This is a genomic window from Cellulosimicrobium cellulans, from assembly GCF_016921195.1.
Classification (GTDB): domain Bacteria; phylum Actinomycetota; class Actinomycetes; order Actinomycetales; family Cellulomonadaceae; genus Cellulosimicrobium; species Cellulosimicrobium cellulans_F.
Genome location: NZ_JAFGYF010000002.1, coordinates 170,510 through 227,526 on the forward strand (window position 1 = coordinate 170,510; position 57,017 = coordinate 227,526).

Sequence of the window (57,017 nt, forward strand, 5' to 3'; positions counted from 1 at the left end):
CGAGGTGCCCGCCGAGGAACGCGCTCGCGCCGGCGACGGCGTATCCGAGCATCGAGACCGCGACCCCGGACCGGTGCCGCCCGCCGCGGCGCAGCAGCCACGACGTGCCGTAGAGCAGCGAGACGCCCGTGTTGAGGGCCGCGTGGACGGCGCCGACGCGACGGGCGCGCCGGTCGACGTCGAGGTAGTCGGCGAGTCCGGTGAGGGCCGTCGGCGCGACGGCCAGCACGCCGAGCCCGACCAGCCGCTGCGCCGCCGGGGCGCTCCGCTCGCCCCCGACGAGGTCGAGCACGGCCGCGCTGGTCCACAGACCGACCGGGACGTCGGTCAGGGTCGCGTGGAGCGCATGGCCCAGCGAGCGGCCGTGCAGCTCCTCGCGCAGACGGCCATGGGACGGGACGACGGCGAGCGCGACGCCGCGGACCGTGCTCGAGAGGTCGTCGAGCGCGGTCGCGTCCTCGAGCCGCCGCGCGAGGCGCAGGAGGACGGGGGAGTCCGCATCGTCGCGGTCGGTGGCGGTGCTGCGGGGATCGGACATGGGCGCTCCTCGGGTCGTCGCGCTCCCCTTCTCGAAGCCCTGCGTCGACCGTAGGCAGGATCGGCCGCGCTCGCGCGCGAGACCCCCGGACGCACGTCGCCCTCGTCCTGGCGCGCCGGGACGAGGGCGGTTCGTCGCGGGGCAGGCGTGCGGCGGTCTTCTTCACCGGCTGCCGTGCGACGGGAACCACGCTAGGGCGCGCCGTCGCCCGCCGCGCTCCGGCCGAGGGTGAATTTCCCGCCCTGCGGAGGAGCCGGCGCGCTGGGCACGAGCCCGCGCGCGCGGCCGTCGCACGGCACCGGCCCTTCCCAGATGCGACCGGGTGCGGGCGGCTCCACGCTGGAGGGACGCTCGACGCGTCGAGAACGGGCGCGTGCCGTGGTCCTCCTGCGCACGCCGTGCGGAGAGGGCCGACCTCCCCGAGGGAGAGACCATGTTCTTCCACCGTCAAGAGCTCCAGCACCAGGCGACGCCGGACCGCCCGGACGCCGTCTACGCCCGCAAGCTCCAGGAGGTGCTGGGCGGGCAGTACGGCGAGATCACCGTCGCGATGCAGTACGGCTTCCAGTCCTGGAACACCCACATCCCGGGCAAGTATCGCGACCTGCTCTACGGCATCGGCGCCGAGGAGTTCGGGCACGTCGAGATGCTGGCGACGATGATCGCGCAGCTCCTGGAGAAGGCTCCCGTCGGCCTCGTCGAGGGCGCCGTGCAGGACGACCCGACCGTGGCCGCGATCGTCGGCGGAACGGACCCGCAGCAGGCGATCGTGGCAGGCGCGGGCGCCCGCCCGGTCGACTCGAACGGGAACCCGTGGTCGGCGGGCTACGTGACCGCGAGCGGCAACCTGCTCGCCGACTTCACGGCGAACGCGAACGCCGAGATGCAGGGCCGGCTCCAGGTCGCCCGGCTCTACCACATGACCGACGACGCGGGCGTCAAGGATCTCCTCGCCTTCCTGCTCGCGCGCGACACCATGCACCAGAACCAGTGGCTCGCCGCGGCGCAGGAGCTGCGCGACGAGGGCGTCGAGGAGCTGCCCGTGCCGAGCACGTTCCCGCTCTCGAAGGAGGACCGTGACGTGGCGTACCAGTACATCAACTTCTCCGACGGCGAGCACGCGTCCGAGGGACGCTGGGCGAGCGGCCCGACCCCGGACGGCAAGGGCGAGTTCACCTACGTCGCCGAGCCCCCGGCGGGCGTGCCGATGCCGCCGCCCACGACGCCGGACGAGCGGTTCCACGGCACGACGGGCAAGCCGTCGACGCTCGACAAGGCCAAGGGCGCCGTCAAGGACGCCCTCCACAAGGACTGAGAGGAGTCCGACATGACCGCCGCATCCGCACCACGCAGCGTCGCGAGGGCCGACCGCCCCGCGCGGGGCGTCCACCAGTACCTGGCTCTCGTCATCGGTGTCGTCTACCTGCTCGTGGGCGTCGTCGGGTTCGCGATCACGGGCTTCGACGGGTGGACGGTGCACGACCACTCGCAGACCCTGCTCGTCTTCGCGATCAACCCGCTGCACAACGTGGTCCACCTCGTCATCGGGCTCCTCGGCGTCCTGCTGTGGAGCCGGTCGGCGAGCGCCCGGACGTACGGCTGGATCCTCGCGATCGGCTACGGGGCCGCGTTCGTCTACGGGCTGATCGTGGTCAACAACGCCGAGGCCAACTTCCTCAACATCAACGGCGCGGACAACGTGCTGCACGCCGTGAGCGCGGCCGCCGGCCTCGCGATCGCGCTGTGGCCGGTGCGCCGCGACGCCGGACCGGCGACGCCGACCACCCGGACGGGCGCATGACCGACACTCCGGTCGATCTCACGGCGAGCGAGACCGGGCGCGTCCTGCGGGACGTGCTCGGTCCGCTCGTCGCCCAGGGCGCCATCGTGCGCCGACCCCGCGCGACCGCGTGGGCGGAGCGGCGCCAGGCTGACCGCACGGCACGCCGCCTCCTGGACCGTCTGCGTTCCCGGTACCACGGGGCACCGCTCGTGGTCCGGCTCGGTGCGCGTCGGCTCGTCCTGGCCACCCGGCCCGAGCACGTCGAACGGATCCTCGCCGGGTCGCCCGAGCCGTTCACCCCGGCCTCGTGGGAGAAGCGAGGCGCGCTCGCGCACTTCCAGCCCGACGGCGTGCTCGTCTCCCCGCTCGACCTGCGACGCGAGCGGCGCCCGTACAACGAGGCGGTGCTCGACATGTCCGAGCCCGTGCACCACGACGGCGGCGCCCTGGTCGCCGCGGTCGGGCGGGAGACGGGAGACCTCCTCGCCGCCGTCGAGGCCTCGGGCCGGCTCGACTGGGACACGTTCGCCGCGTCGGGGTGGCGCGTGGTGCGGACCGCGGTCCTCGGGCGCGCAGCCCGGGACGACGAGCGGCTCGTGGCGATCCTCGACGCGCTGCGGCGCGACGGGAACTGGTCCTGGTTCCGCCCGCGTCGTCCGTGGCTCCGGGCCGCCCTGGACCGGCGGATCGCCGAGCACGTCGCCGTGGCGGAGCCGGGGACGCTCGCCGCGCGCGGTCGCGACGCGGGCGGCGCGGACGCGGTGCGTCGGCAGATCCCGCACTGGCTTTTCGCGTTCGACGCGGCCGGCGCCGCGACCTTCCGTGCGCTGGCCGTGGCCTCGGCCCGCCCGGCCGTCCGCGACCGCCTCCTCGCGGAGCTGACGACCGCCGGGGACGGGCCGGCCGTGCTCCCGTACGCGCGCGGGTGCGTGCTGGAGTCGGTCCGGCTCTGGCCGACGACGCTCGCGATCCTGCGCGACGCGACGTCCCCGGTGCAGTGGGGCGCGCGCGTCCTGCCCGCGGGCACCGGGTTCGTCGTGCTGAGCGCCTACTTCCACCGGGACGCCGACCGCCTGCCGTTCGCCGACGCGTTCACGCCCGAGGCGTGGCTCGACGGCCGGGCCGACGACGACTGGGGGCTGGTCCCGTTCAGCGGCGGCCCCGTGTCCTGCCCGGGTCGCAACGTGGTGCTCCTGCTCGCGTCGCACACGCTGGCGCGCGTCGCGCGGCTCGACCTCGCCGTCGGGCGGGGTCGCTACCTCGCCCGGGACCCGCTCCCGCCGACGATGGACCACCTGGGCCTGCGGTTCGGGCTGCGCGGCGAGACGGCCTGGAGCGAGGGCGGGGTGCCCGCCTCGGCGGCGGCGTAGCGGCGGCACGACGAGGGCCCGGGTGCGGCGCACCCGGGCCCTCGTCCTGCCGTGCGTCACGCGTCGCCGGAGGCCTCGCCGCCCGTGCGCGGGTTGACGTTCCCGGGCTCGGCGTCGGTGTCGACGTCCTCGTCCGCACCCGAGCCGCTCGCCTGGCGCCCCTCCCGCGGGTTGAGCGACCGGGGGTCGGCGTCCGGGTCCTCGGCGGGGTCGTAGCCGCGCTCGTCGTTCTCGCTCATGTCGGCCTCCTCGGGCGGTGCTCGATGCTCGGACCACGTCGGACGACGCGGTCCTGCCACCGTCGCACGGCGCCGCTGCGCTCGCAGGTCCCCGGGTGCCTGCACCGCCAGGCGCTCGTAGCCTGGCGGTGACGGAGACGGTCCCGGGTGGGGGACGCCGTCGCGGTGGGTCGAGAAGGGGCCGACGGCACGCACCCACGCCAGCCCAGGAGGTCCGGATGCCCGAGCGGACGAGCGCTCTCGACGCCCTGCCACGCCTGCGGAGCCTCGCGGAGGTCGCCGAGCTCGTCGCGGTCGTGCACCCCCTCTACGTCCGGTTCAGCGGTGGACCCGACCAAGACAGCTCGACCGTGAGCCGCGACCACGAGAGCGGCTGCCTGCTGCCGGGCCTGAGCGTGAACCCGATGAACCCCGAGCCCTGGTGGGACCGCCCCGTGGAGCACTGGGTCGCGCGCCAGCTCTGCCAGTACGCGCACCTCATGACGCCCGAGCGCTTCCCGTGGCTGCTCACGGGCGAGGTGGCGGGGCGCGGGCCCGACTGCGAGCCCCTCCTCGTGGACGTCGTGCCCGCCGCGTCGGTCGACCCGCGGGTCGTCGACGAGGCCGGGCGCCTCTACCGCGAGGTGTTCGACGCGGGCGACGACGGGACGTGAGCCGTCGCCCGCGCCGCGTCACGCCGCGTCGTCACCGCCCGGCACGAAGACCGCGCGCACGCACCCGTCGGCCTTCCGCTTGAACAGGTCGTACCCGCGCGGCCCGTCCTCGAGCGACATGACGTGCGTACCGAGGTGCTCGGTCACGAGCTCGTCGCGCGCCATGAGGTCGAGCAGACCGGGGATGTACCGCTGTCCGTGCATCTGCGCGGAGCGCAGCGTGAGGCCCTTGTTCATGAGCGCACCGAGCGGGAAGCCGTCGGTGAGCGCCGCGAAGACCCCGAGCACGACGACCGTGCCGCCCTTGCGGCAGTGGTAGATCGCGCGGCGCACGGCCGAGGGCCGGTCCGTCTGGAGCCGCAGCTGCTGCTTGACGCGGTCGACGGCGTCCTCGACGGGGCCGCCGCTCGCCTCCATGCCGACGGCCTCGATGCACACGTCCGGCCCGCGGCCCGCCGTCATCTCGAGCAGCGCGGGCCCCACGTCGTCGCGCTGGTCGTGGAGCGTCTCGCACCCCACGTGCGTGCGGACCATCTCGAGGCGGTCGTCGAGCCGGTCGACGACGACCACGCGCTCGGCGCCCCGCAGGACCGCCGCCGCGGCCGCCATCTGCCCGACGGCGCCCGCGCCCCAGACCGCGACCGTCGAACCGGGGCCCACGTCGCCCAGGTCCGCGCCCATCCAGCCGGTGGCCGCGGAGTCCGACGCGAAGAGCGCGCGCGCGTCGTCGACGCCCTCGGGCACCGCGAAGGCGCCGACGTCCGCGAACGGGACGCGCACGTACTCGGCGTGCGAGCCCGCGTAGCCGCCCATCGCGTGGGAGTAGCCGAAGCACCCGCCGGGCGCGGAGCCCCACAGGGTCTCCGTGATCGCCGGGTTGCGGTTGCCGTTGTCGCACAACGAGTAGAGCTCGTGCGTGCAGTACCAGCAGCGGCCGCACGCGATGAACGACGAGACCACGACGCGGTCGCCCACCGCGTGCCGCCGGACCTCGGGCCCCACCTCGACGACCTCGCCGACGAACTCGTGGCCGAGGACGTCGCCCGAGCGCATGAAGGGGATGTAGCCCCCGAGGAGGTGCAGGTCCGACCCGCACGTGACGGTCCGGCGCACGCGGACGACGACGTCCTGCGGGTGCTCGATCGTGGGGTCGGGCACGGTGCCGACCTCGAGCTCGTTGACCCCCACCCACTGCAGCGCCCTCACAGCCGGCCTCCCGTCCCCGCGCGCCGGATCGCGATCTCCAGCGGCAGCGACGTGAGCGTCGGGCGCCGGGTCACGGCCCGGTCCGGCGGCATGGTCGCCCCGGTCTCCAGGACCTGCTTCATCGCCCGCAGCGACTGCCGTGCCTCCGCGCGCGAGCCGTGGTGCGAGGTTGTGCGCAGCCGGACCTCCGTCCCGAACGTGCCGGGCGCGGGCGTGAGCTCGAGCTGGGCGTCGGCCCCGAGCCCCCGCAGTGCCGCCGCGTCGGGGCGGCCGAGCTCCTCGACGAGCTCGTCGTACGGCCGGTGGACCGTCACCGCGAGCGGCCGGTCGGGACCGTCGTCCTTCCGACCGCGTCGTCGTGCCCACCAGACGACGCCCGCGGCCCCCGCCGCCAGCGCCGTCGTCCTGAGGACCTTCATGGCGTCTCTCCCTCGGGCAAACCGGGACCCGCTCGTCTCGAGGCCTCCTCCTCACGCTAGGCCCGGGTGCTCCCGCACGCGCGCAGTCGCGAGGTCTCGCGGCCGGGACGCCGTGTACCACCCGGCGACCATGAGGACCATGAGCGCGACGTCGACGGCGTCGCCCGCGTAGTACATCAGCTGCGCGCCGGCGCGCGCGTCGGCGGGGGAGACGCCCGCCGGGGGGTGGGCGTAGAGCCACTTGGCGAGCACGGAGTGGGCGGCGACGAACGCGACGAGGACCGTCGCCCGCACCCGGAACGAGGCGCGGGACGGGTGCGGGTCGGGCCCGACGAGCGACGCGGTGAGGAGCCAGCCCGCGAGCAGGACGTGCGCGTGCACCACCACGTCCACCGGCGCGGAGCCGTGCGCGACGTGGAAGAGCCCCGTCGTGTACAGGAGCCACAGCCCGCCCCCGTCGAGCAGGGCGGCGACGACCGGGTGGCCGACCACGTGCGCGACCGGAGACCGCAGCGCCGCGCTCACGCGTCGCGCCCGGGCTGCCGGCAGGGCGCGCAGGAGGAGCGAGACCGGAGCGGCGAGGACGAGGAGCAGCGGGGCCAGCATGCCCAGGAGGACGTGCCCGGCCATGTGCGCCGTGAAGCTCGCGCGCGACGCCTCGGCGAGCGGCCCGAGCGTCGCGGCACCCGCGCACGCGAGCCCCGCGTACCAGCACAGGGTCCGCCGCGCAGGCCACGGGCTGCGTGCCCGGGCAGCCCGCAGCCCGACGGCGTACGCGGCGGCACCGACAGCGAGAGCGACGACCGCGACGACCGTCAGCAGGGGAGGCCCGGCGGCCGGCACGTGGTCGTGCGGGTGCATCACGCGCTCCCGGCGCCGCCCGGACGACCGGGCCGCGCACGGCGCAGGACGACCAGCCCGACGACGAGGGCGACGACCGCCGTCCCGATCCACACGACGTCGTAGACGAGGAGGTCGACGCCGTACCGGATCTGGTGGATCCCGAGGATCTTGTGGTTGAGCACCCCGTCCAGGAGCTGGAAGCCCCCGACGCCGACGACCACGGCGCCCACCCACCGTGCCCACGAGACCTCGGCGCGGCGGCGGACGTCGGCCAGCAGGAACAGCCCCCAGACGGTGACGAACCAGCCCACCGCGTGGAAGAGGCCGTCCGCGGCGAGCGCGACCTGCGTCGTCGACAGGTCGTAGAAGTGGTGCCACTGCAGACCCAGGTGGAAGACGAACAGGTCGATGATCGACGCCGCGATCCCGGCGCCGAACAGGACGCCCGACAGGACGGTCCGGCGGTCGCGGGCTCCCGCGTCGTCCGCCACGCCGGCCGGTGCGTCCCGTCCGGCCATCAGACGCCCGTGTCCTCGTCGGACGGCTCCGACACCACGAGCGCCCGCAACAGGTGCTCCGCGACCTCGCGCGGGCTCACGTTCCGGTGCCGCGAGGCCGAGTCGATGATGCGGCGCGCCTCCTCGGCGGAGCACTGGTTGGTCTGCATGATCGCCCCGACGGCGCGTTCCGTGGCGACGGCGTCGGACATGTCGCGGTAGAACCCCGCGGTCGAGTCCTCGAGCTCGGCGAGCTCGAGGCGCAGCCGAACGGCCGCCGCGACGAGCTGGGCGTACGAGTCGGCCGCGGTGAGGAGCTCGGGGGTCCACGGGTCGGGCGTGCGGGAGTAGAGGTTGAGCGCGACGGCGACCTCGTCCGCGACGGTCGCCGGGACCGCCGCGGCGGCGACGAATCCCTCCGCGCGGGCCTGACGCGACCAGCGCTCCCAGCGCGTCGCCTCGTCGACGGCGACGACGAGCCGCGAGCCGGCGTCGATCGCCTCGATGCACGGGCCGGCGTCGTCCAGGGCCTCGGCCTGGTCGCACCGCGCCGCGGCGTCGGTGCTGCTCCCCGCCCGGACGCTCACGCCGCCCTGGCGCAAGGTCACGCTGATCTCGAGGCCGTGCCCGAGGATCGTGGCGGCACGCACCGCGAACTCCTGGGGAAAGCTGGCGATGCCCATGGCGCGGGCCCCTTCCTGAGTCGTCCCCCGCGTCGTCACGGGGACGTCCTCACGCTACGTCGGACGGCGTGAGCACGCGCGGACGGGCGTTCCGGCCGTGAGCGGTTGCCAGTGCCGCGCGCAGGACTAGCGTCGCCTCATGGTGACCGTCACACGAGCCGTCGGATGCTCCCCGGACGCGGTGCTCGGCGTGCTCGCGGACGGGTGGTCGTACTCGACGTGGGTCGTCGGGACGGCGCGCATCCGGGCCGTCGACGACTCCTGGCCCGCGCCGGGATCGAGGATCCTCCACTCGGTCGGGCTCTGGCCCGCGCTGCTCGACGACGAGACGGTCGTGCGTGCCTGGGACCCCGACCGGGGGATCGACCTGCAGGCGCGGGGCTGGCCCGCGGGCGAGGCACGCGTGCGCATCGAGGTGCGCCCGACCGAGCAGGGCTGCACCGTGCGGATCACGGAGGATGCCGAGAAGGGACCCGGCGCGCTCGTGCCCCGGCCGCTGCGCAGCGCCGTGATCGCCCCCCGGAACGTCGAGTCGCTGCGCCGGCTCGCCTTCCTCGCGGAGCGCCGGAACCCGTAGCGCGCGGCGCCCGCCTCCGGTCAGGGGTCGCGCAGCAGCCGTGCCCAGGCGGTGCGCACGAGCGCGCGGCGCAGGGCCCCGCGCGGGCCGGACGCGGCGAGCGCGGCGCGCGCCGCGTTCCAGCCGCACGCGCCGTGCACCCCGCCGCCCGGGTGGGCGGACGCGCTCGCGAGGTAGAGCGACGTGACCGGTGTCTCCGGCCGGCCGAGGCCGGGCGTCGGCCGCAGGAACAGCTCCTGGTGCACGGCGGACGTCCCGCCGTTGATCGCCCCGCCCGACAGGTTGGCGTCGGCCGTCTCGAGGTCGGCGGGAGTCTGCACGAAGCGGCCGACGACGGCGTCGGCGAACCCGGGCGCGGCGCGCCCCACCGTGTCCTCGACGCGCCGCACCGCCTCGTTCACCGCCTCGCGCGTCCAGCGCACGCCGTGGGGCACGTGGGTGTAGGCCCAGGCCGACTCGGTCCCGGCGGGAGAGCGCGACGGGTCGGACGTCGTCATCTGCCCGAGGACGAGGAAGGGCTGCTCCGGGACCCGGCCTCGCGAGAGCGAGGCCGCGACGTCGACGAACCCTGCCCGGTCGACCCCGAGGTGCACCGTCCCCGCCGACCGGGCACCGGGCGCGGTCCAGGGGATCGGTCGCTCGAGCGCCCAGCTCACCTTGACGGTCGGGTGGTCCCACTGGAACCGGCCGAGGTCGCGCACGAGGCGCGGGGGGAGCGCGTCCGCGCCCACGAGGTCGAGGTAGAGCGCGGGAGCGCTGACGTCGGCGACCACGGCGTGGCGGGCGCGCACGTGCCGCCCGTCGACCGTGCTCACGCCGACCGCGCGCCCGCGCACCACGTGGACACGGTCGACGCGCGCCCCGGTGACGACGTCGCCGCCGCGGGCGCGCAGGCGGGTGACCAGCGCGTCCGGGAGCCGTCCGGCGCCCCCGGTCGGGACGGGGAAGCCCACGTCCTGCCCCAGCATGGCGAGCAGCCAGCCGAACACGCCGCTGCCGGCGGCGTCGGGCGGGACGTCGGCGTGCATCGCGTTGCCCGTGAGGAGCAGGCCGCCGCCCTCGCCGCGGAACTGCTCGTCGGCCAGGCGGCGCACCGGGAGCACGGCGAGGCGCGCGAGGTCGAGCGTGCCCGCCGCACCCAGGCGGCGCAGCACGCGCAGCACCGGCCCGGCGGCCGGGAGCGGGCTGAAGAGCGCGTCGAGGAGCGGGTCGCGCACGCGGTCCCAGCCCGCGACGAGCTCGAGCCAAGCGTCGCCGTCGCCGGCCGCGAACTCCTCCAGGCCGGCGGCGGTGTCCACGGCGCGCTCGCGCAGGACCGCGGCGCGACCGTCGTCGAGCACGTGGGCCAGGGCGTCCGGCGCGCGCGACCACGACAGCCCGTGGTCCTCCAGGTGCAGCCCCCGGATGACGGGCGACCCGGCAGCCAGCGGGTAGAACGCGCTGAAGAGGTCCGTCTCGTACCCGGGCGCTGCGACCTCGGCGGAGCGGACCGCTCCGCCGTACGTCTCCTGCGCCTCGAGGACCAGGACGTCCCACCCGGAGTCCGCGAGCGCGTTCGCGGCGACGAGGCCGTTGGGCCCCGCCCCGACGACGACCGCGTCGACGGTGGTCAGGCCCACGGGTCGAGCACGACCTTGATGCAGCCGTCCTCCTTGCGCTGGAACGTGCGATAGGCGTCCGGCGCGGACTCGAGCGGGAGCCGGTGCGTGCGCAGGTCCAGCACGCCGAGCGGGTCGGAGACGTCGGCGACGAGGGGGAGGACGTCGTCGGTCCACCGCCGCACGTTCGCCTGGCCCATGCGCAGCGTCACCTGCTTGTCGAAGAGCTGCATCATCGGCAGGGGGTCCTTCGCGCCGCCGTAGACGCCGGAGACGGACACCGTCCCGCCGCGGCGCACGAGGTCGAACGCGGTGTAGAGGGCCGCGAGGCGGTCGGTCGCCGCGCGCTCGGTGAGCGGCGCCGCGATCGCGTCGGGCAGGACGCCGACGACCTTCTGCGTGGCCTCGGCGAGGGGGGAGCCGTGCGCCTCCATGCCGACCGCGTCGACGACGGAGTCGGCGCCGCGGCCGGACGTGAGGTCGCGCACCGCTGCGGCGAGGTCGTCGACGGCGGCCGGGTCGAGCGTCTCGACGCCGTGCCGCTCGGCCATCGCGCGCCGCTCCGGGACGAGGTCGACGCCCACGACGCGGGACGCGCCACGGTGCAGCGCGATCCGGGCGGACATCTGCCCGATCGGGCCGAGCCCCAGCACCACCACCGTGCCGCCCGGCGGCACGTCGGCGTACTCGACGGCCTGCCACGCGGTGGGCACGACGTCGGAGAGGTAGAGGTAGCGCTCGTCCGGGGAGCCGTCGTCGGGCACGACGACCGGCCCGTACTGGGCCTGCGGCACGCGCAGGTACTGGGCCTGCCCGCCGGGCACCTGGCCGTACAGCTTGGTGTACCCGAAGAGCGCGGCGCCCTTGTCCTGCGAGCGGACCTGCGTCGTCTCGCACTGGGTCTGCAGGCCGCGCTCGCACATCCAGCAGTGCCCGCACGCGATGTTGAACGGGACGACGACGCGGTCGCCGACCTTGAGGTTCCCCGCCTCCGGCCCCACCTCCTCGACGACGCCCATGGCCTCGTGGCCGAGGACGTCGCCGGCGTCGAGGAACATCCCGAGCACCCCGTACAGGTGCAGGTCCGAGCCGCAGATCGCGGTCGACGTCACGCGCACGACCGCGTCCGTCGGCTGCTCGATCCGCGGGTCCGCCACGTCCTCGACGCTGACCTTCTCGCGTCCCTGCCAGGTGAGTGCTCGCATGGTGGTGCCGTCCTTCCGTGGGTGGTCGTGCGTGGTGCGTGCCTCGGGCTCAGCCCTTGCTCCCCGTCGTCGCCACCCCCTCGACGAAGTGCCGCTGGCCGAGGAAGAAGAGGAGGATCATCGGGAGCGTCGTGATGACGGAGGCCGTGACGACGACCTCCCACTGCGACTCGCCCCCGGGGCCGAACTGGTCGATGAGGGCCTTGAGCCCGCGCGGGATGGTGAACGTCGACGAGTCCTGCAGGTAGATGAGCGGGCGCATGAGGTCGGTCCACGCGGCCTGCGCCTCGAAGAGGAACGTGAGCACGAGGGCCGGCCGGCACAACGGCACGGCGATGCGCCAGAACATCTGCCAGTTGTTCGCCCCGTCGAGGCGAGCCGCCTCGAACGGCTCGCGCGGCAGCCCCAGGAAGAACTGCCGGAGCAGGAACACGTAGAACGCGCTCGCGAAGAGGTTGCCCGCCCACAGCGGCACGTTCGTGCCGACGAGGCCGAGCTGGTTCCAGATGAGGAACGTCGGGATCATCGTCACGGCGCCGGGCAGCATCATCGTCGCGAGGACGAGGCCGAACAGCGGGCCGCGACCGCGGAACCGGAAGAACGCGAAGCCCCACGCGACGAGCGCGCTCGAGACCGTGACGAGCCCCGCGGCCAGCACGGTGACGACGACGGTGTTGCCGAGCCACAGCGCGAGCGGCGCCTCCTGCCAGACGGTCACGTAGTTGTCGAGCGTGAACGTGCGCGGCACGAGCCGGTTGTCGAACACCTCGGCGCGCGGCTTGAACGACGCCGAGAGCAGCCACAGCAGCGGGTAGACGAACGCCACGGTGGCGAGCACGAGCGCGGCGACCACGACCGCACGGACCCACCGGCGGCGGGGGCCGCGGCCGCCCCGCGCCGCGCGCGACGGCGGGGGAGGGCCCTGCACCTCCGGGGTCCCGGCCGCAGGGTCGGTGGCGGCGCCCGGGCCGCTCACGGCGGGGCGCGGGAACGACGGCGCGGTGGTCATCGCTGCTCCCCCTCGTAGTAGACGAGGCGCCGGGACACGAGGAGCTGGACGAGCGTCACGAGCATGATGACGACGAACAGCAGCCACGCGAGCGCCGAGGCGTACCCCATGTGCAGCTCCTGGAACCCCTCCTGGAAGAGGTAGATGACGTAGAACAGCGCGGCGTCGTTGCGGTAGGTCGAGTTGCCCGCGCCGAAGTAGGCCGAGTACGCCTCCGTGAACATCTGGAAGCCCGCGATGGTGTTGACCACGACGACGAAGAAGAGCGCGCCGCTGATCATCGGGACGGTCACGGCGCGCGTGCGGCGCCAGAACCCGGCGCCGTCGACGCGCGCGGCGTCGTACAGGTCGTTCGGGACGTTGCGCAGCGCCGCGAGCAGGATGATGACGGCCGACCCGACGGTCCACAGGCTGATGAGCACGAGGCCGGGCTTGATCCAGCTCTGGTCCGTGGTCCACGACGGGCCCTGGATGCCGAACCACGACAGGACCTCGTTGACGATCCCGTACTGGCCGTTGAACAGCAGCAGGAGGAGCACGCCCACGGCGACCGGCGGCGTCATCTTGGGGATGAAGAACGCCGTCCGGAAGAACCCCGCGGACCGGCCCGCCTGGTTGAGCAGGAGGGCGAGCGCGAGCCCGACGACCGTGTACAGCGGCACCTGGACGACCGTGTACACGAGCGTGTTCCACAGCGAGAGCGCGACCTTCGGGTCCTGCGCCATCTCGCGGTAGTTCTCCAGCCCGACGAACGTCGGGTCGTTGATGACGTCGTAGTCGGTGAACGACAGGTAGGCGCTGTACACGATGGGCCACGCCGTGAAGACGAGGAAACCGACGATCCACGGGCTGATGAAGCGCAGCGCCGCATTGCGCTCGCGGCGCTCGGACGGGCTCGGCCGTCCCTTCCGTCGCCCGGTCGGCGTCGCGCGCGGTCCGCCCGCGGCCGGGGTGGGCAGGTTCGGCGCGACGTCCGCTGCCGCCACCTCAGCCCTCCTCGTCCCACTGGGCCCAGGCGTCGTCGAGCGCCTTCTGGGCCTCGTCCTGAGCCTGCGCGAGGGCGTCGGCGGGCTCCTGCTGGCCGTTGAGCACGCGGTTGACGGCGTCCTGCCACGCGGTCTCGAACTCGTTGTCCGCGGGGTTGGCGGGCAGCGCGAACGTCGCGTCGTTCGCCTCGTACATGGCGTCGATCGCGTCCTTCCACGGCTGCGGCGCGTCGTCCGGCACGAGGTCCTCGCGGATCTGCTCGTCCGCGTCCTCGTTGCCGGTGAGGACACCCGTGAACACGAGACCGTCCTGGGCGCGCGCGTCGGCACGCGCCTGCGCCGCCTGCACCCACGCGTCCGTCTCCGTCATGAGGCGCGCGAAGCGGCACGCCGCGGCGGGGTTCGCGCTCCCGCGCGGCACGGCCCAGGCCGAGCCCGACGCGAAGGCGATCGCGTCGCCGTCGGGAGTGCGCACGGCGTCGAACGCCATGGGCGCGTCGGGCGACGACTCGTTGAGCACGTTGATGTACCACTGCTCCATCGGCATCGCGCCGAGCACGCCCGTCGCGAACTGGTTGCCGGCGCCGAAGAAGTCCGCGGAGTCGCGGTACGTCTTGACCGCCGGGAACCCGCCCTGGGCGTCGTAGATGCCGACCGCCCACTCGAGCGACTCGACGACCTCGGGCGCGTCGAGCTGCGCCGTCCGGCCGTCCTCGGACAGCAGGTCCGCCCCGACCGACTTGGCCCACAGCGGCAGGAACTCCGGCAGCTTCGAGTCGAACCCGATGACGTTGAGCGTCCCGCCGTCGCTGCGCATCAGCGCCTCGTTCGCGGCGGTGACCGCGTCGCGGTCCGAGCCGTTCACGTCCTCGATCGTGAGCCCGGCCGCCGACAGCAGGTCGGCGTTCGCCATCGTCACCTGGACCTGGTTGAACTCGGGGATGCCGTACACGCTGCCGTCGAAGGTCACCTGCTCGACCGCCGTGTCGACGAACGCGTCCATGTCGACGCTCTCGGCGTCGACGCACTCGTCGAGCGGGAGGATCGCGTCGCGCGACGCGAACGTCCCGATCTGGTCGCGGTTGGCGTAGACGAGGTCGGGCGGGTTGCCGGACGCCACGGCCGAGAGGAAGGCCTGGATGTCGAGCTCGCCCTCGGACAGCCGCACGTCGACGCCCTCGAGGTCCTGCACGGCGCGGTCGTACCGGACCTCGCCGATCTCGTCGCCGGTGCCGAACCCCATGACCGAGAGCTCGCCGGACGGCGCCTCGTCGGCCGAGAAGTCGACGTCCGAGCCGTCGTCGCCCGTGCCCTGGGCGCAGCCCGTCAGGGCCAGGGCGGCCACCACCATGCTCGTTCCTGCGGCTGCCGCGCCGCGTCGGCGGACCATCATCTGCCTCCTCGTGGGAGCCACGGGGGACGGCAGGGGTGCGCGACGCCACCGTGGTGCTCGACGGCGTCGGCGGCTGGCTGCACCGACGCCGTCAGTGAAGCACCGGCTCTGCCCGCTCACACGTCGAGCCGGTTCTCCGGCGCGCCCGGCGTACCCGGCGCACCCGGCGCGGATCCTGCGGGCGTCCTGGGCCTCGCACCCGTGGGCGTGCGGGCAGCCGGGGCGCGCGGCAGCCTCGTTCCCGTGGCTGGCGAGGACAGGACGGCGGACGGGAGCCGGCGCGGCGCGCGGGCGGGCGCGCTCGTGGCACGCGCGCGTCGCACCGTGGCGACGGCGCAGCGGCAGTGGGTGCGCCACCCGCGGTGGTCGCTCGCGGTCAAGGGCGCGGTCGCCGCGGCCGTCGCGTGGTTCGTCGGCGTGCTCGCGCCCGAGCCCTTCTCCGACTACCCCTACTACGCGCCGCTGGGCGCCGTCGTCGCGACGACGAGCACGCTCGCCCGGTCGGTCCGCGAGTCCACGCAGGCGATCCTCGCGATCCTCGTCGGCGCGGCCATCGCGCGCGGCGTCGACCTCGTCCTCTCGCCGAGCGCGCTGTCCGTCGCGCTGGTCGTCGGCCTCGCGCTCCTGTGCTCGGGCTGGCGCCGGTTCGGCGAGATGGGCACGTGGGCCGTGACGTCGGCCCTGTTCGTCCTCATCATCGGCAACGCGGCCAAGGTCGAGTTCGTCGGAGCATACGCGGGGCTCGTCGTCGTCGGCGCGGCCATCGGGGTGGTGATCAACCTCCTGGTCCCGCCGCTGCCGCTCACCCCGACCGAGGAGGCGCTCGACGGGCTGCGCGACACGCTCGTCGACCAGGTCGAGGCGCTCGCGGACGGGCTCGACGGGGAACGGCCGCCGTCCGCGGAGGAGTGGGAGGAGCGCCGCCGTGAGGTGGCGCCCACGCTCGCCCGTGCGCGCGACGCGGTCTCGCGCACGCGCGAGGCGGCACGCGCCAACATCCGCCTGCGCCGCCACCGGGAGTGGGCCGTCTCGCAGGTGCGGCGCGCGCAGGAGCTCGAGGGCTCCGCGGACGTCGTCGAGTCGCTCGTCCGGCTCCTCGTCGAGTGGGAGCGCGAGGGGCGCGACGATCTCGCCCTCGGCGCCCGCCTGCGCCCGCTCGCGGCGCGCGCGCTCGACGCCTACACGGCCGCTCTGCGCTCGGTCGGCACCGAGCCCGCGGGCGAGGAGGAGCTGCGCACGCTCGCCGCCCGCGCGGAGGACCTGCGCAGGGCGGTCCGCGAGGCGCGGCGGGAGGTCGACGAGGACTACTTCGTCGCCGGCGCCGTGGTGCTCTCCCTCCGACGGGGTGCGGCGGTCCTCGCCACGACCTGATCGCGGTGCCGCGCCGGTGCGTCCGGGGCAGCTCCCGTGCCGCGGCCCAGCGCGCGCACGAGCCGCCCCGGTCCCGCCGGCTGGTCGGACGCAGCCGTCACGGGGCCGGGGCGGCTCACGCGGTCAGGAGGTGGCGCTCACGCGCAGGGGGTCACCCGCACGTGTGCGCGTCGTGCTCGACGACGACCTCGCTCGTCACCTCCTCGCCGTCGACCGACGCGGTCGCGGAGACCGTGACCTCGCCGGCGTCGACCGTCGTGGCACGCGTCGCGAACGACTGGTAGGCGGCCTTGCCGGGCTGGACGTCCGCGACCGTCCGTGACCCGAACGCGGTCGTGAGGGTGACGTCGGCGGGTACGTCGGACGCGTTCGTCGCCGCGACGGCGAGGTACGCCTTGCCGGCGAGGCACCGCGGCGAGACGGCGACGTCGAGCTCGACCCCGGCGGGTTCCGCGGCCGGCGTGACCACGAGGTCGCGCAGGCTGCCGGTGTTGTCGAACGAGCCGAAACCGACGCGGCCCTCGGCGAACGTCGTGTCGTTCGCCGTGAGGAGCGGGGTGTCGAGGCCGTCGAGGTACACGGCGATGTCGCCGCTGTCCGCGCAGCGCACGACGCGCACGTCGTGCCACTCCTCGTCGGTGACCGCCGGGGGAGCCCCGACCGCGCCGTCCCACTGGTCGTCGATCCGCTCCCGGTCCTTGCCGTCGACCTTGAAGATGCCGTTGTGGGCGTAGATCGTGTTGTCCTGCGAGAGGTGGGCGTAGTAGTACTGCGTGTCCGACTGCCAGCCGAACACCACGATCACGTCCCGGTTGTTCACCGACGCCGGGGCGTCGAGCCTGACCTCGGCGTCGAGCGCGAACGAGCCGAGCTCGGGACCCTCGGTGAGGACGGCGTACTCGAACGGGCGGCGGATGCCGTCGTTCGGGTTGTCGCCCGCCTGGGCGAGGACGACCGCGTCGCCGGGGAACTGCCACTTGGCCGGCGTCCGCGGCGCCCAGTGCTCGGCCGCCATGACGTCCGTGATCGGCTCGCCCGCCGGTGCGCACGACGGTGGTGCGGGAGGCTCGACCGGCTGCGCGCCGAAGAGCGCGTACTGCGCCGCGACCTGCTCGGGCGTCGGGACGACGTCGAGGAACATGAGGTCGTCCATGCGCCCGTGGAACGGGTTGGCCTCGCGCGTGTCCTGCGGGAAGCTGCCGCCGATCTTGAGGCCCGCCGGGTCGGTCGGGGAGGTGGCCCCGGCGCCCCACGGGTTCGAGGCCGTGTACTCGCCCTCGAGCTCCTCGCCGTTCATGTAGAGCTTCATCTCGCCGCCCGCGAAGTCGAACGTCGCCGCGAGGTGGACCCAGCGGTTGCGCTCGAGGATCTGGTCCCACGGCAGGTCGGCCGCGAACGTCCACGACCCCGCGCCGTCGACCCGGCGGCCGAGCGCGACGAGCTTGAGCTCGCCGTCGACCGTGATGACCTCGAGCAGCGCGCGCACGGCGTGGCCGTCCGAGGTCCCGGTGAGGACGCCCGCGAGCCCGATCGCGTTGTAGCGGTCGTCGGGGTTCGCGGTGCCCGAGTTGAGGGCCGGGTGCTCGCCGGTCGGCTTGAACCATCCCATGACGGAGATCTCGTCCGCCCCTGCGAAGGCGCCGAGCGAGTCCACGCCCGCGGGGTCGTAGACGCCCGCCTTCCAGTCGTCGTTCGACGCCGTGAGCGGGCTCATCTGCTGCGTCTGGAGCGCCTCGCCCGCACCGGGATAGGCCCGGTCGGCCACGCGCATCTCGACGCCGCCGTTGACGAGCTCGATGTTCGTGCCCGACCAGCCCTGGTCCGCCTCCCACGTCGGCGCACCCTGGACGGGGTGGTCGAAGTCGTAGTGCGCGACGAGGTTCGGGGCGAGCTCGGGCAGCGCGACGGGGGAGGAGTCCGTCACACGGCGAGCGCCGCTGACCTGCCAGATCTTCCCGTCGGCCTTCGAGATCAGGTACAGCTCGCCGTCGGCGTCGGACCCGAAGCGCAGGTCGACGCGCTGGTCGCCCACGAGCTCCTGGAACGTGGTCTCCTTCCCGTCGGCGAACACGCGCAGGTGCTCGATCTCGGCCAGGTCCGCGAGGTCGCCGTCGCCCCGCACCATCTCGTCCTGCTCGGTGGCGAGCACCCAGCCGCGCACGAGATCCGTGAAGAGGTAGCGCCCGCGCAGCTCGGGGATGTCGCCGCGGTAGACGAACCCGCCGTTGAGCGCGACGCCCGCGTCCCCGGTCTGGCCGGGGTCGCGGTTGTGGTCGTACGCAGCCACGGGGTAGGTGAACCCGTTCTCCGCGTCGTTCGGGGGCAGGGGGTAGATCTGCCGGTTGTCCGCGAGGAACGGTCCCTCACGCTCGGACCAGCCGAAGTTGTCGCCCGGCTCGACGGCGTAGACGGACTCGACCTGCCACTCGCCGATGTGCCCGAGGTACATCGTGTGGTCGCCCTCGGGGTCCCAGCTGATCCGGTGCGGGTCGCGCAGGCCCAGGGCGTAGATCTCCGGCAGCGCACCCGGGGTGTCCACGAACGGGTTGTCGGCCGGGATGCCGTAGCGGCCGTTCGCGGCGTCCGTGCCCAGCGGGTCGATGCGGAAGACCTTGCCCTGCGGCGTCGCGAGGTCCTGGGGGTTGCCGTTGCCGACGCCGTTGCCGCCGTCGCCCACGAGGACGTAGAGGTTGCCGTAGTCGGGGTCGCCCTCGGTCACCGTCGGGTTGAACGCGATCTGCTGCACCGTGTGCACGCGGCCGGCGAACGGCACGCGCAGGACCTCGCGGCTCGTGCCCTCGAAGACCGCGGCGGACGGGTCGGTCGCCTTCCACTCGGTGACGACGCTGTGGAACTGGGTGTTGCCGTACGCCGGGTAGTCCGGGGTGTCCTCCGTCAGCGCCGTGCCACCCTCCGTGTGCACCGTGTAGAACAGGCCGTTCTCGGCGAAGTCGGGGTGGAACTCCGCGGAGCCGAGACCCGTGCCCAGGCCCGCGCTGTTGTGGAAGTTGTCGAGGAACTGCTGGCGCACGTCGAGGTACGCCACGTACTCACCGCTGTCCTTGTCGACCGTGTAGAGCACCGCGTTGTTGTCCGGCACCATGAGGCGCCCCGAGCCGTCGGGGATCTCGTCGAGGTGCGTGATGCGGTTGTGGCGGACGAGGCGTGGGTCCTGGGTGGCCGGCGTCGTCTGCGACGCGGGGAGCTGGGCCAGCTCCGTCACCTCGATGCCGAGGGTCGACGGCGTCGGGTCGGGCAGCGGGTTGAGCAGCGGCTCGTTCGGTGTCGTGCCGCCGGCGGCGCAGTCGGCCGGGTTGCCCGTCGGGACGGCGAGGTTCTGCCCGGTCGTGTCGACCGCGACGTCGTCGAGCATGAGGCGCCCGGCGCTGCTCGCGCCGTTGATCCAGAAGAACCGGTCGAGCGCCGACGTGACGCCCTGGCGGAAGCCGAACTGCTGCTCGGTGCCCTCGGGCAGGCGCGTGATCTCCTCGTAGGGGCCGCCCTGGCTGTACACGCTGACCTTGTCCGTCGCGTTGTCCGCGACGATCCAGACGCACTGCCACGTGTCGCGCGACCAGACGCCCGCGGGCTTGAAGGCGCCGCCGTCGCGCACGAGCATGACGTCGTTGTTCTGGTTGTTCACGTACGCGCGGCTGTTCACGTAGTCGGACGGGGCGTCGACGTCGGTGATCCCGAACGACGTGTCGACGCTCCCCGTCCGCATGAAGCGGAAGAACACGGTCCCGGTCGTGCCGTCCGCGATGCCGGGGACGGCGCGGTGGGCCCGCTGACCGCCGCCGACCATCTCGAGCACCTGGTTGTTGCCGTTGAGCGGGTCGGCGATGACCCGGGCGGCCGACGAGGCGGACCAGCCGTCCTGGCCGTCGAGCGCGGTGCGCTGGTAGGACTCGAAGCTGAGGATCTCGCTGAACTCGTCCGCGGCCTCCTCCGCGGCCGCCGGTGGTCCGAGGAGGGTGCCCCCCAGGACGGCCGCGAGGGACAGGGCGAGCGCGGCCCTCCCTCGTCGGCTCGAATGCGTAGACGTCATCGTCTGCTCCGTTTCGTCGGGTGGTGCTGTCACGACGCTGGTTAGCGCTGTCATGTCTCCGACCCGCCGGCCGTCCGTCGCCGGGTCGGGGTCTCCTGCGCGCCGCCGGTTCCCCGCGGCCGCGTCGTTGCGGCGGGGTCCGCACGGGCCGCGCGCACGGTCGGTGGCGGCCCCCGGCCGCCGCGTCCTGCTCTCCTGTCCGGCTCGAGCTGCACGTCCGTGTGCGCGACACTCGCAGCGTAGGGAAGGCGCTTTCCGAGTGTCAAGAGACAGGCTCCGGCGCGTGCGAGCAGCTCGCCGGCCGAGACCGGCACCGCGCGCGCCGCGCGCCGGATCGTGGTCGTGCGGGCTCGCTCGCGCTCCGTACCGGTGGCGCCGGGTGACCCGTGGTGGGAGCATCGCGGACGTCGGTGACCTGACGCGAGGGGTGCTCGATGGACGGCTTCTGGGGACGGCATCGTCCATGGGCGGCGCACGACCGGGCACCACGCCGGGCACGACCGAGCGCGGTGTCCGGCGCCGCGACGAGGACGCGGTGATGGCGGACGAGGGCCAGGGTGCGCCGGGCGCCGGGACCACCGCCGGGGACGGTGACCTCGCGGCTCGGCTCGCGGCGCTCGAGCGCGAGAACCGGGAGCTGCGTCGTCGGCTCGAGGAGGGTCCGACGGCGGCCGGCGACGGGACGAGCGCGGAGCCGCCGACGCCCGGGCGCGGCCCGCGTCGGCGGGTGCGGGCCGTGGCGTGCGCGGTGCTCATCACCCTCGGTGCGCTGCTCGCCCCGCTCGGCGCGGTCTCGGCGTGGGCGCAGCGCGAGCTGACGGACACCAACCGGTACGTCGCGACCGTCGGTCCGCTCGCCGCGGACCCGGTCGTGCAGTCCGCGGTGGCGGGGCGGCTGACGGAGGTCGTCATGTCGCGCGTCGACGTCGGAGCGCTCGTGGACGACCTCGTCGGCGGGCTCGAGGAGCGTGACGTGCCGCCTCGTGCGACGCGAGCGCTGGCCGCGCTCGAGGCACCGCTCACGAGCGGCGTCGAGTCGCTCGTCCACGAGACCGCGACGCGGCTCGTGGAGAGCGACGAGTTCGAGGGCGCCTGGCTCCAGGCGAACCGCGTGGCGCACCAGCAGCTCGTCGCCGTCATGCGCGGCGAGGACGGCGACATCCTCCAGGTCGACGACGGCCGCCTCAGCATCCAGCTCTCGGGTCTCGTCGACCTCCTGAAGGAGCGGCTCGTCGACCGCGGGCTGGGCGTCGCCGCCCGCATCCCGTCCGTCGACGCGACGTTCACCATCGCCCAGTCCGCGGAGCTCGTCATGCTCCAGAACCGGTACGCGCAGATCGTGACCCTCACGACCTGGCTGCCGTGGGTCGTGATCGGGCTCCTCGCCGCCGGGGTCCTCGTCGCGAACCGCCGGTCGCGCGCGCTCGTCGTGGCGGGGCTGGCGCTCACCGGGGCGATGGTCGCGCTCGGCGTGGGGCTCGCGGTGGCGCGGGGGCTGTATCTCGGAGCGCTCTCGGGGCAGGTCGTGCGGCTGGACGCGGCAGAGGTCGTGTTCGACCAGGCGGTGGGGTACCTGCGTCTCACCGTGCGCACCGTCGGGGTGCTCGGCCTCGTCGTCGCGCTCGCCGCGTACCTCGGCGGGTCGAGCGCGTCCGCGCGCAGCCTGCGCTCCGGGTTGGGTCGGGCAGGTGCGGCCGTACGTGGATGGGGCGAGGGGCGTGGCGTCTCCGCGGGCCCGGTCGGCGACTGGCTCGGGCGGCACAAGGCCTTCGTCCGCGTGCTCGTCATCGGTGCCGCCGCCCTCGTGCTCCTGCTCGCGGGGTCGCTGACGCCGGGCCTCGTGGTCGGCGTCGCCCTCGTCGCGGGCCTCGTGCTCGTCGTCGTCGAGATCCTCGCCCGGCCGCCGGGCGCCGTCGCCCCGCCGTCGGGCGCGGACCCGGCCTGACGCCCGGCGTCGTGACCTGACGCTCAGGGACGCGAGCCGACGAGACCGCTCTCGTAGGCGACGATTACGGCCTGGACCCGGTCCCGCACCCCGAGCTTGGCGAGCAGGTTGCCCACGTGCGTCTTCACCGTCGTCGACGACAGCACGAGGCGCTCGGCGATCTCGGCGTTCGACAGACCCTCGGCCACGCACCGGAGCACGTCGAGCTCGCGCGGCGTGAGCGACCGCAGCCGGGGGTCGAGGCCGTCGTCGTCCAGGGGGCGGCCGTCGGTGGGAAGGTGGGGCGCGAAGAGGTCGAGCATGCGGCGCAGGACCCGCGGCGCGACCACCGAGCTCCCCGCCGCGACGGTGCGGATCGCCTCGACGAGGTCGTGCGGGCGGGCGTTCTTCAGCAGGAAGCCGCTCGCGCCCGAGCGCAGCGCGGCGAACGCGTACTCGTCCACGTCGAACGTGGTCAGCACGAGCACGCGCGTCCCGGGGTGCTCCGCGACGACGCGCCGGGTCGCCTCGATGCCGTCCATGCCCGGCATGCGGACGTCCATGACGACGACGTCGGGCGCGAGGGCGGCGACCTGGTCGAGCGCGACCCGCCCGTCGGACGCCTCGCCGACCACCTCGAGATCCGGTTCCGACTCGATCACGAGCCGGAAGCCCATGCGCAGGAGCGCCTGGTCGTCCACGAGCAGCACGGTCGTCACGCCAGCCCTCCCTCGTCCGCGCCCCACGGCAGCACGACGCGCACCGCCCAGCCACCCTCCGGCCGCGGCCCGGCCTCGACGCTGCCACCGAGCAGGGCCGCGCGCTCGCGCATGCCGAGGATGCCGCGGCCGGTCCCGCCGCCCGCGCCGGGCCGGATGCCACCGGCGTCGCGGACCTCGACCACGAGGACGTCCGCGCCGCGCCGGACATCGACCTGGGCCTCCGGCGTGCCGGGCGCGTGCCGCAGGACGTTCGTCAGCGCCTCCTGCACCACCCGCTCCACGGCGAGCCGCAGCGACGTGTCCGGCGGGAGCGGGAGGTCCAGGCCGGTCGCCGTCACCGGTACGCCTGCTGCGCGGAAGCGCGCGACCACGGTCGCGAGGTCCGTCCCGGTCGGCTCGGCGCGCCCGTCCAGGTCCTCGCCGTCGTCGCCGGGGTCGAGGGCGCCGAGCACGCGCTGCATGTCGGTCAGCGCGTCGCGCCCGGTCCGGGAGAGCTCCTGCAGCGCCTCGCGCGACCGGTCGGGGGCGCGGTCCAACGCGGCGCCCGCGCCGTCGGACAGGGCGACCATCACCGAGACGCTGTGCGCGACGACGTCGTGCATCTCCCGGGCGATGCGGGCGCGCTCGGCCGCGCGGGCGAGCGCCGCGCTCTGGTCGCGGTCCCGGGCCATGGCCCGGTAGCGCTCCGCCAGGTCCTCGGCGTGCAGCCGCCGGGCGCGGGCGCCCGAACCCGTGGCCATCCCGAGGAGCAGGAGCGCGAGCAGGAGGGAGACGGACGCGGACCGGCGGCCGGGGGAGAAGGGCGGCTCGGCGAGGTCGCGCACCGGGTCGCCGTCGGGCGTCACGATCGGGTCGCTCCAGAGCAGGATCTCGGCGAGCCCGATGTCCTGCCACCGCCACAGCGCGACGGTCACGACGACGACCACCGCCGTGCACGTGAGCCACGCCGTGCGCGGCGGCCGGGAGGCCGCCACGGTGTGCACGGCGCACGCGAGGCACACGCCGAGCACGCCCAGCACGCCCGCGGTCGCGAGCGACGCCACCGCGAGCGCCGTGAGCGCGGTCGTCACCGCCAGGGGTCGCGCGCGACGGACGAGCAGGAGCGCCGCCCCCAGCACGGCGCCGACGAGCCAGGCGGTCACCACGACCTGGGCGACGGGCTCGTCGGGGCGGAAGAGCCCGAGACCGGTCGACCCCTCGACCGTCGCGAGACCGAGGACCGCGGTGACGAGCCCGAGCGCCACGACACCGACGGCGAGCGCGGCGTCCGCGGCCCGCGGGTGGTCCGCGAGCAGCCGGCCGACCGGCCCGCGCCGCCGGACGTCCGGCGTGGTGAGGGCGACGTCGTCGGTCGTCCCGCGCGCGGTCAGGGCGGCGGACGTCGAGAACATGGCCCCACTCTCCCATCCGTCCCGGTCCACGTCAGGTGACGTCATGGCGACGCAGGCGGATCCCCGCCGCGACGAGCAGCGCCGCGGCCCACGCGGCGAGCACGAGGCCGGCGACCCACGGATCGAGGTGCGGGCCCAGGGTGGTCGCGTCGAGGGCGGCGAGCCGGTCGTCGTCCTGGAGGAGCCGCGCCCCCGCTCCCGGCAGGAGGGTGCGCGCCGTGTCCGCGAACCGGCCCGGGTTCGTGGCGAGCAGGTGGTCGAGCACGACGAGCAGCAGCACGCCGGAGACGAGCGCGGCGTCGGGCCGGCGCAGCAGGACCCCGAGGCCCAGCCCGACGAGCGCGACGCCGGTCTGGTAGAGCACGAAGCCCGCGAGGAGGCGCACCGTCTCGGGGTCCGCGACGTCCAGCACGAGCCCTGCGTCCGTGCGCTGCCCGGCGGTCGCCGCGAGCGCCGCGCCCAGCGCGACCACCGCCGTGGACACGGCGAGCGCGGTCGTGACGAGTGCCTGGGCCGCGAGCACGGGAGTCCGGCGCGGCACGGCGGCGAAGGTCACGCGCGCCGTGCCGGTGCGGAACTCGCCGGCGCCGGTGGTCGCGCCCAGGACGAGGAACCCGAGCTGGGCGAGCACGTACCCGGCGACGGCCGCGGGCGCGCCCGACGCCCCGGCGTCGGGGCGGGCGAAGGGGCCGAGCGCCCAGGCCGTCCCCGCGGCGGCGACGACGGTCGCCAGGGCGAGCCAGCCGGTCGAGCGCAGGCTCGTGGGCTTGTCCCACTCCGCGGCGAGCACCCGGGGCAGGGTGACCTGCCGGCGGTCCAGCGCGGACGCCGCGAGGGACGTCGCCGCCACGTCAGACCACGTCCCGGGTGCGCAGGCGGACGGCGGCGAGGGCGAGCGGCACGACGACCCACGCCGCCAGGACGACGCCTCCGCCGACGGCGCCCAGGTCGGGCGCGCCCTCGACGGCGCCCTCGCCCGTGAGCAGGGAGGCCGCCCCGGTGGGCAGGAACGCGACGACGGTGTTCACCGCGGCCTGCGCGGACGAGACGTCCGCCGAGGCCGCGAGCGGGTCGCCCGACAGGTCGGCCGCGAGCACGAGCGCGACCGGCAGGACCAGGACGACGAGCACCGCCGCGGTCACCGCGGGGACCGGGCGCCGCACGAGCGCGCCGATCGCGAGGCCGAGCAGGGCCATGCCGGCGAGGAGGAGCGTCATCCCGGCGAGGACCTGGGGCGTGCTGTCGCCGACGAGGTCGAGCGCGATGCCGCGCGAGCGGGCCGAGGGCAGCAGCGCGAGCACCGCCGCCGCGACCGCGAGCACCGCGGTGACCAGCGCGAACGCGGCGGTCGCGACGGCCTGCGCCACGAGCACGGGCCAGCGCCGCGGCTCCGCGACGAACGTCGTGCGGAACGTGCCGGTGCTGTACTCGCCCGTCCCGACGAGGACACCCAGGACGAGCGGCGGCACCTGGGCGAGCAGGAGACCCGACGTGAGGGACCCGAGCGGGTCGAACCCCGGGTCCACGGACGACGCCTGCGCCGAGAGGGAGGTCAGGACACCCGAGACGGCGACGGTGAGCGCGGCCGCCCACCAGGACGAGCGCAGGCTCGTCAGCTTGGTCCACTCCGCGACGACGGCGCGGGGGAGCGTCGGGCCCCCGGCGCTCGCGGGCCGCGACCCCGCCGGGTGCGCGCGCCGCGCGGAGGCCGTCGTGGCGGTCATCGGGCACCTCCGGCGGACGTCAGGCCGGTCTCTCCGGTGGTGCGGCCCCGGTACTGGACGGCGTCGGCGGTGAGCCGCAGGTACGCGTCCTCGAGCGAGCCCGCCTCGCCCGCGAGCTCCTGCACCGGCGCGTCGGCGAGCAGCTGGCCCTGGCCGATGACGACGACGCGGTCGGCGCACAGCGCGAGCTCGTGCATGAGGTGCGACGACAGCAGCACCGTGCGGCCCTCGGCCGCGAGGCCGCGCACGAGCCCGCGCACCCAGAGCACGCCGTCCGGGTCGAGGCCGTTGACGGGCTCGTCGAGGATGAGCGTGCCCGGGTCGCCGAGCAGGGCGCCCGCGATGCCGAGGCGCTGGCCCATCCCGAGCGAGAACGTGCCCGCGCGCCGCCCCGCGACGCTCTCGAGGCCGGTCATCCCGATCACCTCGTCCACGCGCGCCCGCCCGATCCCGTGCGTGCGGGCGAGCGCCGTCAGGTGCCGGAACGCGGTGCGGCCCGGGTGCACGGAGCGGGCGTCGAGCATGACCCCGACGGCGCGGAGCGGCGCCGGGAGGTCGGCGTATCGGCGGCCGTCGACGGTCGCGGTGCCCGACGTCGGGCGCTCGAGCCCGACGACGACGCGCATCGTCGTCGACTTCCCCGCCCCGTTCGGGCCGAGGAAGCCCGTCACGGTGCCGGGCCGCGCGGTGAACGTGAGCCCGTCCACCGCCGTCGTCGGTCCGTAGCGCTTGGTCAGCGCCTCGACCTGGATCATGCGTCCTCCCGTCGTCCGGGGCGCCCGGTCCTCGGGCACCTCGTCGACGACGCTACGGACGCGGCCCTGGCGTCGGCTCGGGCCGTCGGCCGAGATCGGCGGTCGCGCGACCTCCTCCTCGAGGAGGATGCGGTCCTGCCCGGGGCGGAGGCCGGCGCGACCGCACGAGCGCGCGTCACCCTGGGCGCGCGCTCGGAGCCGCCGGGGGGCGCGATAGGCTGGGCGCCATGCTTCCGGCGTGAGAGCGCCGGCGGGATCCGAACGAGACAGCGGATCGAGAAGCCCCGTCGCTCCACACGGCGGGGCTTCTTGCTGCCCGGTGCGCGTCCCGGGCGGGCACGACGGCGGTCGTCACGCCGACGCGTCGGGCGTGTCGTCGTCCTGGACGTGGGTCGTCGACGACTCCTGGCGCCGCGGACGGCCCTGGCGGTGGTCCTTCGCGAGCGAGCCCTGACCGCGGCGGTCGGCCTCCCCGAACACCTGCTCGAGAGGACCGGGGTCGGTCTCGCGGTGCTCCATGGCGATGACCTCGGGGTGGTGCAGGTCGAACGCGGGCGACTCGGAACGGATACGAGGCAGGGACTCGAAGTTGTGCCGCGGGGGCGGGCTCGACGTCGCCCACTCGAGCGAGCGCCCGTACCCCCAGGGGTCGTCCACGAGGACCCGGGGGGCGTTCCGCCAGGTGGTGTACACGTTCCACAGGAAGGGCAGCGTCGACGCGCCGAGGAGGAAGGCGCCGACCGTGGAGACCTGGTGCTCCCAGGTGAACCCGTCGCTGGGCGCGTAGTCGGCGTAGCGGCGCGGCATGCCCTCGACGCCGAGCCAGTGGTGGACGAGGAACGTCAGGTGGAAGCCGACGAACAGCATCCAGAAGTGGATCTTGCCCCAGCGCTCGTCGAGCCTGCGGCCGGTGAGCTTGGGCCACCAGAAGTAGAAGCCCGCGAACATCGCGAAGACGACGGTCCCGAAGACGACGTAGTGGAAGTGCGCCACGACGAAGTACGAGTCGTGCACGTGGAAGTCGAGCGCGGGGCTCGCCAGGACGATCCCGGTGAGCCCGCCGAACAGGAACGTCACCAGGAAGCCGACGGCCCAGAGCATCGGTGTCTCGAACGTGAGCTTGCCGCGCCACATCGTCCCGATCCAGTTGAAGAACTTCACTCCCGTGGGCACGGCGATGAGCATCGTCATGAGCGCGAAGAACGGCAGCAGCACGGCTCCCGTCGCATACATGTGGTGGGCCCAGACGGTCATCGACAGCGCGGCGATCGCGATCGTCGCGTACACGATGCCCTTGTAGCCGAAGAGCGGCTTGCGGCTGAACACGGGAAGGATCTCGGTGATGATGCCGAAGAACGGCAGCGCGATCACGTACACCTCGGGATGGCCGAAGAACCAGAAGAGGTGCTGCCAGAGCAGCGCCCCGCCGTTCGAGGGGTCGTAGATCTGGGCGCCGAGACGTCGGTCCGCCCCGAGCGCCAGCAGGGCCGCGGCCAGGACCGGGAACGCCATGAGGACGAGCAGGCTCGTGATGAGGGTGTTCCACGTGAAGACCGGCATCCGGAACATCGTCATGCCGGGCGCGCGCATGGTGATGATCGTCGTGACGAAGTTCACCGCGCCCAGGATCGTCCCGAACCCCGCCATCGCGAGCCCGAGGACCCACAGGTCGCCGCCGACCTCGGGACTGAACGTCTCGCGCGACAACGGCGTGTAGGCGGTCCACCCGAACGATGCGGCGCCGTGGCTGGTGAAGAACCCGCTCACGGTGATCACGCCCCCGAACAGGAACAACCAGAAGGACAGCATGTTCAGGCGCGGGAACGCCACGTCGGGCGCCCCGATCTGCAGCGGCATCAGCACGTTGGCGAACCCCGCGAAGAGGGGGGTGGCGAACAGGAGCATCATGATCGTGCCGTGCATCGTGAACAGCTGGTTGTACTGCTCCTTGCTCTGCACGATCTGGATCCCCGGCTCGAACAGCTCGGCCCGGACGACGAGGGCCATGAGGCCACCGACGAGGAAGAAGGCGAACGACGCGACGAGGTACATGCGGCCGATCGTCTTGTGGTCGGTCGTGGTGACCCAGCGGAGCAGCGCCCGAGCGAGGCCCTCGCGGGTGGGAGCGGTCGGGCGGGCCGGTGCAGAGACGTCGAGCACGACGCACCTCCGGTGGAGACCGAGGGAGCGCGCCTGCTTCACGCCGTGCCGTCGTCGTCGGCGGCACGCCCAGCCTACGACCGCGGTCCGCCCCGGTGCCAGGCAGGGCCGGGGAGGGCGGTGCCGACGCGGGCGCGTGCGGCACGGACTGCGCCCGCCGGACGTGCGGACGACGAAAACCCCCGACCCGCATCTCTGCAGGCCGGGGGCATCTTCTCGGTGTCCGGAGGGGGACTTGAACCCCCACGCCCGATAAAGGGCACTAGCACCTCAAGCTAGCGCGTCTGCCATTCCGCCACCCGGACGAGTGGACCTTCCCGGCGTTTCCGCCGTTCCGGTGCGGGGAAAAACATAGCACGGTTCGGGCGTGGTCCTCACATCGCGGTCGGCGGTCGGCGCCGGGTGGGGAACGGGACGACGACCCCGGGTGCGGCGCCCGGCGGAGGGGGACGACCTGGGGCACACTGGGCGGGATGGTGGCCACGACCGGGTGGAGGCACGTGTGACGGACGAGCAGCGACCGGCGACAGCGGTGCCCACCCCGCGACCGGGCTCCGGCTCCGACCGCTCGGCGGCGTCGGTCAAGCATCTCGCGGGGGCGTCGAGCGCGGCGCGCAAGGTCGCGGGGGCGCGACGCAACCCGTCGGTCGTCGGGTACGACGAGTCGGTGCCCGCGTGGCTCCGCACGACGGCGGGCTGGTCGTGGCGACTGCTCATGATCGTCGCGGCCGTCGCGCTCATCTTCTTCGCGACCGCGCAGGTGCAGCTCGTCTTCGTGGCGGTCTTCCTCGCGCTCGTCATCACGTCGGTCCTGCGACCCGTGACCGACTTCTACGCCAGGGTCATGCCGCGAGGCCTCGCGACGGGACTCGCCATCCTCACGGCGCTGCTGTTCATCGCGGGCCTGCTGACCTACGTGATCACGTCGGTCGCCGGGCAGTGGCAGAGCCTCGCCGAGCAGTTCGACCAGGGCATCGAGCAGATCTTCGACTTCCTCGAGAACGGCCCGCTGCCGGTCACGATCACGGCGGACGACGTCAACGGGTGGATCGACAACGGCCGGCAGTGGCTCTCCGAGCACGGTGGCGACATCGCGAGCCAGGCGGCCGCGAGCGCCGGTTCGGTCTTCGAGGCCTTCGCGGCGATCGCGCTCGCGATCTTCTGCACGGTGTTCTTCCTCGCCAAGGGCAAGGACATGTGGACCTGGTTCCTCAACCAGCTCCCGTCGCGCTCGCGCGACAGCTGGAAGATCGCGGGCGGAGCGGGCTGGTACACCTTCTCCGGCTACGCGCGGGGCACCGTGATCATCGCCCTGGTCGACGGCATCCTCGCGGGCATCTTCCTCGGGATCCTGGGCGTGCCGCTCGCCGCGCCGCTCGCGGTGCTCGTCTTCATCGGTGCGTTCATCCCCATCATCGGCGCGCCGCTCGCGATGATCATCGCGGCGATCGTCGCCCTGGCGGCCAAGGGCATCGTCATCGCGCTCGTCGTGACGATCGGCATCGCGCTCATCGGGCAGTTCGAGGGTCACATCCTCCAGCCGCTCGTCATGGGCAAGCAGGTGTCGCTCCACCCGGTCGTCGTGGCGATCGCGGTGACCGCGGGGACGCTCCTCGCGGGGATCCTCGGCGCCGTCGTCTCCGTGCCGCTCGTCGCCGTGGCGTGGTCCGTGTTCTCGAAGCTGCGGCACAAGGACCCCCCGATGGAGGAGGACGTCCCGACCGCCAAGGAGATCGCGCTCGGCGAGGTCGTGCCGAGGTCGCCGGGTCGTACCGCCGACGACGCGGCCGGCTGAGCCGGGACGGCCGCCCGGCGGAACCGGGCGACGATCCGCCTCAGCGCGGGACGGCCGAGACCTCCGCGGCGAGCCGCACGGAGACGTGCACGGTGTCCCCGACGCCCTTGCCGGTCGCGGCGCGCACCGACCGCAGCACCGCGAGGAGGTGGGGGCCTCCGTAGGCGACGAGCGACGCGTGGTACGCCACGTCGTCCACCTGGGCGAGCACCGGGACGCGGCCGCGCGTGCCGAACAGGTCGACGGCGTCGTAGGGGAGCGCCACGAAGGCTCCCGAACGGGTCCCCGCGGCGATCACGACGGCGTCGAACTCGACCGGGCCCGGGTCCGTCCACGTGGGCATGGCGTCGACCGTAGCGGACCGCCCGGGCGCGGGGAACGACCCGCGGCGGGCGAATCTCACGGCGTGGGACGGCGCTTCGCGACGGCTACCCCGATCGCGGCGAGGGCGAGCACCCCGGGCGCGACGAGCGACGCGCCGGCGAGGACGAGCAGCACGCCGGTGAGCGCGGTCGCGACGGCCGCCAGCCACCAGCCCGCGCTCCGGCGCGGGAGCAGGCGCAGGGCGGCGACCATGCCGAGCGCGTACACCGCCACCATCGAGCTCGTGTGCACGCGCACGAACGGCTCGAGGTCGAGACCGGTGCCGACGAGGACCGCGAGGTACGTCGCGCTGAGCACGAGGGTGACGGCGAGCGCACGCCGCGGGACGCCCGCGCGGCCGGAGAGCGCGGCGAGCGCGCGCGGCAGGTCGCCGTCCCGCGCGAGCGCCTGGCCGAGGTTCGCGAACGCCGCGAGGTAAGCGGTCAGCACGCCCGACGTCACGATCGCCGCCACGACGCCCACGACCACGGGCCCGGCGGCGGGCGCGCCCGTGCGGGCCAGGTCGAGCAGCGCGACCGTGCCGGAGCCGGCCTCGGTCCCGAGGACCCCGACGGTCGTCACCTGCAGGGCGAGGTAGGCGACCCCGACGACGACGAGCGCGACGCCCGTCGCCGCGGGGATCGTGCGGCGCGGGTCGCGGAAGTCGGCCGAGACGTGCGTGCCGACCTCCCAGCCCGCGAACGCCCAGACGAAGAGGCTCACCGCGGAGCCGACGCCCGACCAGCCCTCGCTGAGGAACGGCGTGAACCGCTCGGCGCTCGCGGCGGGTGCCGCCACCGCGACCACCACGACGACGGCGGCGAGCAGGAGGGACGTGAGCCCGAGCTGGACGGCCCCCGCGACGCGGACGCCGAGCCACACGGCGACCGCCGGCACGACGACGAGCGCGACGGCCACGACGGGGACCGCCGCGCGGTCCGCCCCCACGACCGCGACGACGTACTCCGCCCCGAGCACCGCCACGACGGGCACGCCGACGCACACGCCGAGGAAGAACCAGTAGCCCGTGGCGCGCGCCGCCGTCGGGCCGAGTGCCGAGCGCACCGCGCTCGCGACGCCGCCCCGGTCGGGGTGCCGTGCGGCCAGCGCCGCGAACGTGCCCGCGAGGGGCACGCTCGCGACGAGCACCAGGGCGACCGCGAGGACGGACGCGGGGCCCGCGACGCGCGTGGCCAGCCCGGGCAGCGCGAGGACGCCGGTGCCGAGCACGCTCGCGACGTAGAGGGCGCTGCCACGGGCGATCCCGAGCGCGCCCGGTGGAGCGTGCCGGTCCGGCGAGGAGCCCGCGGGCGCGGCCGGCGCCGGGGCGGGGCGGGCGGGGGCGAGCGGGGTCGGGGTGTCCACGCGCCCACCCTGGCAGCCTGCTCCCACGGCAACGAGTGGCGGAAAGGACGCCGATGCACAAGATCCTGCCACCCTGCGGAGGGCGGCCCCCTGCGGCCACACTGGACCATGAAGATCGGGATACCCACCGAGGTCAAGAACCACGAGGACCGCGTCGCGCTCACGCCCGCCGGCGCCCACCACCTCGTGCGCGCCGGGCACGACGTGCTCGTCCAGTCCGGGGCCGGGACCGGCTCCCACCTGTCGGACGCCGAGTTCGAGAGCGCGGGCGCGCGGGTCGTGCCGACGGCTGAGGAGGTGTGGGGCGAGGCGGAGCTCGTGTGCAAGGTCAAGGAACCGGTCGCGAGCGAGTACCCGCTCCTGCGCGACGACCTCCTGCTCTTCGCCTACCTCCACCTCGCCGCGGACGCGGCGTGCACGCGGGCCCTCCTCGACGCCGGCACGACGGCCGTCGCGTACGAGACGGCGCGGGCCCCGGACGGGACGCTTCCCCTGCTCGCCCCCATGAGCGAGGTCGCGGGGCGCATGGCGACCCAGGTCGGTGCGTGGCTCCTCCAGCGGCCCGCGGGCGGCCGGGGCGTCCTCCTGGGCGGGGTGCCGGGGACGCGCCCAGGACGCGTCGTCGTGCTCGGGGGCGGGACCGTGGGCCGCAACGCGGCCGAGATCGCCGTCGGCATGCGCGCCGAGGTCACCGTGGTCGACCTGTCGCTGCCCGTGCTGCGCGCCGTCGACCAGGAGTTCTCCGGCCACGTGCGGACCGTCGTGTCCAGCGCCTACGCGATCGAGCGCGAGGTGCTCGAGGCCGACCTCGTCGTCGGTGCCGTGCTCGTCGCCGGGGCGCGCGCCCCGCGCCTCGTCACCGACGACCTCGTCGCGCGCATGCGCCCGGGCGCCGTCCTCGTCGACGTCGCCGTCGACCAGGGCGGGTGCTTCGAGGGCTCACGACCCACCACCCACGACGACCCGACCTTCGCCGTGCACGACACGACCTACTACTGCGTCGCGAACATGCCCGGCGCGGTCCCCGTCACGAGCACGCTCGCCCTCACGAGCGCGACCCTGCCCTACCTCGCGGCGCTCGCGGACGGAGGCGTGGACGCGGTGCGGGACGTCCCGATCCTCCGGTCGGGGGCGTCCACCCACCGCGGCGTCCTCCTCAACGAGGCGGTCGCGGCGGCGCACGACCTGCCGTGGACGCCCGCGGAGCACGTGCTACGTCCTTGAGCCGCCGTGCCGCGACCCCACCCGCGCCCGTGGAGGTCGGGGCGCGGTGCCGTCGCGGGACGTCGACCGCCGGGAATCCTGGTGACGCCACGCCGCGGGACGTGCGAGGCTCGGGCGGGTGCACCCCTTCGCCCTCGACGACGGCCACGTCCACCTGTCCGCCCCGACCCTCGACGACGCCGACGCGATCACGGCCGCGTGCCAGGACCCGGCGGTCGCGGCGTGGACCGTCGTCCCGTCCCCGTACGTGCGCCAGGACGCCGTCCAGTTCGTGTCGGAGCACGTCGGACCGGGCTGGGAGCGGGGCGACGTCCTCACGTGGGGCGTGCGTGAGAGCGCCGGTCCCTCGGGCATCGCCGGCCCCGCCGGCGCCGGGCGGCTCCTCGGGATGGTCGGCCTGAGCCTCGACGACGCGCCCGAGGGGCGGCGGTCGGCCGAGATCGGCTACTGGACCGCTCCCGAGGCGCGGGGCCGTGGTCTCATGACCGCGGCGTGCCGGCTCGTCGTCGACTGGGCGTTCGACCCGGAAGGCGGGGGCCTCGCGCGGCTCTTCTGGCAGGCGTACGTCGGCAACTGGCCGTCGCGGCGCACCGCCTGGCGGCTCGGCTTCCGGGTCGAGGGCACGGTGCGGGGGTTCGCGCTCCAGCGCGGCGAGCGGCGCGACGCGTGGCTCGGCACGCTCCTGCCGGACGACCCGCGCGAGCCGAACGAGCCGTGGCCGGCGGACGCGCCGTCGTCGGCCCGCACCGTCTGAGCGACGGGCCGCCCGGGTCGCGCGGCCGGGTGCCCCGGTGCGCGTTTCCGTCGCACCCGCTCGCGGGGTCAAGATGGGCACCATGACCTCCGAGCCCACGCGCGCCGACGCGCCCGCGCCCACCTCTGCGCCGGCCACGCCTCCCGTCCCGGTCGCCCTCGACCCGGCCAACCCGTTCGCCGCCCCGTCGGCGCTCCCGTACGAGCTCCCCGACTACGACGCGATCCGCGAGGAGCACTACCTGCCCGCGCTGCGCGCCGCGACGGCGGCCCAGCGCGCCGCGATCGAGACGATCGCGACCGACGACGCGCCCCCGACCGAGGCCACCGTGCTCGCGGCGCTCGAGCGGTCGGGCCGCGACCTCGCGCGCGTGCTCAACGCGTTCTCCAACCAGCTCTCGGCCGACGCGACGCCCGGGCTGGAGCAGATCGAGGAGGAGTTCGCGCCCGAGCTCGCGGCGCACCACGACGCGATCTACATGGACGCGCGCCTCTACGCGCGCGTCCGCGCGCTCCAGGACGCCGTCGACGCCGGGGAGCAGACCCTCGAGCCCGACGCCGCCTGGCTGCTGCACACGCTGCTGGTCCGGTTCCGCCGCTCCGGCGTCGAGCTCGACGCCGAGCAGCAGGCTCGCCTGCGCGAGCTGAACGGGCGCCTGACCACGCTCGAGGCCGCGTTCGGCCGCAAGCTCCTCGCCGGGGCGAACGCGGCGAGCGTGCTGGTCACCGACCGCGCCGAGCTGGAGGGGCTCGCCGAGGACGCCGTCGCGGGGGCAGCGGCCGCCGCGGCGTCGCGCGGGCACGAGGGGGCGTGGCTGCTGGAGATGCAGCTCCCCACCCAGCAGGGCGTCCTCGCCTCGCTCGCGCGCCGCGACGTGCGCGAGCGTGTGCAGCAGGCGTCGGAGTCGCGCGGGGCGACCGGCGACGACCACGACACGCGCGAGATCGTGCTGGAGACCGTGCGCCTGCGCGCCGAGCGCGCGCGCCTGCTCGGCTACGAGCACCACGCCGCGTACGTCGCGGAGGACGCGACCGCGAAGACGACGGAGGCCGTCGACGCGATGCTCTCGCGGCTGGCTCCCGCCGCCGTCGCGAACGCGCAGCGTGAGGCGGCCGACCTCGAGGCCGCGCTGCAGGGCGACGAGCCGGGCGCGACGCTGCGCGCGTCGGACTGGTCGTTCTACGCCGAGCGCGTGCGCAAGGACCGTTACGCGCTCGACGACGCGCTGCTGCGCCCGTACCTCGAGCTCGAGCGCGTCGTGCACGACGGCGTGTTCCGGGCCGCGAACCGCCTCTTCGGCATCTCCTTCGCCGAGCGCCACGACCTCGTCGGGTACCACCCGGACGTGCGCGTCTTCGAGGTCTTCGACAGCGAGACGCCGGGGGAGCCGGGCCAGGGCCTCGGCCTGTTCCTCGCCGACTGGTACACGCGCGAGTCCAAGCGCGGCGGCGCCTGGATGAACAACCTCGTCGACCAGAACCACCTGCTCGGTCAGAGGCCGGTCGTCGTGAACAACCTCAACATCGTCAAGCCGCCGGCGGGCCAACCCACGCTGCTCGTGTGGGACGAGGTCATCACGCTGTTCCACGAGTTCGGGCACGCGCTGCACGGCCTGTTCTCCGACGTGCGCTATCCGTCGCAGTCCGGCACCGAGGTGCCGCGCGACTTCGTCGAGTACCCGTCGCAGGTCAACGAGATGTGGGCGTGGGAGCCGTCGATCCTGCGCTCGTACGCGGTGCACCACGTCACGGGCGAGCCCATGCCGGCCGAGTGGGTGGACACGATGCTCGCGTCGCGCCAGTTCAACGAGGGCTTCGGGACGACCGAGTACCTCGCCGCGGCGCTGCTCGACCAGGCCTGGCACCAGGTCGGGCCCGACGGCGTGCCGTCCTCCGCGGCGGACGTCGTGCCCTTCGAGGAGGCTGCGCTCGACGCGGCGGGCGTCGCGTTCGCCCCGGTCCCGCCGCGCTACCGCACCACGTACTACAACCACGTGTTCGGCGGTGGGTACGCGGCCGGGTACTACTCCTACATCTGGTCGGAGGTGCTCGACGCCGACACCGTCGAGTGGTACCGCGAGAACGGCGGCCTGTCGCGCGAGAACGGCGAGCGCTTCCGCCGCGTGCTGCTCGCGCGCGGCGGCTCGCAGGACCCGCTGCAGTCCTTCCGCGAGCTGCGCGGCCGCGACGCCGACATCGCGCCGCTGCTCGCGCGCCGCGGCCTGGACGCCTGACCCGAAGGCCGCTCCCGTCGCGAGGTAGAGCCCTGGTAGCGCGAGGTAGAGGCGTGGTCGTGACCATGCCTCTACCTCGCGGACCTCGCCGCTACGTGGGCGGGGTGCCCGGACGGACCAGGCCGGCCTCGTAGGCGACGACGACGAGGCCGGCCCGGTCCCGCACGCCCAGCTTGGCCAGGATGCGGCCCACGTGCGTGCGGGCCGTCGCCGGGCTCATGAACAGCGCCGCGCCGATCTCGTCGTTGGTCATCCCGCGGCCGACGTGCGCGAGCACCTCCCGCTCGCGGTCCGTGAGCCGGTCGACGACGGCGGCGGCGAGCGCGTCGTCGCGCCGCCCCGCGTCCACGGCCTGGGCGACGACCCGCGCCGTCACCGCGGGGGAGAGCAGGGCGTCGCCCGCGGCGGCCGTGCGCACCGCGGCGCGCAGCTCGTCCGGGCTCGCGTCCTTGAGCAGGAAGCCCGACGCCCCGGCCCGCAGCGCCGCGAAGAGGTTCGCGTCGTCGTCGAACGTCGTGAGGACGACGACGTACGGGCCCGGCGCGCGGTCCTCCGCTGCCGGTGCTCCGACTCGCGGCGCCGAGCCCGAGGCCGCGTCGTCGACGATCTGGCGCGTGGCCGCGACCCCGTCCAGCACGGGCATCTGCAGGTCCATGAGGACGACGTCGGGCCGCGCGCGGCGCACGAGCGCCACGCCCTCGCGACCGTCGGCGGCCTCGCCGACGACCTCGACGTCGTCCGCGCGCTCGAGCAGCGCGCGGATGCCCGTCCGGACGAGGGGCTGGTCGTCGACCAGCACGACGCGGATCACGCGGCACCCCCGCCGGACGGCTGAGCACCCGGCGCGGAAGCGGTCCCGCGCACCGCGGCGCCCGGCGCGACGGGCACGCGTGCCCGCAGCCGGAACCCGCCGCCGTCGGGCGTCTCGGTCTCGACCGTGCCGCCCAGGACCGCGACGCGCTCGCGCAGGCCGCGCAGCCCGAACCCGTCGCGGCTCGTGGAGTCCCGACCGGCGCCCGGCGCCCCGTGGCCGTCGTCGCGCACCTCGACGGCGAGCACGCCGCCCGGCGTCCCGGCCGAGGGTTCCAGCGCCACGCGGACGACGGCGGCGCGCGCCCCGGCGTGCCGCAGCACGTTGGTCAGCCCCTCCTGCACGACCCGGTACGCCGCCGCGGCCGCGGCGGTGCCGTCGGCCGTCCCCGACGGCAGGTCGACGTCCAGGGTGACCTCGAGCCCGGCCGCCCGGGCCGTGCGCGCCAGGTCGTCGAGCCGGTCGAGCCGGGCCTGGTCCGCGAGCCCCGGGGGTGCGGTCGCCCCGCGCAGCGCGCGCACCGTGGCGCGCAGGTCCGCGAGGGCCGACGTGGTGGCCGTCCGCACGAGGTCGACCTCGGCCCGCGCGGTCGCGAGCGCGTCGGACCCTGCCGCACCGGAGGCGTCCACGTCGTCGAGCGCCTCGCGGGCGACGTTCGCGTGCAGGGAGACGACGGCGAGGTGGTGCCCGACGACGTCGTGCAGGTCGCGCGCGACCGCCTCGCGGTCGTGCGCGAGACGGTCGGCGGCCTCGAGCTCGAGCGTCTGCTCACGCAGCGCGTCGGCATGACGCCGTTGCTCGTCGCGCTGGCGACGGGCGAACGACCCGTGCCCGAGGGCGATCGCCGCGGCCATGAGCGCGACCGTCGTCGCCAGCTCGTAGCCGACGACGTAGCGGACGTCGTCGCCCTCGGCGAGCCGGAAGTACGTCGAGGCGACGACGAGCGCCGCCGCGACCCCGACCGCCCACCCGAGCCGGCCCGCGGCCGCCGCCGAGTACAGGGCGACCGAGACGGGGAGGGCGAGGCCTATCGCGGGCAGGTCGAGCGTGTAGTACGCGCAGATGACGAGCGCGGTCGCGACGAGGACCCCGACCGGGAACCGGCGCCGGCCGAGGACGAGCAGCCCCAGCACGAGGGCGATCGGGTACGCGACCCACGGGTCGGCGCGCGTGCCGCCGACGTCGGCGGCGATCGCGAACGCGACGACGTCGAACACGGCGAACCCCAGCAGGGCGTCGATCAGCCACGGCGGCGGGGCCGTGCGGGGCGACGGCCGCACGGGCCGCGGGTCGGGCCGCTCCGGCGAGGTCTCGGGGGGCTTCACGTCCACCGAGTCTAGGAAGGGCCTCCCGGGCGCGACGTCCGCCGCGGGGCGGGTCCTCGTCAGGGTGGACTACGTCGAGACGCGTACGCGTGGGGCGCGGGACGACGCATCGCGTCGCGCACCCGGGCGGACGCGGCGCCGCACCGCCGCTCCCTAGCGTCGACGGCATGAACCCGACTCCCGGACCCGCACCCCACCGCCCGGTCCCGCCCGGCCCGCCGCGACCCACGCTCGGCGAGACCGTCCGTTCGCTGAGCTGGCCGCTCGTGCTCGGTCTCGGCGCGCTCGCGCTCGTCCGCCCGCTCCTGAGCGTCACGGGACTCGACGACGCGATCGGCAGGCCCGCCGCGCCCCTGCTCACGACCCTCGTGCTCACGGTCGTGTGGGTCGTCGCGATCGTCGTCTCCCGCCCGGCGCACCCGCTCGCGACCGGCGTCGCCGTCGGGCTGGCCTACGGCGTCCTCGCGCTGGTGCTCAGCGCGGTGCTGTCGCCGATCCTCACGGGCGAGCTCCAGGGGCCCGTCGCGCACCCCGTCGCGATCGTCCCGATGCTGCTCACCAACGCGGCCTGGGGGGCGATCGCCGGGGTCGTGGCGCTCGGTCTCCTCGCCGCCCGGCGTCGCTGACCACGCCGCGGACGGCGCCTCGGCGCCCCGCCCCTCCCGACCCGTGGCCCCGACCCCCCAACACGACCCCGAGCGGCGCGCCCGCGCGCTCCGGGTCGGTTCCGGGCAGGCATACGCTTCCGACCGGACGCGCCCGGTCCCGCCCGGTCCCCGGCGTCGACAGCGTCGCCCCGCACCACCCGGCCGCCGTCGACCTGCACCCGCCGACCGCCGTCGTCCCCCCATGGAGAAGCCCGATGACCACCACGTACACCACCCCGCCGCCGGCCGTCCCGCCCGCACCCGGAGCACCTGCCGGACCGCCGGGCCGCCCCCGACGGCGTCGCGGCCCGTTCGCCCGCGTGCTCCTCGTGCTCGGGCTCCTCGTGCTCCTGCTCGTCGGGACGGTCGTCGCGGTCGTGGGCGTCGCGTGGGCGAGTGCCGCGACGAGCACGGCCGGCGCCGTCGAGTTCACGCGGCCGCTCGCCGTCCCGCCGCTCGCCGAGTCGCGCGTCGAGGACGGCGTGCGCGTCTTCGAGCTCGAGGCCCGCGAGGGCGTCGCGGACCTCGGCGCGTCCGCCCCCACGCCGACGATCGGGCTGAACGGCGACCACCTGGGCCCGACCCTGCGGGCCGCGCGCGGCGAGCGCGTGCGCGTGGAGGTGACGAACGGGCTCGACGAGACCACGACCCTCCACTGGCACGGCATGCACCTGCCGCCGGCGATGGACGGCGGCCCCCACCAGATGGTCGAGCCGGGCGAGACGTGGTCGCCCACGTGGACGATCGACCAGCCCGCCGCGACGCTCTGGTACCACCCGCACCTGCACGGGCAGACCGCGAGCCAGGTCTACCGCGGGCTCGCCGGGATGTTCCTGCTCGACGACCCGGGCGCCGCCGGCCGCCCGGCCGGCGACCTGCCGCACGAGTACGGCGTCGACGACGTCCCCGTCATCCTCCAGGACAAGAGCTTCCAGGCCGACGGGCGGCTCGACGACTCCGTCTCCTTCCTGTCGCCCGTCGGCCCGCTCGGCGACACCGTGCTCGTCAACGGCACCCCCGGGCCCTACCTCGACGTCACGACCGAGCGGGTGCGCCTGCGCCTGCTCAACGGCTCCGACTCGCGCGTCTACGACGTCGGCCTCGCCGACGGTGGCACGGTCCAGCTCGTCGGGACCGACGGCGGGCTGCTCCCCGCTCCGCAGACCGTCGAGCGCGTGCGCCTCTCGCCCGGCGACCGCGCCGAGGTCGTCGTGACCATGGACCCGGGGCAACGCGCCGTCCTGCGCAGCTTCCCGCCCGAGCTGGGCGTCAACCCGCTGTTCGAGCGGTTCTCGGGCGGTGACGACACCCTCGACCTCCTCGAGCTCCGTGCGGCCGCGACGCTCGCGCCGAGCCCCGCCGTCCCGGGCACGCTGGGTGCCGATCCGGCGGACACGCTCGACGAGGACGACGCCGTGCGCACCCGCCGCTTCCAGCTCGCCGGGGCCGCGATCGACGGGCGTTCCATGGACATGGCCCGGATCGACGAGGTGGTCACCGTCGGCGAGACCGAGGTGTGGGAGGTGACCGGGCTCGACGACACCCCGCACAACTTCCACGTGCACGACGTCCAGTTCCGCGTCCTCGACGTCGCCGGCCGGCCGCCGGGTCCGGACCTCGCCGGGTGGCAGGACACCGTCTACGTCCAGCCCGGCCACGTGACGCGCCTGCTCGTCCGCTTCGACGCCGCCGAGGGCGCCACCGACCCGACCACCCCGTACATGTTCCACTGCCACCTCCTCACGCACGAGGACCGCGGCATGATGGGCCAGCTCGTCGTCGTCGCCCCGGGCGAGCAGGCGCCGTCCCGTATCGACGGGCCCGACGGCGGTACCCACCCCGACCACCACGCCGACCTGCTCCCCGCTGACGGCACGGGCCCCCGCCGCCCCGACCCCGTCCCGCACGGCAACCACTGACCCGCGTTGGCCGAGCATGCGGCTGCGGCCCGATCCGCGCGCTGGACGAGGCCCAACCGCATGCTCGGCGGACGACGGGTGCGTCCGGGATGTGGGCGGCCGGCCGGGTGGGTCGGGCGGGTCGACGGCGGCGGGTAGCGTGTGGCCATGACCGCTCCGCACCCGGACTCCCTGGCCAGCGCCCGCACCCCGGCGACCGTCGACGTCCCCTCCGGCACCGTGCCGCGCGCGGAGGACGAGGTGGTGCGGATCTGCCGGGAGCTGCTGCGGATCGACACGTCGAACTTCGGCGACGGGACCGGGCCCGGGGAACGGCGCGCGGCGGAGTACGTCATGGGGCTGCTGCACGAGGTGGGGCTCGAGCCGGAGCTGTTCGAGTCGGAGCCCGGCCGGGCGAGCGTCGTCGTGCGCCTCGAGGGCGCGGACCCGACGCGGCCGGCGCTGGTGCTCCACGGGCACCTCGACGTGGTGCCGGCGCAGGCGGCGGACTGGTCGGTCGACCCGTTCGCGGGGGAGGAGATCGACGGCCTGCTGTGGGGCCGCGGCGCGGTGGACATGAAGGACATGGACGCGATGATCCTGGCGGTCGTGCGCCAGATGGTGCGCGAGGGGCGCAAGCCCGCGCGCGACGTCGTCGTCGCGTTCTTCGCGGACGAGGAGGCGGGCGGCGTGCACGGGGCGCGCTACGCCGTCGACCATCGGCCGGAGCTGTTCGAGGGCGCGACCGAGGCGATCAGCGAGGTCGGCGGGTTCTCGGTCGAGGTCGGTGGGCGGCGGGCCTACCTGCTCCAGACGGCGGAGAAGGGCATCGCCTGGCTGCGCCTCGTCGCGGAGGGCCGCGCGGGCCACGGGTCGCAGGTGAACGACGACAACGCGGTGACACGGCTCGCGGAGGCGGTCGCGCGCATCGGGGCCCACCACTGGCCGAACACGCTCACGCCGACGGTCGACAAGCTGCTCCGGGGCGTCGCGGACCTCACCGGGCTCCGGTACGACCCGGAGGACCCGTCGTCGGTCGCGGCGCTCGTCGCGGCGCTCGGCCCGGCGTCGCGGTTCGTCGGGGCGACCGTGCGCCACACGTCGAACCCGACGCAGCTCTCCGCCGGGTACAAGGCGAACGTCATCCCCGGCCGGGCGGAGGCGGCGATCGACGCGCGCCTGCTGCCCGGGCACGAGGAGGACGGATTCGCGACGCTGCGCGCGCTCGCGGGGGAGCACGTGCGGGTCGAGGAGATCCACCGGGACATCGCGCTCGAGGTGCCGTTCGAGGGCGACCTGGTCGACGCGATGGTCGACTCGCTGCTCGCCGAGGACCCCGAGGCGACCGTGCTGCCGTACACGCTGTCCGGCGGCACGGACAACAAGTCGCTCGCGCGCCTCGGCATCACGGGCTACGGCTTCGCGCCGCTGCGCCTGCCCGGCGACCTCGACTTCTCCGGCATGTTCCACGGGGTCGACGAGCGCGTCCCGGTCGACTCGCTGCGGTTCGGCGTGCGCGTGCTGGACCGCCTGCTGCGCACCTGCTGACGCCTCCCGGGTCGACCGCTCACGCGTCGCCGAGCAGCGCCCGGACCGACGAGCGGAGCTGCGCGCGGTAACCCCCGCCGAACAGCACCGCGTGCACGGCGACCGGGTACACCTGGTGCAGCGCGACCCGGTGGCGCCACCCGCGCGCGAGCGGGTGGGCGTGGTCGTACCCGGCGACGATCTCGTCGAGGTGGGGCGCGCCGAACAGGGCGAGCATCGCCAGGTCGGCCTCGCGGTGCCCGCCGTGCGCGGCGGGGTCGACGAGGACCGCCTCGACGGCGTCCCGCGCGTCGTCCGGCCCGGGCTCGCGCCGGGTCCAGAGGACGTTGCCCGACCACAGGTCGCCGTGCACGCGCGCGGGGGAGTCGTCGAGCGCGGGCCGGGCGAGGTCGGCGAGGCGCTCGCCCAGCCGTTCGAGGAGGCGCGCGTCCTCGGCATCGAGGGCGCCACGGTCCCGGCCCTGCCGCGCGACCGGGAGCAGCCGCGCCTCGGCGTAGAAGGTCGGCCAGTCGGGCCAGGAGCCCGTCGGCATCGGCAGCGGGTCGCCGAGCGGACCGAAGAACGCCTCGCCGGACCACCCCGGCGGCGACGCGCCCCACGAGGGGGCGCCCGCGTCGTGCACGACGGCGAGCGCCCGCCCGAACGCGTGCGCCGCCTCGGGCGTCGGCGCGGCGGGCAGGACGCGCTCGAGATCGAGGCGCGTCGGGCTCACGGCGAGGACCCGCGCGACGCGGGGCCCGCCCGCGACGCGGAGCCAGGCGAGCCCGGCGGCCTCGCAGGCGAAGAACCCCGGCGGCGCGTCGGCGCGGGACTTGGTGAAGACGCCCGGTGGCGCGCCCCCAGGACTCCTCATGGTCCCGGGATCAGAGGGTCGATCACAGCGTCGAGCTGACCCGGATGATCTTGCGCCGCAGCCAGACGCGGCGCTCGCCGCCGACGTACAGCCGGGTGCGGGCCAGCTCCCAGCGCCCGTACTCCGCCTCGTCGGTGAGGAGCTTGCGCGCGTCCGACCGGCTCGTGGAGCGGTCGATCGTCAGGACGCGGTACTCGTACTGCCCGCCGTGCGCGGCCCATCCGGACCGCCGACGTGACGTCGGCCTCTCCTCCACGTGCCACCGTCCTCTCTCGCCTGTCTCGGTCTCGGCCGGGCGGGAGAACCTGCCCGGCTAACGAGTGCCATTGTGCCCCTCTCGGCGCTACCGTCAGGGTATGACCGCTGACCCGCGTGCCGCGCTCGACCGGTTCATCGCCGCGCTCGAGGCCCACTACAACGCCGTCGCCGCACGTCGCGGCGAGGACGACCCGGCCGTCGACGACGCCTACTACGTGCTCGCGGACGCCTTCGAGGTCTACGACGAGGCGCTCGGCCAGGTCCACGGGGAGGCGACGCCGTTCTACCTCGCGGAGGAGGACGACGACGAGGACGACGAGGACGACGACGAGGACGAGATCGACGACCTCGACGACACGCTCGACGACGACGTCCTCTCCGGCGAGCTGGAGACCGACGGCGCGCGCTGACGCGCGGCGCCGTCACCACCGCTCGGGGTAGCCGACCTCCAGGTCGCTCACGTCGTCGAGCGCCGCACGGACCGCGTCGGGGAGCTCGAGGTCGGTCGCGGCGAGCGACGTGCGGAGCTGGGCGGGAGTGCGCGCACCGACGATCGCGCTCGCCACGGTGGGGCGGCCGAGGAGCCACGACAGCGCGACGTCGAGCGGGGCGCGCCCGAGCCCGTCGGCCGCGGTGACGACGGCCTCGACGATGCCGGACGAGGACTGGTCCAGGTACGGCTCGACGAACGCCGCGAGGTGCGGGGACGCGCCGCGCGAGTCCGCGGGGAGCGAGCGGCGGTACTTGCCCGTGAGGACGCCCCGGCCGAGCGGCGACCACGCGAGCAGGCCGAGGCCGAGCGACTCGGCCGCCGGCACGACCTCCCGCTCCACGCCGCGCTGGAGCAGCGAGTACTCGAGCTCGACCGCGGCGAGACCCACGTCGTCGGCGCCGCCGAGCAGGGTCGCCGCGCGCGCCGTCGCCCACGCGGGATGGTTGGACAGGCCGACGTAGCGTGCGCGCCCGGACGTCACGGCGTGGCGCAGCGCGGACAGCGTCTCGGTGAACGGGGTGCTCGGGTCGGGCGCGTGCACGAGGAACAGGTCGACGTGGTCGGTGCCGAGTCGCGACAGCGAGTCGTCCAGCGAGTCGAGGAGCGCACCGCGCGACGCGTCGAGGACCGGACCGCGCGCGGTGTGGCGCACGCCGGCCTTGGTGCACAGGAGCACGTCGCGCCGGTCGACCTTCGTCCCGAGCAGCGAGCCCAGGAGCGACTCGGCGTCCCCGTCGGCGTACGAGGCGGCGGTGTCGACGAGGGTCCCGCCCGCGTCGACGAAGTCGCGCAGCTGCTCGGCGGCGTCGAGCTCGTCCGTGTCCCGGGCCCACGTCATGGTGCCGAGACCGAGCTCGGAGACGCGCAGACCGGTGCTGCCGAGGTGGCGGTGTTCCATGGGAGCCGAGGGTACCGGCGGAGCCCGGCGCGCGATCGTCGGGGCGCGCGGCGGACGTCCGGGAGGAGCGAGGTTCACCCGGGCACGAGGCCCGCCGGCCCGGTCGGCGGGACGGTGTTCACCCACCCGTCGTGCGGCGTTCATCCGGGCGCTCCGCCCCGAGCGACGGCATGCCGGAGGGGCCTGTGGGAGCGGGTATCGTGGCCGCTCGTGAACGCGTGGGAAGCCGTCCTCCTCGGCCTGGTCCAGGGCCTGACCGAGTTCCTCCCGATCTCCTCGAGCGCGCACCTGCGCATCGTGGGCGAGCTCATCGGCTCGCAGGACCCGGGGGCCGCCTTCACGGCGATCACCCAGATCGGGACCGAGACGGCGGTCCTGCTGTACTTCCGGCGCGACATCGTCCGGATCTGCGTGGCGTGGTGGCGCTCCGTGCGCGGCGACCACGGCACCGACTGGCGGTCGCGCCTCGGGCAGCACGACCACGACGCCGCGATGGCCTGGTACATCGCCCTGGGGTCGGTCCCGATCGTCGTGCTCGGCCTGCTGTTCCAGGACGCGATCGAGAACACGTTCCGCAACCTCTACCTCACGGCCCTCATGCTCGCCGTCTTCGCGCTCCTGCTCGGCTGGGCCGACCGGGTCGGCGCCAAGCGCCGGTCGCTGCGCGAGCTCTCGCCGGGCCAGGCCGTCGCGTTCGGCTTCGCGCAGGCGCTCGCGCTCGTGCCCGGCGTCTCACGGTCCGGCGGGACGATCACGGCCGGGCTGCTCATGGGCTTCACGCGGGAGGCGGCGGCGCGCTACTCGTTCCTCCTCGCGATCCCGGCGGTCATGGGCTCGGGCTTCTACCAGCTCTTCAAGGCCTCGGACGAGCCCGCGCCCGGTGCGCCGGGCGCGGGGGCCACGCTCATCGCCACGCTCGTCGCGTTCGTCGTCGGGTACTTCGTCATCATCGCGTTCCTCAAGATCGTCTCGACGTTCAGCTACACGCCGTTCGTGGTCTACCGCCTGGCGCTCGCGGCGCTCGTCGTGCTGCTCCTGCTCACCGGCGTCCTCGAGCCCGGTGGGACGGCCGCGTCGACCCCGTAGTGCGTCGCGCGCCCGGTCAGAGCCACCCCACCCGCTTGAACACCCGGTAGAGCACCAGGCAGCCGCCCGCCATGAGTGCGAGCGCGAACGGGTAGCCGAACGCCCAGTGCAGCTCGGGCATGTCCTGGAAGTTCATGCCGTAGACGCCCGCGACGATCGTCGGGTAGACGAGGATCGCGGCCCAGGCCGAGATCTTGCGCATGTCCTCGTTCTGGCGCACCGACACCTGCGACATGTGGACCTGCAGCATGTCGGAGAGCAGGTCGTCGTGCGCGTCGAGGTGGCGGTCGATCCGCTCGACCGTCGACACCACGCGCTCGAGCATGCGCCGGTTCACCCCGAGGTGGTCCGGCACGTCGGGGTCCAGGAGCTCGGGCAGCTCGGCGGTCACGGGCATGAGGGCGCGTCGTGCCTCGGTGATCTCGCGCTTGAGGTCGTAGATGCGCTCGACCGGGTCCTCGCGCCCCTGGTCGAACACGACCCGTTCGGTGTCCGCGACCGCGTCGCCCAGGCCGAGCTCGACCTCCGACGCGCCGCCCACGATGGCCAGCACGGCGGCCGAGACGATGCGCCGGACCGGTGCACCGCGCGGGTCGCCCGGTGCCCCGAGCTTGTCGAGCATGGCCGCGTGGACGTCCGCGTCGCCCTCCTCGGCGGTGAGGACGACGCCGGGACCGAGGAGCGCGGCGAACTGGCCCGTGTGCACCTGGCGGTCGGACTCGGTGTACCAGGCCGTCGGCGTGACGAGCAGGAGCCAGTCCGCGGCGACCCGGCGCACGTGCGCGAGCGGGCGGTGCGTCCGGCGGGACAGCTCGTGACGCGTGGTCCCGGGGCTCGTGGCGACCTCGCAGGCGGCGTCGAGCACCGCCTCGAGGTCCGGCAGCCGGGCCCACGTGGCCGGACCGCGGCCGTCGAGCCGGTCACCACCGCGGGACGCGTCGCCGTGGGGCGCGTCGTCCTGCCGTGAGGTCTCGCCGCGGCGCAGGTCCGGGAGGGTGGCCGGGTCGGCCGGGTGGACGCCGCCCGCGCCCGGGTCGACCGTCCACGCCCCGAGCACGCGGGTCGTCCGACGCGTGCCGGAGGCGTCGGGGGGCGGGGTGCCGACGAGCGGGTCCGTGGAGTTCGTCACGTCCGCATTGTCCCGCGCCCCGCACCGACCTGCCCGGGCGCGTGGCGTCGCCGTCCGTCAGCCTTCCGTGCCCCTGCGTGCGTCGCCCGCGTGCCGGACGACGGTCCGTCGCCGACGTTGCCGACGGATAAGGTTGACGCGTGCACAGCTGGCCCGCCCCGCAGATCCCCGAGCTCCCCGGACGAGGCCTCCCGGTCCGGGTGCACGACTCGTCGACCGGCGAGCTCGTCGTCGCGGCCCCGGGGGGCGACGCCACCCTCTACGTCTGCGGCATCACGCCGTACGACGCGACCCACATCGGCCACGCGGCCACCTACGTCGCGTTCGACCTGCTCGTGCGCGCCTGGACGGACGCCGGCCAGCGCGTGCGGTACGCGTCGAACGTCACCGACGTCGACGACCCGCTCCTCGAGCGCGCCGCCGCGACCGGCGTCGACTGGCGTGCGCTCGCCGTCGACCAGACGGCGCTCTTCGCCGAGGACATGACGGCGCTCGGCGTGGTCCCGCCCGACGTCTACGAGGGCGCGGTCGAGACGATCCCGGCCGTCGTGGAGGCGGTGACCCAGCTCCTCGACGCCGGCCTCGCCTACCGCGTGCCGGTCGAGCCGGGAGCGGGCGGCACCGACCCGGGACTCGGCGACGTCTACGCCGACCTCTCGGCCGACCCCGCGTTCGGCTCGGTCTCGCGCCTCGCGCGCGACGTCATGCAGCACCTGTTCGCCGAGCGGGGCGGTGACCCCGAGCGCGAGGGCAAGAAGGACGCGCTCGACCCGCTCCTGTGGCGCCGCGAGCGCCCGGGCGAGCCCGCGTGGGACGGCGGTGCGCTCGGCACCGGGCGGCCCGGGTGGCATGTCGAGTGCGCCGTGATCTCGCGCGACGGGCTCGGCCTGCCCTTCGACGTGCAGGGCGGGGGAGCGGACCTGCTCTTCCCGCACCACGAGATGTCCTCCTCGCACGACCGCATGCTCTCGGGGGGCGGCGCCCCCCGCGCCCACGTGCACGCCGGCCTCGTCGCGTACGAGGGCGAGAAGATGAGCAAGTCGCGCGGCAACCTCGTGCTCGTCTCGAACCTGCGGGCCACGGGCGTCGACCCCATGGCGATCCGCGTCGCGCTGCTCGCGCACCACTACCGCGGCGAGTGGGAGTGGACCGACGACGACCTGCCCGCCGGCGTGCGCCGCCTGGAGACGTGGCGCGACGCCGTCTCGGGCAACGGAGGTCCCGACGCCACCGCGACGCTCGCTGCCGTGCGCGCCGCGCTCGCCGACGACCTCGACGCCCCCGCGGCGCTCGCGGCCGTCGACGCGTGGGCCGCGGAATCGTTGCGTCCCGGGCGCGACACGTCGGCGGACGTCGAGGGCGCGCCGGGCGTGGTCGCCCGCGCGGTGAACGCCCTGCTCGGCGTGCGCCTCTGACGCGCCGCCGCACCCACGCGGCCGCGCGGGTGCGTCAGACCGTCGGGCCGCCCTTGCCCGGGTTGCCGCGGTCGCGGCGGCGCAGATAGCGCTCGAACTCGCGCGCGATCGCCTCGCCGCTCGCCTCCGGAAGCTCCGCGGTGTCCTTCGCCTCCTCGAGCTGCTGGACGTACTCGGCGATCTCGGCGTCCTCCGCGGCGAGCTCGTCGACGCCGTGCTGCCACGCCTCGGCGTCCTCGGGCAGGTCGCCGAGCGGGATCGGCTCCGAGAGCAGCTCCTCGATGCGCGCGAGGATCGCGAGCGTCGCCTTGGGCGACGGCGGGTGCGCGACGTAGTGCGGCACGGCCGCCCACAGCGACACCGACTGCAGGCCCCGCTCGGCTGCCGCGTGCTGGAGCACGCCCACGATGCCCGTCGGGCCCTCGTACGTGCTCGGCTCGACGTCGAGCACCGCCTGCAGCCCGACGCTCTCCGACGTCGCCGTCATGGGGATGGGCCGCGTGTGCGGCACGTCCGCGAGCAGCGCGCCGAGGGTGACGACCGTGCGCACGTCGTGCTCCTCCGCGATGTCGAGCAGCTCGCGGCAGTAGCGGCGCCAGCGCATCGACGGCTCGATGCCGTGCACGAGCACGACGCGGCGGCCGGTGGGGGACAGGACCGCGGACGCGATCGTGGTCGTCGGCCACGTGATCTCCCGGCGGCCGTCGTCGTCCGTCGTGACCACGGGGCGGTTGACCTGGAAGTCGTGGTACTCCTCCGGGTCGAGCTCGTCCACGTCCTGCGCGCCCCACACCTCGTGCAGGTGCTGGAGGGCGGCGGTGGCGGCGCTCCCCGCGTCGTTCCAGCCCTCGAACGCCGCGATCATCACGGTCTGCCGGGTGCCCTCGGTCGCGTTCTCGGTCATCGCCCCAGCCTATGCGGCCGGGCCCGACGACGGCGGAGCGGGTTCGCGCGTGGCGTAGCCCCACGTAGGGTGGAGGGACCGGGTGCACCGCGTCGTGCCCCGCCCGGACCCCACCCCTCGTCCTTGGAGCCATGCCGTGACGTCCCCGCGCCCCGCCACCGATCCCGCCCTCCCGCAGGCAGTCCTGTGGGACATGGACGGGACGCTCGTCGACACCGAGCCGTACTGGATGGCGGCGGAGCGCGAGCTCGTCGACGCCCACGGGGGCACGTGGACGCACGAGGACGCCATGTCGCTCGTCGGCAACCCGTTGCGCGAGTCCGCGAAGATCCTCCGGGACCGCGGGGGAGTCGTCCTGCCCATCGACGAGATCGTCGCGTTCCTCATCGGCCGGGTCATCGAGCAGGTGCGTGCCGAGGTCCCGTGGCAGCCCGGCGCGCGCGGGCTCCTCACGGAGCTGCGCGAGGCGGGCGTGCCGTGCGCGCTCGTCACGATGTCGTACCGCGAGCTCGCCGCGCCGGTCGCCGAGCTCGCCCCGGACGGCGCGTTCCAGGTGCTCGTGTGCGGGGACGAGGTCGAGCGCGGCAAGCCCGACCCGGAGCCCTACCTGCTCGCGGCGGAACGCCTGGGCGTCGACGTCACGCGCTGCGTCGCGATCGAGGACTCGCCCGCTGGCATCGCCTCGGCACGCGCCGCAGGGGCCGCGACGCTGGGCGTCGAGGCCGTCGTCCCGGTGCTCCCCGCGCCCGGCCTGAGCCGGACGCCGTCGCTCGAGCTCGTCGACCTCGAGCTGCTCGCGCGCCTGGTCTCCGGCGAGGTCGTCGACCTCATGGCCGACGACGCGGCCTAGCGCCCGACGTCCGGGCGGGCGCGCGGAGCGCTTAGGCTCTCCGGGTGGACGGACCCGAGCCCAGAACCCCCCGCACGCCCGCACCGGCAGGCCCGCGCACGAAGGGATGGGTCATCGGCCGGGTAGCCGGCGCCCCGGTGATCATCACGCCGTCGTGGTTCCTCGCCGCGGTGATCCTCACGGTCCTCTTCAAGCCGACCGTGGACAACCTCGCTCCGCACCTGGGCACCGAGGTGTACCTCGTCTCGTTCGCGTTCGTCCTGCTGCTCTTCGCGTCCGTGTTCCTGCACGAGGTCGCGCACGCGCTCGTCGCGCGCGCCCGGGGCCAGCACGTCACCGAGCTCGCCGTGACGCTGTGGGGCGGGCACACGGCGTACTCGGGGACGTCGTCGCGCCCGCTCGACGGGTTCCTCATCTCGGTGGTCGGGCCGCTGACCAACCTGGCGCTCGCGGTCGTGTTCTGGCTGGCGTTCCTGGCCCAGCCCACCTTCACCGTGCCCGCGCTGCTGCTCTACGCGGGGGCGTTCGCCAACGCGTTCGTCGGGTTCTTCAACCTCCTGCCCGGGCTCCCGCTCGACGGCGGCCAGATCCTCGAGTCCGCCGTGTGGGCCGCGACGGGCTCGCGCACCAAGGGCACGGTCGCGGCCGGCTGGGTCGGACGCGTCGTCGCCGTGGGAGTCGTCGCGTGGGCCCTCGTGTGGCCGCTCACCCTCGGGCGGCAGCCGGACCTGTGGACGGTCGCGTGGGCGGCGCTCATCGGTGCGTTCCTCTGGAGCGGCGCCGGGCAGGCGATCACGGTGGGGCGTTCACGCGAGGCGGTCTCCGGGCTCTCCGTCCGCGGCCTCGCACGGCCAGCCGTCGCGGTGCCGTCCACGGCGACCGTCGGGGCCGTGGGGCGCGCGGTGGCGCTCGCGGGCGGCCCGCACGTCCTGGCCGTCCTCGTCGACGGGTCCGGACGACCCGTCGGGTACGCGGACCCCGCCGCGGCCGCGGCCGTGCCGCCCGACACCGCGGAGACGACGCCCGTGGGCGCCGTCGCGGTCCCGCTGCCCGCGGGCGCGACCATCGACGCGCACCTCCGGGGCCAGGACATGCTCGCCGTGCTCGCGCGCGTCGGCCGGGACGCCGCCGTCGTCGCCGTGACCGACGGCGGCCGGGTCGTCGGGGCGCTCGAGGTCGCGCAGGTCGTGACCGCGCTGCGGGACGCGCAACGCGGTCGCTGACCAGGGGGCGGCCGCGCGGTCGGGACGGGCTGTCCGGCGACCCGCCGCGGGGCGCGGCCGACCGGCCCGTAGGATGGTCGCCCGTGACCTCCGAGCCCGCCGCCACGCCCGGCCCCCAGACGACGCCCTCCGGACCGGACGGCGCTCCGGTGCCCGCGGGCACCACCACGGACCGCCCGGTGGCGACCGGCGCGGACGAGCGCCGCGGCCCCCTGCGCGTGGGCGACAAGGTGCAGCTCACGGACCCGCGGGGGCGCCTGCACACCATCACGCTCGCGCCGGGCGCGACGTTCCACACGCACAAGGGCTACCTGCGCCACGACGACCTCATCGGGCAGCCCGAGGGCAGCGTGGTCCGCAACACCGCCGACATCGAGTACCTCGCGCTGCGCCCCTTGCTCGCGGACTACGTGCTGTCCATGCCGCGCGGCGCCGCGGTCGTCTACCCCAAGGACGCAGGCCAGATCGTCGCGATGGCGGACGTCTTCCCCGGCGCGCGCGTCATCGAGGCGGGCGTCGGCTCGGGCGCGCTGACCATGTCGCTCCTGCGCGCCGTCGGCGACGCGGGCGAGCTGCACTCGATCGAGCGCCGCGAGGACTTCGCGGCCATCGCGCGCGGCAACGTGGAGACGTTCTTCGGCGGCCCGCACCCCGCCTGGACGTTGTCCGTGGGCGATCTCGCCGACGTGCTGCCGACCGTCGCCGAGGACGGCAGCGTGGACCGCGTCGTGCTCGACATGCTCGCGCCGTGGGAGAACCTCGACGTCGTCGCGCGCGCGCTCGTCCCCGGCGGCGTGCTCGTGTGCTACGTCGCCACGACCACCCAGCTCTCGCGCCTCGCGGAGGACCTGCGCGCCGACGGCCGCTACGCCGAGCCGGTCGCGTGGGAGTCCATGGTCCGGGGCTGGCACCTCGAGGGCCTCGCGGTGCGACCGCAGCACCGCATGATCGGGCACACGGGCTTCCTGCTCACCGCGCGCCGCCTGGCCGACGGCGTCGCGCCGCCGGAGCGCAAGCGCCGCCCGGCCAAGGGCGCGTACCCGACCGACGCCGAGCAGTGGTCGCCCGAGGAGCTCGGTGAGCGCCCGGTCTCGGAGAAGAAGATCCGCCGCGTGCGGCGCGACGTCGGCCAGGGCCGGGAGCAGGCGGCGGCGACCGGCTCCTCGCAGGACGCGCACCCGTCCGACGTGTCGGAGGCATGACGGTCCGGTAACGATCGGGACCCGGTCGTCTCACGCTGGGTGTCGTCCGTGTGCTCGGGCGAGAATTGTGCCTAAGGTCTACACCCGACCGCCGGACGGTGGTCGGCACGGGTGCCCTCACGGGTCCGCCGTCCGCCGTCCAGCACGCGGTCGGGCGAGCCGCCGGCGAGAGGGGAACACCCGATGAGCGAGACATTCGGCCGTAGCGACGAGGCCCCGCAGAGCAGCGCGCGAGAGCTCGCGCTGCTGTCCGCGAAGAACGAGAGGCTCGCCGAGGCGCTGCGTGCCGCGCGGGACCAGATCCTCGACCTCAAGCGGCAGATCGACGACCTCGCCAAGCCTCCGGGCACCTACGCGGTGTTTCTCGCGGCGCACCCGGACGGGTCGGTCGACGTGTCCGCCGCCGGGCGCAAGATGCACGTCGGCGCGAGCCCGAGCCTCGACGTGCAGCGCCTGCGCCCCGGCCAGGAGGTCAAGCTCAACGAGGCGATGACCGTCGTCGCGGCCGGTGGCTACGAGCGCACCGGCGAGATCGTCACCGCCAAGGAGATCCTCGACGCGGACCGCGTGCTCGTCGTGGGCCGCGCCGACGAGGAGCGCGTCGTGCGCCTCGCGGGCTCGGTCGCGCACTCGACGCTGCGCGTCGGGGACTCGCTGACGATCGACACGCGCAGCGGTTTCGTGTTCGAGGTGATCCCCAAGTCCGAGGTCGAGGAGCTCGTGCTCGAGGAGGTCCCGGACATCGCCTACGAGGACATCGGCGGCCTCGGCCCGCAGATCGAGCAGATCCGCGACGCGGTCGAGCTGCCGTTCACGCACCCGGACCTCTTCCGCGAGCACGGGCTCCACCCGCCCAAGGGCGTCCTGCTGTACGGGCCGCCCGGGTGCGGCAAGACGCTCATCGCCAAGGCCGTCGCGAACTCGCTCGCGCACACCGTCGCACGGGCGCGCGGCGAGCAGGTCGAGGCGGGCTCCGGCGCCGCGCGCAGCTACTTCCTCAACGTCAAGGGCCCGGAGCTGCTCAACAAGTACGTGGGCGAGACCGAGCGGCACATCCGCCTGATCTTCGCCCGCGCGCGGGAGAAGGCGTCGCAGGGCACCCCGGTCGTCGTGTTCTTCGACGAGATGGAGTCGCTGTTCCGCACCCGCGGCACCGGCCTGTCGTCCGACGTCGAGACGACGATCGTGCCCCAGCTCCTCGCCGAGATCGACGGCGTGGAGCGGCTCGACAACGTCATCGTCATCGGCGCGTCGAACCGCGAGGACATGATCGACCCGGCGATCCTGCGGCCCGGCCGCCTCGACGTGAAGATCAAGATCGAGCGGCCCGACGCCGAGGGCGCCAAGGAGATCTTCGCCAAGTACCTCACCGAGGACCTCCCCATCCACGCGGCCGACCTCGCCGAGCACGGCGGCAACCATCGCGAGGCGCTCGACGCGATGATCCGCTCGGTCGTGGAGCGCATGTACTCCGAGGACGAGGAGAACCAGTTCCTCGAGGTCACCTACGCGAGCGGCGACAAGGAGGTCCTGTACTTCAAGGACTTCAACTCCGGCGCGATGATCCAGAACGTCGTCGACCGCGCCAAGAAGTCCGCGATCAAGGACTTCCTCGCGACCGGACAGCGCGGCATCCGCGTCGACCACCTGCTCGCGGCCTGCGTCGACGAGTTCAAGGAGAACGAGGACCTGCCCAACACCACCAACCCCGACGACTGGGCCCGCATCAGCGGCAAGAAGGGCGAGCGCATCGTCTTCATCCGCACGATCGTCCAGAAGAAGGGCGAGGGCGGCTCCCCGCGCACCATCGACACCGTCACCAACACGGGCCAGTACCTGTAGGGCCCGCCCGGTCCCCGGCCCGGCACCCCGCCGGACGGCGACCCGCCCGTGCGGGCCGCCGTTCCGACGGGGTGCCGCCGTCCGGGACGGACGTGTCGGTGGACACGACCGCGCGAGGTCGGGAGGCCGACATAGGGTGAGCGCGTGAGCGTTCGACGGGTCATGGGGATCGAGACCGAGTACGGCGTCCTCCAGCCGGGGAAGCCGATGGCGAACCCGATGCTGATGTCGAGCCAGGTCGTCACGACCTACCGGGCGCTCGCCGCGCGCAGCGACGGCGCTCGCGGCCGGGCGCGCTGGGACTACGACGACGAGGACCCGCTCCAGGACGCGCGAGGCTTCCACGTCCCGCGCGCGTCGGCCCACCCGTCGCTGCTCACCGACGACCCGTCCCGGCCCGCGCCGTCGGGGCCGGTCGCGGAGCCGGGTCCGGCGGGCCGGACCGAGGCCTCGTTCCAGGAGGTCGCGCGGCCCACGACGGAGGAGTACGACGACCCGAGCGCGGCGAACGTCATCCTGACGAACGGCGCCCGGCTCTACGTCGACCACGCGCACCCGGAGTACTCGTCGCCCGAGGTCACGGTGCCCCACGACGTCGTGTGCTGGGACGTGGCGGGGGAGCGCGTGATGCTCGCGGCCTCGCGCGAGCTGGACCAGGTGCCGGGCGGGTCCGTCGTGCTCTACAAGAACAACGTCGACGGCAAGGGCGCGAGCTACGGCACGCACGAGAACTTCCTGGTGGACCGGGAGGTCCCGTTCGGGGTGCTCGTGGAGATGCTCACGCCGTTCCTCGTGACCCGGCAGGTGTTCGCCGGCTCGGGCCGTGTGGGCCTCGGCCCGACCGGTGAGGAGCACGGCTTCCAGATCTCGCAGCGCGCGGACTACGTCGAGGCCGAGGTCGGGCTGGAGACCACGCTGCGCCGCCCGATCGTCAACACGCGCGACGAGCCCCACGCCGACCGGCAGCGCTGGCGCCGGCTGCACCTCATCATCGGCGACGCGAACATGCTCGAGCCCGCGACGTACCTCAAGACGGGCACGACGTCGCTCGTGCTGTTCGTCGTCGAGCACCTCGAGGAGCTGGGGCCTCAGGTGCGGGCGCGGCTGGCCGCCCTGCGGCTGGCGGACCCGGTCGCGGACGTCCAGCGGGTCAGCCGCGACCTGGACCTCACACGTCGGCTCACGCTCGCCGACGGGCGCGAGCTGACCGCGCTGGAGGTCCAGCGCGAGTACCTCGCGGTGGCCGCGGAGGCGTCGGAGCGGCTGGCGGGAGCAGACGGCGTCGACGCCCCGACGCGCGACGTCCTCGCGCGGTGGGACTCCGTGCTCGAGCGCCTCGGGACGGACCGTGCCGCGTGCGCGCGCGACGTCGAGTGGGTCGCCAAGCTGCGCCTCCTCGACCGGCTGCGCGAGCGCGACGGCCTCGACTGGGGGCACCCCCGGCTCGCGGCGATGGACCTGCAGTGGTCCGACGTGCGCCCGGAGCGCGGCATCTACCACCGGCTCCTCGCGTCGGGCGCGGTCGACCGCGTCGTCACCGAGCGGGAGGTCGGCGCCGCCGTGCACCACGCACCGGAGGACACGCGCGCGTTCTTCCGCGGCGAGGTCATGGCGCGCTACGGCGACCAGGTCTCGGCCGCGAGCTGGGACTCGGTGATCTTCGACGTGCCGGGCGCGCCCTCGCTCCAGCGGGTCCCGATGATGGATCCGCTCCGGGGGACGCGGGCGCACATCGGTGCGCTGCTCGACGCGAGCCCGGACGCAGCCGCGCTCCTGGCGGGTCTGGCGGGCCCGTCGTGAGTCGCGG

The 57,017-nt window shown here is 74.8% G+C and carries 50 protein-coding genes and 1 tRNA gene (1 of these 51 cut by a window edge); 22 read left to right on the plus strand and 29 right to left on the minus strand.

Annotated elements, in window-relative coordinates:
• Positions 1-538, minus strand: partial view of a DUF2231 domain-containing protein gene (locus JN535_RS05725; protein ID WP_205203534.1) — the 5' portion only. The gene continues 68 nt to the left of window position 1, outside the view; 538 of the gene's 606 nt are visible here — the first part of the coding sequence; its start codon is at positions 536-538; the stop codon falls past the left edge of the window.
• Between the two features lie 433 nt (positions 539-971).
• On the opposite strand from JN535_RS05725, the gene JN535_RS05730 reads away from it, so the two are divergent.
• From JN535_RS05730 to JN535_RS05740, 3 genes are read left to right on the plus strand one after another with little or no spacing between them, the layout of a single operon-like run.
• Positions 972-1,853: a manganese catalase family protein gene (locus JN535_RS05730; RefSeq protein WP_205203536.1), complete on the plus strand. Its 882-nt coding sequence runs from the start codon at positions 972-974 to the stop codon at positions 1,851-1,853.
• Positions 1,854-1,865: 12 nt separating this feature from the next.
• Positions 1,866-2,339 (plus strand): DUF4383 domain-containing protein, encoded by a 474-nt coding sequence (locus JN535_RS05735; RefSeq protein ID WP_205203538.1) that lies wholly within the window; start codon positions 1,866-1,868, stop codon positions 2,337-2,339.
• Positions 2,336-3,691, plus strand: a complete 1,356-nt coding sequence (locus JN535_RS05740) for a cytochrome P450 (protein ID WP_205203547.1) — start codon at positions 2,336-2,338, stop codon at positions 3,689-3,691. The genes JN535_RS05735 and JN535_RS05740 overlap by 4 nt, the downstream gene beginning before the upstream one ends.
• Before the next feature lie 56 nt (positions 3,692-3,747).
• On the opposite strand, the gene JN535_RS05745 is transcribed toward JN535_RS05740, so the two are convergent.
• On the minus strand, positions 3,748-3,930 hold the full coding sequence (locus JN535_RS05745; protein ID WP_205203549.1) for a hypothetical protein: 183 nt from the start codon (positions 3,928-3,930) through the stop codon (positions 3,748-3,750).
• Between the two features lie 218 nt (positions 3,931-4,148).
• Between JN535_RS05745 and JN535_RS05750 the strand changes: the two genes are divergently transcribed.
• Complete coding sequence (locus JN535_RS05750) at positions 4,149-4,583, plus strand: DUF6098 family protein (protein WP_240200668.1); 435 nt, start codon at positions 4,149-4,151, stop codon at positions 4,581-4,583.
• 18 nt (positions 4,584-4,601) lie between these two features.
• Here the strand turns inward: JN535_RS05750 and JN535_RS05755 are convergent, their stop codons facing one another.
• Genes JN535_RS05755 through JN535_RS05775 form a run of 5 tightly spaced genes read right to left on the minus strand, consistent with a single transcriptional unit; the run spans position 4,602 to position 8,270 of the window.
• Positions 4,602-5,789: a zinc-dependent alcohol dehydrogenase gene (locus JN535_RS05755; protein WP_205203551.1), complete on the minus strand. Its 1,188-nt coding sequence runs from the start codon at positions 5,787-5,789 to the stop codon at positions 4,602-4,604.
• Positions 5,786-6,208, minus strand: a complete 423-nt coding sequence (locus JN535_RS05760; RefSeq protein WP_205203553.1) for a hypothetical protein — start codon at positions 6,206-6,208, stop codon at positions 5,786-5,788. The genes JN535_RS05755 and JN535_RS05760 overlap by 4 nt, the downstream gene beginning before the upstream one ends.
• A 51-nt stretch (positions 6,209-6,259) precedes the next feature.
• Positions 6,260-7,069 carry a cytochrome c oxidase assembly protein gene (locus tag JN535_RS05765; RefSeq protein WP_205203555.1) on the minus strand — a complete coding sequence of 270 codons (810 nt, stop codon included), beginning with the start codon at positions 7,067-7,069 and terminating at the stop codon, positions 6,260-6,262.
• Positions 7,069-7,569, minus strand: a complete 501-nt coding sequence (locus JN535_RS05770; protein ID WP_205203557.1) for a DUF2243 domain-containing protein — start codon at positions 7,567-7,569, stop codon at positions 7,069-7,071. Before JN535_RS05770 ends, JN535_RS05765 begins: the two co-directional genes overlap by 1 nt.
• Positions 7,569-8,270 carry an ANTAR domain-containing protein gene (locus tag JN535_RS05775; RefSeq protein ID WP_205203565.1) on the minus strand — a complete coding sequence of 234 codons (702 nt, stop codon included), beginning with the start codon at positions 8,268-8,270 and terminating at the stop codon, positions 7,569-7,571. The genes JN535_RS05770 and JN535_RS05775 overlap by 1 nt, the downstream gene beginning before the upstream one ends.
• A gap of 100 nt (positions 8,271-8,370) precedes the next feature.
• Here JN535_RS05775 and JN535_RS05780 point away from each other — a divergent pair, with 100 nt between their 5' ends.
• A complete protein-coding gene (locus JN535_RS05780) occupies positions 8,371-8,808 on the plus strand; it encodes an SRPBCC family protein (protein WP_205203567.1) in 438 nt (145 codons plus the stop codon).
• 20 nt (positions 8,809-8,828) lie between these two features.
• Here JN535_RS05780 and JN535_RS05785 read toward each other — a convergent pair whose 3' ends face one another.
• Genes JN535_RS05785 through JN535_RS05805 form a run of 5 tightly spaced genes read right to left on the minus strand, consistent with a single transcriptional unit; the run spans position 8,829 to position 14,996 of the window.
• On the minus strand, positions 8,829-10,427 hold the full coding sequence (locus JN535_RS05785; protein ID WP_307868274.1) for a phytoene desaturase family protein: 1,599 nt from the start codon (positions 10,425-10,427) through the stop codon (positions 8,829-8,831).
• Positions 10,418-11,611, minus strand: a complete 1,194-nt coding sequence (locus JN535_RS05790; protein ID WP_205203569.1) for a zinc-dependent alcohol dehydrogenase — start codon at positions 11,609-11,611, stop codon at positions 10,418-10,420. The genes JN535_RS05785 and JN535_RS05790 overlap by 10 nt, the downstream gene beginning before the upstream one ends.
• 49 nt (positions 11,612-11,660) lie before the next feature.
• Complete coding sequence (locus JN535_RS05795) at positions 11,661-12,620, minus strand: carbohydrate ABC transporter permease (protein WP_205203571.1); 960 nt, start codon at positions 12,618-12,620, stop codon at positions 11,661-11,663.
• A complete protein-coding gene (locus JN535_RS05800) occupies positions 12,617-13,606 on the minus strand; it encodes a carbohydrate ABC transporter permease (protein ID WP_307868276.1) in 990 nt (329 codons plus the stop codon). Before JN535_RS05800 ends, JN535_RS05795 begins: the two co-directional genes overlap by 4 nt.
• Position 13,607: 1 nt before the next feature.
• Positions 13,608-14,996 (minus strand): extracellular solute-binding protein, encoded by a 1,389-nt coding sequence (locus tag JN535_RS05805; RefSeq protein ID WP_205203573.1) that lies wholly within the window; start codon positions 14,994-14,996, stop codon positions 13,608-13,610.
• Positions 14,997-15,242: 246 nt separating this feature from the next.
• On the opposite strand from JN535_RS05805, the gene JN535_RS05810 reads away from it, so the two are divergent.
• Entirely contained in the window at positions 15,243-16,370 is a 1,128-nt protein-coding gene (locus JN535_RS05810) for a hypothetical protein (protein WP_205203575.1), read from the plus strand.
• Between the two features lie 151 nt (positions 16,371-16,521).
• Here the strand turns inward: JN535_RS05810 and JN535_RS05815 are convergent, their stop codons facing one another.
• On the minus strand, positions 16,522-20,418 hold the full coding sequence (locus JN535_RS05815; RefSeq protein ID WP_240200669.1) for a PQQ-dependent sugar dehydrogenase: 3,897 nt from the start codon (positions 20,416-20,418) through the stop codon (positions 16,522-16,524).
• 463 nt (positions 20,419-20,881) lie between these two features.
• On the opposite strand from JN535_RS05815, the gene JN535_RS05820 reads away from it, so the two are divergent.
• Positions 20,882-22,363, plus strand: a complete 1,482-nt coding sequence (locus JN535_RS05820; RefSeq protein ID WP_205203577.1) for a hypothetical protein — start codon at positions 20,882-20,884, stop codon at positions 22,361-22,363.
• Positions 22,364-22,386: 23 nt separating this feature from the next.
• Here the strand turns inward: JN535_RS05820 and JN535_RS05825 are convergent, their stop codons facing one another.
• The 7 genes from JN535_RS05825 to JN535_RS05855 form a co-directional block, all read right to left on the minus strand.
• Positions 22,387-23,061 carry a response regulator gene (locus tag JN535_RS05825; RefSeq protein WP_205203579.1) on the minus strand — a complete coding sequence of 225 codons (675 nt, stop codon included), beginning with the start codon at positions 23,059-23,061 and terminating at the stop codon, positions 22,387-22,389.
• Complete coding sequence (locus tag JN535_RS05830) at positions 23,058-24,455, minus strand: sensor histidine kinase (RefSeq protein WP_205203581.1); 1,398 nt, start codon at positions 24,453-24,455, stop codon at positions 23,058-23,060. The genes JN535_RS05825 and JN535_RS05830 overlap by 4 nt, the downstream gene beginning before the upstream one ends.
• Before the next feature lie 31 nt (positions 24,456-24,486).
• Entirely contained in the window at positions 24,487-25,305 is an 819-nt protein-coding gene (locus JN535_RS05835; RefSeq protein ID WP_205203583.1) for a hypothetical protein, read from the minus strand.
• Between the two features lies 1 nt (position 25,306).
• A complete protein-coding gene (locus tag JN535_RS05840; protein WP_205203597.1) occupies positions 25,307-26,179 on the minus strand; it encodes an ABC transporter permease subunit in 873 nt (290 codons plus the stop codon).
• Positions 26,176-26,934: an ABC transporter ATP-binding protein gene (locus JN535_RS05845; RefSeq protein WP_205203606.1), complete on the minus strand. Its 759-nt coding sequence runs from the start codon at positions 26,932-26,934 to the stop codon at positions 26,176-26,178. Before JN535_RS05845 ends, JN535_RS05840 begins: the two co-directional genes overlap by 4 nt.
• Before the next feature lie 351 nt (positions 26,935-27,285).
• Positions 27,286-29,094: an aa3-type cytochrome oxidase subunit I gene (gene ctaD / locus JN535_RS05850; RefSeq protein ID WP_205203614.1), complete on the minus strand. Its 1,809-nt coding sequence runs from the start codon at positions 29,092-29,094 to the stop codon at positions 27,286-27,288.
• 220 nt (positions 29,095-29,314) lie between these two features.
• Positions 29,315-29,399, minus strand: a tRNA-Leu gene (locus JN535_RS05855).
• A 197-nt stretch (positions 29,400-29,596) separates the two neighbouring features.
• Here JN535_RS05855 and JN535_RS05860 point away from each other — a divergent pair.
• On the plus strand, positions 29,597-30,889 hold the full coding sequence (locus JN535_RS05860) for an AI-2E family transporter (RefSeq protein ID WP_307868279.1): 1,293 nt from the start codon (positions 29,597-29,599) through the stop codon (positions 30,887-30,889).
• A gap of 40 nt (positions 30,890-30,929) precedes the next feature.
• Here the strand turns inward: JN535_RS05860 and JN535_RS05865 are convergent, their stop codons facing one another.
• Together JN535_RS05865 and JN535_RS05870 are read right to left on the minus strand one after the other, a co-directional pair.
• The gene (locus tag JN535_RS05865) at positions 30,930-31,232 is read right to left on the minus strand and encodes a DUF1905 domain-containing protein (protein WP_205203616.1); all 303 of its coding nucleotides are present in this window, start codon (positions 31,230-31,232) and stop codon (positions 30,930-30,932) included.
• A 56-nt stretch (positions 31,233-31,288) separates the two neighbouring features.
• A complete protein-coding gene (locus JN535_RS05870) occupies positions 31,289-32,617 on the minus strand; it encodes an APC family permease (protein WP_205203618.1) in 1,329 nt (442 codons plus the stop codon).
• A gap of 108 nt (positions 32,618-32,725) precedes the next feature.
• Between JN535_RS05870 and ald the strand changes: the two genes are divergently transcribed.
• The 3 genes from ald to JN535_RS05885 all read left to right on the plus strand — a co-directional run bounded on the left by ald (position 32,726) and on the right by JN535_RS05885 (position 36,828).
• A complete protein-coding gene (gene ald, locus JN535_RS05875; protein WP_205203627.1) occupies positions 32,726-33,841 on the plus strand; it encodes an alanine dehydrogenase in 1,116 nt (371 codons plus the stop codon).
• A gap of 118 nt (positions 33,842-33,959) precedes the next feature.
• Positions 33,960-34,595, plus strand: coding sequence for a GNAT family N-acetyltransferase (locus JN535_RS05880; RefSeq protein ID WP_205203628.1), 636 nt, complete (start codon positions 33,960-33,962; stop codon positions 34,593-34,595).
• An 82-nt stretch (positions 34,596-34,677) separates the two neighbouring features.
• On the plus strand, positions 34,678-36,828 hold the full coding sequence (locus JN535_RS05885) for a M3 family metallopeptidase (RefSeq protein ID WP_205203630.1): 2,151 nt from the start codon (positions 34,678-34,680) through the stop codon (positions 36,826-36,828).
• Between the two features lie 91 nt (positions 36,829-36,919).
• On the opposite strand, the gene JN535_RS05890 is transcribed toward JN535_RS05885, so the two are convergent.
• Together JN535_RS05890 and JN535_RS21485 are read right to left on the minus strand one after the other, a co-directional pair.
• Positions 36,920-37,639, minus strand: coding sequence for a response regulator (locus tag JN535_RS05890; protein WP_205203640.1), 720 nt, complete (start codon positions 37,637-37,639; stop codon positions 36,920-36,922).
• The gene (locus JN535_RS21485; RefSeq protein ID WP_205203642.1) at positions 37,636-38,964 is read right to left on the minus strand and encodes a sensor histidine kinase; all 1,329 of its coding nucleotides are present in this window, start codon (positions 38,962-38,964) and stop codon (positions 37,636-37,638) included. The genes JN535_RS05890 and JN535_RS21485 overlap by 4 nt, the downstream gene beginning before the upstream one ends.
• A 167-nt stretch (positions 38,965-39,131) precedes the next feature.
• Here JN535_RS21485 and JN535_RS05900 point away from each other — a divergent pair, with 167 nt between their 5' ends.
• The 3 genes from JN535_RS05900 to JN535_RS05910 all read left to right on the plus strand — a co-directional run bounded on the left by JN535_RS05900 (position 39,132) and on the right by JN535_RS05910 (position 43,057).
• Complete coding sequence (locus tag JN535_RS05900) at positions 39,132-39,590, plus strand: hypothetical protein (protein WP_205203644.1); 459 nt, start codon at positions 39,132-39,134, stop codon at positions 39,588-39,590.
• 236 nt (positions 39,591-39,826) lie between these two features.
• On the plus strand, positions 39,827-41,530 hold the full coding sequence (locus JN535_RS05905; protein WP_205203654.1) for a multicopper oxidase family protein: 1,704 nt from the start codon (positions 39,827-39,829) through the stop codon (positions 41,528-41,530).
• Positions 41,531-41,677: 147 nt separating this feature from the next.
• The gene (locus JN535_RS05910; protein WP_205203657.1) at positions 41,678-43,057 is read left to right on the plus strand and encodes a M20/M25/M40 family metallo-hydrolase; all 1,380 of its coding nucleotides are present in this window, start codon (positions 41,678-41,680) and stop codon (positions 43,055-43,057) included.
• A 19-nt stretch (positions 43,058-43,076) separates the two neighbouring features.
• Here JN535_RS05910 and JN535_RS05915 read toward each other — a convergent pair whose 3' ends face one another.
• A complete protein-coding gene (locus tag JN535_RS05915; protein WP_205203659.1) occupies positions 43,077-43,910 on the minus strand; it encodes a fructosamine kinase family protein in 834 nt (277 codons plus the stop codon).
• 22 nt (positions 43,911-43,932) lie between these two features.
• Positions 43,933-44,166 carry a DUF5703 family protein gene (locus JN535_RS05920; RefSeq protein ID WP_205203661.1) on the minus strand — a complete coding sequence of 78 codons (234 nt, stop codon included), beginning with the start codon at positions 44,164-44,166 and terminating at the stop codon, positions 43,933-43,935.
• A 100-nt stretch (positions 44,167-44,266) separates the two neighbouring features.
• On the opposite strand from JN535_RS05920, the gene JN535_RS05925 reads away from it, so the two are divergent.
• Complete coding sequence (locus tag JN535_RS05925; protein ID WP_205203663.1) at positions 44,267-44,578, plus strand: primosomal protein; 312 nt, start codon at positions 44,267-44,269, stop codon at positions 44,576-44,578.
• Positions 44,579-44,590: 12 nt separating this feature from the next.
• Here the strand turns inward: JN535_RS05925 and JN535_RS05930 are convergent, their stop codons facing one another.
• Entirely contained in the window at positions 44,591-45,559 is a 969-nt protein-coding gene (locus tag JN535_RS05930; protein ID WP_205203672.1) for an aldo/keto reductase, read from the minus strand.
• 210 nt (positions 45,560-45,769) lie between these two features.
• On the opposite strand from JN535_RS05930, the gene JN535_RS05935 reads away from it, so the two are divergent.
• Positions 45,770-46,645, plus strand: coding sequence for an undecaprenyl-diphosphate phosphatase (locus JN535_RS05935; protein WP_205203674.1), 876 nt, complete (start codon positions 45,770-45,772; stop codon positions 46,643-46,645).
• Between the two features lie 16 nt (positions 46,646-46,661).
• On the opposite strand, the gene JN535_RS05940 is transcribed toward JN535_RS05935, so the two are convergent.
• Positions 46,662-47,774, minus strand: a complete 1,113-nt coding sequence (locus JN535_RS05940; RefSeq protein ID WP_205203676.1) for a magnesium and cobalt transport protein CorA — start codon at positions 47,772-47,774, stop codon at positions 46,662-46,664.
• Between the two features lie 140 nt (positions 47,775-47,914).
• Between JN535_RS05940 and mshC the strand changes: the two genes are divergently transcribed.
• A complete protein-coding gene (gene mshC, locus JN535_RS05945) occupies positions 47,915-49,189 on the plus strand; it encodes a cysteine--1-D-myo-inosityl 2-amino-2-deoxy-alpha-D-glucopyranoside ligase (RefSeq protein ID WP_205203678.1) in 1,275 nt (424 codons plus the stop codon).
• A gap of 34 nt (positions 49,190-49,223) precedes the next feature.
• Here mshC and JN535_RS05950 read toward each other — a convergent pair whose 3' ends face one another.
• Complete coding sequence (locus tag JN535_RS05950; protein ID WP_205203680.1) at positions 49,224-50,093, minus strand: PAC2 family protein; 870 nt, start codon at positions 50,091-50,093, stop codon at positions 49,224-49,226.
• Between the two features lie 136 nt (positions 50,094-50,229).
• Between JN535_RS05950 and JN535_RS05955 the strand changes: the two genes are divergently transcribed.
• The 5 genes from JN535_RS05955 (at position 50,230) to dop (ending at position 57,010) form a co-directional block, all read left to right on the plus strand.
• A complete protein-coding gene (locus JN535_RS05955; RefSeq protein ID WP_205203682.1) occupies positions 50,230-50,943 on the plus strand; it encodes an HAD family hydrolase in 714 nt (237 codons plus the stop codon).
• Positions 50,944-50,987: 44 nt separating this feature from the next.
• A complete protein-coding gene (locus tag JN535_RS21490) occupies positions 50,988-52,166 on the plus strand; it encodes a site-2 protease family protein (RefSeq protein ID WP_205203684.1) in 1,179 nt (392 codons plus the stop codon).
• Between the two features lie 83 nt (positions 52,167-52,249).
• Positions 52,250-53,368 carry a tRNA (adenine-N1)-methyltransferase gene (locus JN535_RS05965; protein ID WP_374100480.1) on the plus strand — a complete coding sequence of 373 codons (1,119 nt, stop codon included), beginning with the start codon at positions 52,250-52,252 and terminating at the stop codon, positions 53,366-53,368.
• A 183-nt stretch (positions 53,369-53,551) separates the two neighbouring features.
• Positions 53,552-55,210: a proteasome ATPase gene (gene arc / locus JN535_RS05970; RefSeq protein WP_205203692.1), complete on the plus strand. Its 1,659-nt coding sequence runs from the start codon at positions 53,552-53,554 to the stop codon at positions 55,208-55,210.
• A 162-nt stretch (positions 55,211-55,372) separates the two neighbouring features.
• The gene (gene dop, locus JN535_RS05975) at positions 55,373-57,010 is read left to right on the plus strand and encodes a depupylase/deamidase Dop (RefSeq protein WP_205204616.1); all 1,638 of its coding nucleotides are present in this window, start codon (positions 55,373-55,375) and stop codon (positions 57,008-57,010) included.
• Positions 57,011-57,017 lie beyond the last annotated feature (7 nt).

What these genes read in the sequence shown, in the direction of transcription:
- JN535_RS05865 (WP_205203616.1), bottom strand. Translation starts at nt 31,232, where the DNA reads ATGCCCACGTGGACGGACCCGGGCCCGGTCGAGTTCGACGCCGTCGTG.
- JN535_RS05820 (WP_205203577.1), top strand. Translation starts at nt 20,882, where the DNA reads ATGGGCGGCGCACGACCGGGCACCACGCCGGGCACGACCGAGCGCGGT.
- JN535_RS05735 (WP_205203538.1), top strand. Translation starts at nt 1,866, where the DNA reads ATGACCGCCGCATCCGCACCACGCAGCGTCGCGAGGGCCGACCGCCCC.
- JN535_RS05770 (WP_205203557.1), bottom strand. Translation starts at nt 7,569, where the DNA reads ATGGCCGGACGGGACGCACCGGCCGGCGTGGCGGACGACGCGGGAGCC.
- JN535_RS05830 (WP_205203581.1), bottom strand. Translation starts at nt 24,455, where the DNA reads ATGTTCTCGACGTCCGCCGCCCTGACCGCGCGCGGGACGACCGACGAC.
- JN535_RS05795 (WP_205203571.1), bottom strand. Translation starts at nt 12,620, where the DNA reads ATGACCACCGCGCCGTCGTTCCCGCGCCCCGCCGTGAGCGGCCCGGGC.
- JN535_RS05730 (WP_205203536.1), top strand. Translation starts at nt 972, where the DNA reads ATGTTCTTCCACCGTCAAGAGCTCCAGCACCAGGCGACGCCGGACCGC.
- dop (WP_205204616.1), top strand. Translation starts at nt 55,373, where the DNA reads ATGGGGATCGAGACCGAGTACGGCGTCCTCCAGCCGGGGAAGCCGATG.
- JN535_RS05900 (WP_205203644.1), top strand. Translation starts at nt 39,132, where the DNA reads ATGAACCCGACTCCCGGACCCGCACCCCACCGCCCGGTCCCGCCCGGC.
- JN535_RS05760 (WP_205203553.1), bottom strand. Translation starts at nt 6,208, where the DNA reads ATGAAGGTCCTCAGGACGACGGCGCTGGCGGCGGGGGCCGCGGGCGTC.
- JN535_RS05845 (WP_205203606.1), bottom strand. Translation starts at nt 26,934, where the DNA reads ATGATCCAGGTCGAGGCGCTGACCAAGCGCTACGGACCGACGACGGCG.
- JN535_RS05750 (WP_240200668.1), top strand. Translation starts at nt 4,149, where the DNA reads ATGCCCGAGCGGACGAGCGCTCTCGACGCCCTGCCACGCCTGCGGAGC.
- JN535_RS05740 (WP_205203547.1), top strand. Translation starts at nt 2,336, where the DNA reads ATGACCGACACTCCGGTCGATCTCACGGCGAGCGAGACCGGGCGCGTC.
- JN535_RS05780 (WP_205203567.1), top strand. Translation starts at nt 8,371, where the DNA reads ATGGTGACCGTCACACGAGCCGTCGGATGCTCCCCGGACGCGGTGCTC.
- JN535_RS05950 (WP_205203680.1), bottom strand. Translation starts at nt 50,093, where the DNA reads ATGACCGAGAACGCGACCGAGGGCACCCGGCAGACCGTGATGATCGCG.
- arc (WP_205203692.1), top strand. Translation starts at nt 53,552, where the DNA reads ATGAGCGAGACATTCGGCCGTAGCGACGAGGCCCCGCAGAGCAGCGCG.
- JN535_RS05745 (WP_205203549.1), bottom strand. Translation starts at nt 3,930, where the DNA reads ATGAGCGAGAACGACGAGCGCGGCTACGACCCCGCCGAGGACCCGGAC.
- ald (WP_205203627.1), top strand. Translation starts at nt 32,726, where the DNA reads ATGAAGATCGGGATACCCACCGAGGTCAAGAACCACGAGGACCGCGTC.
- JN535_RS05790 (WP_205203569.1), bottom strand. Translation starts at nt 11,611, where the DNA reads ATGCGAGCACTCACCTGGCAGGGACGCGAGAAGGTCAGCGTCGAGGAC.
- JN535_RS05910 (WP_205203657.1), top strand. Translation starts at nt 41,678, where the DNA reads ATGACCGCTCCGCACCCGGACTCCCTGGCCAGCGCCCGCACCCCGGCG.
- JN535_RS05805 (WP_205203573.1), bottom strand. Translation starts at nt 14,996, where the DNA reads ATGGTCCGCCGACGCGGCGCGGCAGCCGCAGGAACGAGCATGGTGGTG.
- JN535_RS05815 (WP_240200669.1), bottom strand. Translation starts at nt 20,418, where the DNA reads ATGACGTCTACGCATTCGAGCCGACGAGGGAGGGCCGCGCTCGCCCTG.
- JN535_RS05925 (WP_205203663.1), top strand. Translation starts at nt 44,267, where the DNA reads ATGACCGCTGACCCGCGTGCCGCGCTCGACCGGTTCATCGCCGCGCTC.
- JN535_RS05765 (WP_205203555.1), bottom strand. Translation starts at nt 7,069, where the DNA reads ATGCACCCGCACGACCACGTGCCGGCCGCCGGGCCTCCCCTGCTGACG.
- JN535_RS05915 (WP_205203659.1), bottom strand. Translation starts at nt 43,910, where the DNA reads ATGAGGAGTCCTGGGGGCGCGCCACCGGGCGTCTTCACCAAGTCCCGC.
- JN535_RS05840 (WP_205203597.1), bottom strand. Translation starts at nt 26,179, where the DNA reads ATGACCGCCACGACGGCCTCCGCGCGGCGCGCGCACCCGGCGGGGTCG.
- JN535_RS05930 (WP_205203672.1), bottom strand. Translation starts at nt 45,559, where the DNA reads ATGGAACACCGCCACCTCGGCAGCACCGGTCTGCGCGTCTCCGAGCTC.
- JN535_RS05905 (WP_205203654.1), top strand. Translation starts at nt 39,827, where the DNA reads ATGACCACCACGTACACCACCCCGCCGCCGGCCGTCCCGCCCGCACCC.
- JN535_RS05885 (WP_205203630.1), top strand. Translation starts at nt 34,678, where the DNA reads ATGACCTCCGAGCCCACGCGCGCCGACGCGCCCGCGCCCACCTCTGCG.